The organism is Jiangella sp. DSM 45060, from assembly GCF_900105175.1.
Lineage (GTDB): Bacteria > Actinomycetota > Actinomycetes > Jiangellales > Jiangellaceae > Jiangella.
Genome location: NZ_LT629771.1, coordinates 7,088,332 through 7,144,003 on the forward strand (window position 1 = coordinate 7,088,332; position 55,672 = coordinate 7,144,003).

The following is a 55,672-nucleotide window of genomic DNA, read 5'->3' on the forward strand; positions in this document are numbered from 1 at the left end:
CCGACGGCACCCTGCGCTTCCTGCTGTGGGCCGCGGCCCTGCTGGCGCCCCGTCCGCCGGCGCTCATGGTGCTGGACGAGCCGGAGGCCAGCCTGCACCCGCAGCTGCTGCCGGCGCTGGCCGAGCTGATCGTCGAGGCGCGCGCGGCCACCCAGCTCGTCGTCATCACCCACTCGCCGCTGCTGGTCGACCACCTCGGCGACGCCGCGACCCGGGTCGAGCTGGTCAAGGACACCGGCGAGACGTTCATCGACGGGCAGGACCGGTTCGACCGGCCGGCGTGGAACTGGGGATCGCGCTGACATGGCGCTCGCGGTCTGCCTGCTGCTCGACGCGCGGGCCGACGCCGCGGTCCGCCGGCTCTGGCGTCGCCTCGACGAGCGCGGCATCGCTTCGTTGGGCTCGCACACGCACGGCCGGCACGTGCCGCACGTCTCGCTGGCGGTGCTGCGCCGCTGGGACCTCGACGACGTCCGGGCCACCGTCGAGGCGCTGCCCGCAGGTGGACCGGCGCGCCTGCGGTTCGACGGCCTGGGGACGTTCCCGCGCGGGCGCACCTGGCTCGTGGCCGCCGCCGGCGCCGAGCTCGTCGCACGGCAGGAACGCCTCGCCGCCGCGCTCCGCGACACCGGCGCCGACCTGCACCGTCACTACACGCCGGGGTCGTGGGTCCCGCACTGCACCGTCGCGCCGCGTGTCCCGCTCGACGCGCTCCAGGTGGTGGCCGCGACGGTGTACGAGGTGCTGCCGCTGCCCGCCCTGGCCGACCGGGCCGCGCTGATCGACAGCGGCACGGGGGAGCGGTGGCCGCTGCCGCACCTCCCCTGACGGAGCGGACGGGTAGCCTGCCGGGGTGGCGAAACGGATGGACCCGGCCGGGGCGTGGGCGGCGTACCGCAGCGGTCACGAGGCGCTGCGCGGCTGGCTGGGGGAGCTGGCGCCGGAGCACTGGACCGGGCCGAGCGTGCTGCCCGGCTGGACCGTCGCCGACCTCGCGGCGCACATCGCGCTGGTGGCCGACTCGGTGACGGCGACGGCTGCGGCGTCGCGCGGGGTGGCGGCGCACAGCCTCAGCGAGTATCTGACGACGTACGCGGCGGCGGCCGCCGGACTGTCGGACCTCACGCTGGCCATCGCCCGCGAGGCCGGGCACGACAAGGACCGCATCCTCGCCGCCGTCGACGAGCGGTTCGCCGCAGCGCACGCCACCGTCGACGAGCGCGGGCTCGACGACGTCGTGCTGACGACGCGGCGCATTCCGGCCCGGCAGGGCGACTACCTGCTGACCCGCGTCATCGAGATCGCCGTCCACGCCGACGACCTCGCCCGCTCCGTCCCGTCCGTCCCCCCGCCCACCATCCCCCGCGACACCGCGAGGCTCGCCGTCCGCACCCTCCTCGACGTGCTGGCCGACCGTGCGCCGGGCCGCAGCGTCGAGGTGCGGGTCGCGCCGTTCGCCGCAGTCCAGTGCATCGAGGGCCCGCGGCACACCCGGGGCACGCCGCCGAACACCGTCGACCTCACGCCGGCTCTCTGGCTCCGGCTGGCCGCCGGGCGCGTCACGTGGGCCGACGAGCTCGCCGCGGGCACCGTCCTCGCCAGCGGCCAGCGCGCCGACCTCTCGGCGCACCTGCCGCTGTTCTAGTCGCCGAGTTCGGCGGTGTACGTGACGCCGTCGGAGCCGGTGAGGTCGACCCGCTCGATCTCGTAGATGTTGGTGTCGACGGTGCCGCCGGACCCGCCGCCGGCCGCGCCGACCTCGTAGTCGGCGATCGTCTGCGTGCCGTCCTCGGTGACGACCGACACCTCGTACGTCCCCGGCGCCGCGGTGTCGCCGAGCACGGTGAACACCCACGACGGCTCGCCCTGGTAGAGGAACACGTGCCCGACCTGGGTGCCGGCGTCGTCCAGGAGCGGGGCCGCGTGGAAGTAGCGGCCGTTCGCGACGTCGAGGGTCTCGCGGTACCCGGCGGCGAGGTCCCGGTCCTCGGATGTCGCCTGCCAGACGACGCCGGCGCCGCCCAGCCCGGCGATGGCCGCCGCGGCGGCGTACGGCAGCACCCGCCGCCAGCGCCGCGGCCGCAGCGGGGTCACGACGTTGGCGGGCTCCGGCTTCGCCACCGGCCCGGGCTTCGTGGGAGTGGCCGACTCCGCGGCGATGCGGGCCAGGACGGCGCCCTCGAACCCGGCCGGCGGGTCGTGCTCCGGCGCGACCAGCAGCACTTCGTCGGCGACCCGGGTCAGTTCCTCCAGCTCGCGGCGGCAGTCGGGGCAGTCGGCCAGGTGCGCGAGCACGCGCGCGCGATCCGGGCCGCTGGCGGCGCCGGTGGCCACCTCGGCCAGGGCGTCGGCGACCTCGCCGCACCTCGTCGGATCAACCATGACTCACCTCGAGCATCGCACGCAGCCGGGCCAGTCCGGTCCGGATGCGTGTCTTGGCCGTGCCGAGCGGGATCTGCTGGCGCTCGCTGATCTCCCGCGCGGTCAAGCCGAAATGTACTGACAGCAGGACGGCCGTGGCCTGCTCGTGCGGCAGCGCCCGGAGCGCGGTGGTGATGCGGTCGCTGTCAGCGACCCGGTCGCTGTCGTTGGTGGTGGAGATCAGCATCTCCGCCACGACGGCCGGCTCGACCACCACGTCGCGCCGCACCCGCAGGACGTCGATGGCGACGTTGCGGGTGATGGTCAGCAGCCACGTCGACGCCTGCGCCCGGCGTGCGTCGTAGTTGCCGGCGTGCCGCCACGCCCGGACGAACGCCTCCTGTGCCACCTCCTCCGCGATCGCGGGCACGCCCACGACCGACAACGCCAGGCCGTAGACGCGGCCCTGGTGGCGCCGGACGAACGCGGCCATCGCGTCCGCGTCGCCGGCGGCCATCCCGGCGAGAAGCGCCTCGTCCGACACCCTCACATCCTCATATACGTGGCGGGCGGGGGAATCGATTGTGCCTGGACGTGGCGTCAGTCACGGTCGCCGCCGGCGACGGCTTCGGTGTCGACGACGATCGGGCGCAGCCAGGTCCACAGCAGGAAGACGGCGGCCGCGGCCAGCAGACCGATGCCGGTCCACAGGTTGACGTTCATCCCGTCGGTCTTCTCGAGATCGGCGTCGCTGGTGCCGAACAGCCCCATGCCGACCAGTATCGGCCCGAAGACGCAGAACAGCGCGGCGATGACGACGCGGATGTCGAAGGCGCCCGCCCGGCGGGTCCGGGCTCCACTGACGCTCATGGCTCGGCTCCCCTCAGAAGAAGACGATGTTGAGGATGATGATCAGGACGAGCGCGATGCCCGCCATCAGTCCCGGCCGCTGGTACCAGGCCTCGTCGCGGTCCCTCGGATCCTGCAGGTCCTCCTTCGGCGTCAGCCCGTACACCAGGCCGACCAGCTCCGCGGCCGGCTTCGGCGCCGTCCGCAGGCTCACCACCACACTGACGGCGATGTCGACGACGAACGCGGCCCCGGCGGCGAGGAACGCCGAGCCCTGACCGGGCAGGTCGAGGACCCCGGTCTCGGAGAGCACGAACACCGTCACGGCCGACAGCGTTCCCGCCACGAGCCCGATCCAACCGGCCGCCGCGGTCATGCGCTTCCAGAACATGCCCAGGATGAACGTGGCGAACAGCGGCGCGTTGAAGAACGAGAACAGCTGCTGCAGGTAGTCCATCAGGTTCGAGTACCCGGCCGCGATGAACGCCGTCCCGACCGCGGCGACGTCGCGACGACGGTGATGACGCGGCCGACCTTCAGGTAGTAGCCGTCCTCACGGTCCTTGACGACGTAGCGCTGCCAGATGTCGTAGCTGAAGACGGTGTTGAACGAGCTGATGTTCGCCGCCATGCCGGCCATGAACGACGCCAGCAGGCCGGCGATCGCGAGACCGAGCATGCCGTTGGGCAGCAGGTCGCGCATCAGCAGCAGGATCGCGTCGTTGTAGTCGACCCCGGTCTCGGCCGACTGGGTCTGCTTGAACTCGGCCAGTTCCGGCACGATGACGGCGGCGATCATGCCGGGGATCACCACGATGAACGGGATGAACATCTTCGGGTAGGCGCCGATGATCGGCGTGCGCCGGGCCGCCGACATGCTCTTCGACGCCATCGCCCGCTGCACCTCGACGAAGTTGGTCGTCCAGTAGCCGAACGACAGCACGAAGCCGAGCCCGAACACGATGCCGACGACGGACAGGATGCTGGAGTCGAACCCGGCCAGCTCGTTGCCCGGCCAGGCGCTCAGCTGCTCCGTCGATCCCGTCGCGTCGCGGATGCCGCTGGTGAGCCCGTCCCAGCCGCCGACGCGGTCCAGCGCCACCACCGTCAGCGGGAACAGCGCGGCGACGATGACGAAGAACTGCAGCACCTCGTTGTAGATGGCCGCCGACAAACCGCCCAGCGTGATGTAGCTCAGCACGATGATCGCCGCCGCGACGATGGCCACCGGCCGCGGCCAGCCCAGCAGCGCGTTGACCAGCGTCGCCAGCAGGAACAGGTTCACGCCGGCGATCAGCACCTGCGCCAGCGCGAAGCCGATCGCGTTGACCAGATGCGCGGGCCGCCCGAACCGGCGCAGCATGAACTCCGGCACACTGCGCACCTTGGAGCCGTAGTAGAACGGCATCATCACGACGCCGAGGAACAGCATCGCCGGCACGGCGCCGATCCAGAAGTAGTGCATCGTCGGCATGCCGTACTCGGCACCGTTCGCCGACATGCCGACGATCTCGATCGCGCCCAGGTTCGCCGAGATGAACGCCAGCCCCGTCACCCACGCCGGCAGCGACCGTCCGGACAGGAAGAAGTCGAGGCTGTCCGAGACCGCATAGCGCGCCATCAGCCCGATGCCCAGGACGAACACGAAGTAGACCGCGATGAGCGTGTAGTCCCAGAAGCCCGCGTCGAGGCGCAGGCTTGCGTCGGCGACCAGGGTCATCGATACCTCCCGCTGCCGGAGCCATCGGTGACCTTACCCGTGAGTACGAGTCACATTCGCTGTGACGAGATGCGGCGTTTCCGGGGCCGTCAGTGCCAGCCGGCGGCGTCGACACCGCCGGGGACGTCGGCGTGGGGGTCGTACGGGGTGCGGGTGAACACGAACGAGGCGAGATCGAGGTGCCGCACGGACCCGTCGGGATGCCGGACGACGCGCAGGGGCTCGCCGGCGTAGTAGCCGTCGAGGCCGACCCAGCCGCCGTCGCCGTCGGGACGGAAGCGCGACGCCCGGCCGGCGCCGTGGGCCGGGCCGAGCCGCAGCCAGCCGTCGTCGGTGGCCCGCAGCTCGAACGTCGTCGGGCCCCAGTACCAGTGGCCGACCAGCTCGAACAGCTCCGGCGGCACCGCGCCGACGCGCCAGACCGGTGGCGTGCGCGGCTCGGCCGCGGCGAACGCGTCGAGCAGCCTGGATGCGAAGTCGCGGGACAGACCGGCGGTGGTGTTGGTGAGCACGACAGCGCCGTCGCCGGTCTCGACGTCGACCCGCACCTCGGCGAGGAAGCCGGGCATCGAGCCGCCGTGGCCGGTGAACCGGCGCCCGCCGTCGTTCCACAGCTGGACGCCGAGGCCGTGCGCCGCCGTCCACGGCGCACCCGGCACGTCGACGACGACCAGCGGCCGGAACATCTCGGTCAGCGTGTCGGCGGCGAGCAGGCCGTCGGTGCGGCCGCCGAGGAACGCGGCCCACCGGGCGAGGTCGCGCACCGTCGACCACAGCTGCCCGGCCGGTGCCATCGCGCCGCCGTCATGTTCGGGCTCGGTCAGGACGAGGTCGGCGAACGGGTGGACGGCGAGGCCGTGCGCGTGCGGCGCCACCGGCCGCGACGTCGTGCGGTCCATGCCCAGCGGCTCGAGCAGCTCCTCGGCGATCACCTTCGACCACGACCGCCCGTGCAGCCGGCCGACCAGCTCACCGAGCACGCCGAACCCGACGTTGGTGTAGTGGAAGCGCTCCCCGGCCGGGTGCCGACGGCCCAGCTGGCTCGACAGCGACCGCCACGGCCCGCCCGCGGTCCGCTCCCACCACGGGCCGTCGGTCTCGGCCTGCACGCCGGCGCCGTGCGACAGCAGCTGGGCGATGGTGACGTCGCCGATCGTGGTGTCCGGGAGGTGCTTGTCGAGCGGGTCGGTGAGGTCCAGCCGGCCCTCGTCGCGCAGCCGCATGACGGCCACCGCGACGAACGTCTTGGTGATCGAGCCCATGCGGTACTGGGTGTGCTCGTCGGCGTCGCGGCCACCCTCGCGCCCGTCGATGGTGCCGCGCGCGGCGGACCAGACGAGCTCGCCGTCGCGCACGACGCCGGCGGCGACGGACGGCAGCCGGCTGCCGGCCTGCTCTTCGGCGACGAGACGGGCGAGGTCGGTGGCAGTGCTGGGGCGGATCACGGCCCGAAGCCTAACGGGCGGCCGTCGGCTCCAGGACCACCACCGCTGTCTCGGCCGGCCGCCTCGCCGCGTAGACGTCCAGTTCCTTGTCGATGGTCCGCCACACCGCCCACAGCCGGTCCCGCTCGGCGCCCGCGGCGGCCCGCGCCGTCACGGCCAGCGAGGCACCGGCCAGCTCGACGGTCGCGGCCGGGGTGGCCTGCAGGTTCAGCCACCAGGCCGGCTCGGGCGCGGCCCAGCCGTTCATCGCGAGCGTGACGAGGTTCGGGCCGTCCTCGACGTAGCCCAGGACGACCCGGCGCTCACGGCCGGTGCGCCGGCCGACCGTGGTGAGGCGCAGCGTGCCCCATGTGCCGGGCTTCGGCCGCCACAGGCCGAACCGGCCGCCGCTGACCCGGCAGAGCGCGCGATGCAGCGTCCAGAAGGTACGGACGAACCAGCGTGGCGGCACCCGGGCAGGCATCGGCAGACCTCTCGTCGACGGCGTCCGAGACGATCACACGCTAGCGGGTTCGTAACGGTGCACGGCCTGAGTGGAGCGCAGCAGTCGCCGCAGCGCCCACCGGTCGCCGTCGACGGCGCCGTGCGCGCGGGCCTGGACGAGCACGTTGCCCAGCGCGGTCGCCTCGACCGGCCCGGCCAGCACCGGCAGCCCGCAGGCGTCGGCCGTCAGGCGGCACAGCAGCTCGTTGCGGGCGCCGCCGCCGACCAGGTGGACGACGTCGACGGCGCGGCCGGACAGCTCGGCGGCCTGACGGACGGTGCGCGCGTAGGCGGCGGCGAGGCTGTCGAGGATGCAGCGGACCAGTTCCGGACGGGTCCGCGGCACCCGCGACCCGCCCGCGCGCAGCACGTCGGCGATGCGGGCGGGCTGGTCGCCCGGGGGCAGGAAGACGGGGTCGTCGGGGTCGAAGACCGGGCCGCCGGCCGGCACGTCGGCGGCCGCCGCGAGCAGCGCCGGCAGGTCGGCAGGCGGCCCGGCGCGGTTCCACGTCGCGATCGACTCGCTGAGCAGCCACAGCCCCATGACGTTGCGCAGGTAGCGGATGGTGCCGTCGACGCCGCCCTCGTTGGTGAAGTTGGCGGCGCGGCCGGCCTCGGTCAGCACCGGCGCGTCGAGCTCGACGCCGACCAGCGACCACGTGCCGCAGGAGATGTAGGCGAACCGCTCGTCCGCGGCCGGCACCCCGACGACGGCGGACGCGGTGTCGTGCGACCCGACGGCGGTGACGACGGCGGACGGGTCCAGCCCGGTGTCGTCGAGCACCTCGGGCAGCAGCGGCCCGACGACGTCGCCGGGACGTCGCAGCGGCGGGAACAGGTCGCGCCGGAGTCCGAGCGTGTCGAACAGGGTCGCCGCCCACGCACCGGACCGGACGTCGAGCAGCCCGGTCGTCGACGCGTTGGTCACCTCGGTGCCCCGCACGCCGGTCAGCCAGGACGTCAGCAGGTCGGGCATCAGCAGGGCCTGCGCGGCCGTCCCGGCGGCGGGGTCGACGGCCAGCTGGTAGATCGTGTTGAACGGCAGGAACTGCAGCCCGGTGACGGCGTACAGCTCGCGTTCGCCCAGCTCGGCGTGCAGTTCCGCGGCGCCGGACGTCCGCCCGTCGCGGTAGTGGTACGGGTTGCCCAGCAGCGCGCCGGACCCGTCCAGCAGGCCGTAGTCGACCGCCCACGAGTCGATGCCGACGCTGCTCAGCACCTCGCCGCCGGTGATCGCGCGGGCCGCCTGCCCGAGCCCGTCCAGCACGTCGCGGTACAGCCGCAGCACGTCCCAGTGCAGCCCGTCGGGCAGCCGCACCGGGACGTTGCCGAAGCGGTGCACCTCGGTGAGGTCCAGCCGCTCCGCGCCGACCCGCGCCAGCATGACCCGGCCGCTGGAGGCGCCGAGGTCTACCGCGGCGAGCGTGGTCATCGCAGGAACGCCGCCGCGACGCCGGCGTCGACGGGGATGTGCAGGCCGGTGGTGTGGGAGAGGTCGCCGGCGGTGAGGGCGTAGACGGCGTTGGCGACGTGTTCGGGGAGGACCTCCTTCTTGAGGAGGGTGCGTTGGGCGTAGAAGGCGCCGAGTTGGTCCTCGGCGACGCCGTAGACGGCGGCGCGTTGGGCGCCCCAGCCGGCGGCGAAGATGCCGGAGCCTTGGACGACGCCGTCGGGGTTGATGCCGTTGACGCGGATGCCGTGCTCACCCAACTCGGCGGCGAGCAGGCGGACCTGGTGGGCCTGGTCGGCTTTGGTGGCGCCGTAGGCGATGTTGTTGGGCCCGGCGAACACGCCGTTCTTACTGGCGATGTAGACGATGTCGCCGCCCAGGCCCTGCCCGGTCATGACGCGGGCGGCTTCGCGGGAGACGAGGAACGACCCGCGGGCCATCACGTCGTGCTGCAGGTCCCACTCCGCCGCGGTGGTGTCGAGCAGGGGTTTGGAGATGGACAGGCCGGCGTTGTTGACGACCAGGTCGACCCCGCCGAACGCCAGCACCGCCTGCCGGAACGCGGCCGCGATCTGCTCCTCGCTGGTGACGTCCACCGTCACCGCCACCGCGGTGTCGGTGGTCCCGATGCCGGCGGCGACCTCGGCGGCGGCGTCGGTGTTGAGGTCGGCGACGACGACGCAGGCGCCCTCGGCGGCCAGGCGCTGCGCGATGGCCTTCCCGATCCCGGACCCCGCACCGGTGACCAGCGCCACCCGCGTGGCCAGCGGCTTGGGCTGGGGCATGCGGGCCAGTTTGGCCTCTTCCAGCGACCAGTACTCGATCCGGAACTTCTCCGACTCCGGGATCGGCTGGTAGGTCGAGACCGCCTCGGCGCCGCGCATCACGTTGATCGCGTTGACGTAGAACTCGCCGGCCACCCGGGCGGTCTGCTTGTCCTTGCCGAAGGAGAACATCCCCACCCCGGGGATCAGCACGATCGCCGGGTCCGCACCCCGCATCGCCGGACTGTCCGCGGTGGCGTGGCGCTGATAGTAGGCGGCGTACTCGTCGCGATAGGCCGCATGCAGCACCCGCAACCGTTCCACCACCTCGTCCAGGGGTGTGGTGGGCGGGAGGTCGAGCACCAGCGGGCGCACCTTGGTGCGCAGGAAATGGTCCGGACACGACGTGCCCAACGCCGCCAGCGCGGGGTGCTTGTCCCGGGCCAGGAAGTCCAGCACCACGTCGGTGTCGGTGAAGTGCCCCACCTGCGCCTTGTCCGTCGACGCCAGCCCCCGGATCACCGGCGCCAGCGCCGCCGCCCGGGCCCGCCGCTCGCCCTCGGGCAACGCCGCGTACCCGTCGACCAGCGGCCCGAACGGGTCGGCCCGGCCGCGCTCGACCAGGAACGACTCCGCCGTCCGGATCATCCACAACGAATTCGCCTCACACTCCTCGCTGGTGGCGCCCCACGCGGTGATCCCGTGCCCGCCCAGCACACACCCCACCGCGTCCGGGTGCGCGGCCTTGATCGCCGCGATATCCAGCCCCAACTGGAACCCGGGCCGCCGCCACGGCACCCACACCACCCGATCGCCGAAACACTGCTTCGTCAACGCCTCCCCGTCGGCCGCGGTGGCCAACGCGATCCCGGAATCGGGGTGCAGATGATCCACGTGCGCCGCGTCCACCAGCCCATGCATCGCGGTGTCGATCGACGGGGCCGCGCCGCCCTTGCCGTGCAAGCAGAAATCGAACGCGCCGACCAGCTCGTCCTCCCGCTCCACCCCCGGATACACGTCCACCAGGGCGCGGACCCGGTCCAGCCGCAACACCGCCAACCCCGCCGGAGTCAGCGTGCCCAGATCACCACCGGAGCCCTTCACCCACAACAACTCCACCGCACCACCGGTCACCGGATCCACCCCGACACCCTTCGCCGACGTGTTCCCACCCGCATAATTCGTGTTCCGCGGATCCGAACCCAGCCGGTTGCTGCGCTCGATCAACTCCGTCACGACAGCGTTGCTCATCGGTCCTCTTCTCGGGGGACGACGGCCAGTTGGTCGTCGAGGTTGAAGGCTTCGTCGAGGTAGCGCCAGTTCTCGTCCGGGCGGGAGCCGTGGGCGAACAGCCGGGCCATCTCGTCCTGCCAGCGGCGGTTGACGTCGGTGGCCTGCATGGCGGCCTGCGACGCGGCGAGGTCGTCGGCCTCGGCGTAGCCGACCAGCAGGCCGTCGTCGCCGACGAAGATCGAGTAGTTGCGCCAGCCGGCGTCGCGCAGCGCCACCAGCAGCTCCGGCCAGACCGCCGCGTGCCGGCGGCGGTACTCGTCGACGAGGTCCGGCCGGACCTGCGACACGAAGCAGTACCGCGGCATCGTCAGGCTCCCCAGCCGGCCTGGGCGCCGCCGACCCGCTCGGCGCTGATCGACTCGAAGTAGCCGGAGCGCTGGTAGGCGGCGATGGGGTCGGGGTCGAGGCCCTGCTCTTCGCGGAGCGTGGCCAGCAGCGGGCGGACGTCGGTGTTGTAGGCGTCCATCAGCACCGCGTTGGCGCCGAGCACGTCGCCGTCGGCCTGCGCCTTGGCCAGCGCGTCGGCGTCGACCAGCAGCGCCTTGGCCAGCGCCTCCTGGACGTTGAGCACCGAGCGGATGACCGCGGGGATCTTCGGCTCGATGTTGTGGCACTGGTCGAGCATGAAGTTGACGTGCGACTCGGGCCGGTGCGCGTCCTGCGCGACGATCTCGTGCAGGATGCGGAACAGCTGGAACGGGTCGGCGGCGCCGACCATGAGGTCGTCGTCGGCGTAGAACCGGGAGTTGAAGTCGAACGCCCCGAGCCGGCCGGCCCGCAGCAGCATCATCACGATGAACTCGATGTTCGTGCCGGGCGCGTGGTGTCCGGTGTCGAGGACGACGGTCGCGCGGTCGCCGAGCGCGAGGCAGTGCGTCAGCGACGTGCCCCAGTCGGGGATGTCGGTGGCATAGAACGCGGGCTCGAAGAACTTGTACTCGAGCAGGATGCGGTGGTCGTCGTCGAGCGCGGCGTAGATGGTGGCCAGCGACTCGGCCAGCCGCTCCTGGCGGTCGCGCAGGGAGTCCTGGCCGGGGTAGTTGAGGCCGTCGGCGAGCCAGATCTTGAGGTCCTTGGAGCCGGTGGCGCGCAGGACGTCGATGCAGCGCAGGTGGTGGTCGACGGCCTTGGCGCGGACGCCGGGGTCGGGGTTGGCCAGCGAGCCGAGCTTGTAGTCGTCGTCCTGGAAGACGTTGCTGTTGATGGCGCCGATCTCGACGCCGAGGTCGCGGGCGTGCGCGGCCAGCTCGCCGAAGTCGTCGACGAGGTCCCAGGGGATGTGCAGCGACACCCGCGGCGCCGAGCCGGTGTAGCGGTGCACCTGGGCGGCGTCGGCGATCTTCTCGAACGGATCGCGCGGCACGCCCGGCTGGCCGAAGACCTTGAACCGGGTGCCGGAGTTGGCGAACGCCCAGGAGGCGGTCTCGACCCCCAGCCCGCGGACGGCCGCTCTGACCTCGTCGTGCGTTCTCATGTGCTGCCTCCAGCAAGCCGTCTTTGAACCGATTCAGCCCTCGTCAAACTACGCGCTCCGGCGGCGGGGCGTCAACCGGGGTGGGACGCCACTGGGGCCGCCGGCCCAGCCGGTAAGCTGCGGCGATGGGTGGAGCCCCGAACATCCGCGAGGTGGCGCTGCGAGCCGGCGTGTCGGTGGGCACGGTGTCGAACGTCCTCAACCGGCCGGAGCTGGTCGCCGAGCTGACCCGCGAGCGCGTCTACGCCGCCATCGCCGAGCTGGGCTTCGTCCGCAACGACTCCGCCCGGCAGCTGCGGGTCGGCCGCAGCCGCACCCTCGGCCTCGTCGTGCTGGACGTCGCGAACCCGTTCTTCACCGACGTCGCCCGCGGCGTCGAGGACGCCGCGAACCAGCACGGGCTCGCCGTCATCCTGTGCAACACCGACGAGGACCCGGTCAAGGAGGCGTCACACCTCGACCTGCTCGCCGAGATGCGGGTGCAGGGGGTGCTGATCAACCCCATCGACACCGACGGCCGCATCGCGGCGCTGCGCGACCGCGGTATCCCGGTGGTGCTGTTCGATCGGCGCGGCGACACCGCGCGCGAGTGCTCCGTCGCCGTCGACGACGTGCTCGGCGGGCGGCTCGCCGCGACCCACCTGATCGAGACCGGCCACCGCACCATTCAGTTCGTCGGCGGGCCGCTGACGCTGCAGCAGGTGCAGGAACGCCACGAGGGCGCGTCCGAGGTCGTGGCGGCGCGCGCCGACGTCGAGCTGACCGTCCTGACGACGACGGCGCTCAACGTGGCGGCCGGGCGCGCGGCCGGCGACCGGCTGGCCGCGGACCGCGACGCGCTGCCGTCGGCGGTGTTCTGCGCCAATGACCTCGTGGCGCTCGGCGTGCTCCAGGCGTTGACGCACGCGGGGCTGCGGGTGCCGCACGACGTCGCGATCGTCGGCTACGACGACATCGACTTCGCCGCCGCCGCTGCCGTCCCGCTCTCGTCGGTGCGCCAGCCCCGCCAGCAGCTCGGCCGGACGGCGGCGGAACTGTTGTTCGCCGAGACGACGGAGGCGGAGCACGAGCACCGGCAGGTCGTCTTCGATCCGGAACTCATCGTCCGCGATTCGTCCTGATGCGGTAGCTCTGGGTGCTCGCTCGACCTGCGCGCACTATGGCGTGTGTGCTTGGCACGTTGGAGCGCACCTATCGCGCCCGATATGCCAGATTTGTGGAACGCGCTGGCGTGCCAAGGGGTCCGGCGCGACTTCACCTGCCGCAGCGCCGGATGACGGCCACCAACGGCGGCCATGCGGTCCTGGCGCGGGTGAGGTGCTCCCGGCGCGCGTGAAGCTGGCCCAGTGACCGGTGATCCTGGAGCACCCCGGGCTCCGGCGCACTGGAACCCCGATTCCCGTGATCAACTCGGCACTGGAGTGCCACGGCGGACCGGGACCACGGCAGCGAACGCCGAGGGGTGCCCAGACTGCCCCCGTCCCCCTGATAGGTGCCCGTTCTTAGGCCGCGGTGCCGCGGGTCAAGCGGTGCCCTGCCGCGCGAAGCGCCGTTGGCTCCGCTTGAGGCGCGGTGCCGGGGCTGAGAGAATGGGCGCCAGGGGGACGGCCAACGTGGCGGACCCGGCAGACGGTCGGCCGGCGAGCGGTCGCTGAGACGACCGAACTCCAACCGACGCGGACCGAACCGATGCGGACCGAACCTTCGTGGACCAGACGTCCGTGGGCCGGGTCTTCGGGGGCTGCGCCTCCGGTGGACCAGAGCCCCTAGACCAGACCTCCGTGGACCGGACGGCTAGTCCTTCACGATCGCTTGGATCTCGGCCACCGGGATGGGCGTGGCCTGCCACGGCGTCTCGAACACGACCGGCGCGCCGGGGATGTCCATGACCGTGCCGTTGAACTCGAACCGCACGGTGTAGACCAGCCGCGCCTGTCCCTCGTACGCCGGCTGGCCGTCGACCGTGGCGGTGCCGTCGACCGACGCCTTGGGGTAGACGTAGGTGCAGGCGTCGCTCTGGGCGACCGTGAACGGGCAGGTCAATGTGGCCGAGCCGTCGCCGGGCTGAACCTCGAGGCGTTCCGGAGTGGCGATGGCGACCAGTCCGGCCGCCGACGAGCCGGTGATCTCGCCGTCGGTGGCGCCCTCGGCCCAGTACCAGGTGTCGAGGGTGACGTACGCGCGCTGCGGCGGGTTGAACGCGAGGTCGAAGTCGGGCGCCACCAGCGCGCCGAAGGCCTGGATGGCCTCCTGCTCCCAGTTGATGACGTCTTCGGGTGGATCGAGCCAGAGGTACTCGTTGCTGACGAGCGCCTCCTCGGGCGGCTGCGTGAAGCAGGCCTGGTTGGCGTAGACGGCGTCCTCGGGCGCGTCGGCCGGCTTCTCGGGCCAGTCCTCCTCGTCGGGCGCCGACGGCGGCGGGCTGAAGACGTAGCAGCTCAGTTCGCCGTCGCAGAAGGACCAGTCGTAGTTGAACTGCTCTTCGCGGCCGAGGTAGCACTCGGGCTCGGTGTTCCCGTCGCCGCCGCCGTTCCCGTCGTCCTCTTCCTCACCGCCGTCGTCGTCGGTGCAGGTGTTGATGTACTCCCAGACGCCGGGGCTGGTCTCGACCTCTTGAATGCAGTCGTCGGCGGCCGCGGGGGTGACCTGCACGGCGGTGATCACCATGGTCCCCACCACGGTGACGGCGGCCAGCAGCAGGCCGGTGAACCGGCGGGTCAGCATGAGACGTCGCCCTCCACTTCGATCGGGTCGCCGATCAGCCATGAGCCGTCGAGGAACAGCACCTGGAACTGCACGGGATACACCGTGGGCTTGTCGGGGTTGACCGGCAGCGGCTCGCCGTTCTGTGACCCCACCCATGCGGCGTCGTCGACGCACGAGGTGACGGTGCCCGTCTCGCCGTCGATCGAAACCGTGGTGTCGTACACACGCGGCTCGCCGGTGAAGGTGATGCCCTCTTGTTCGTACGTGCGCGCGGTCTGCAGGTGCAGTGCGATGGTCGACTCGGTGGCGACACCGGCGAACGCGTCGGGGCTGTCGTCGGGGCCGTTGACCGACTGGATGCGGGCGTCCCAGTACCGCTCGTACGCGTCGAGCACGGCCGCCTCGGCATCCTCACCCGCGGCGGGGTCGCCGGACGGCTCGTTCGTGGGCGCCGCCGTGGGGGTGTCGTCGAGACCGGCTGGCTCGTCGCCGCCGGACGAGCACGCGGCGAGCACCACGACGGCGGCCGCGGCGGCCAGCGTGCGGGCGAGGATCGGGGGCGTCGTCACGACCCCGACCATAACGGAGCGGACCGACAGCTTGTCACGAATACATCTCGACGCCCGGACCTGTTGACGGGCGGCCGGGGTCACGACCAGCCTGTGCCGTGGCGTATGCCCTCCGTTCACCCTGCGGAGGTAGCGTCACCGCCGTCTAACTGCCATGTAGGGGGTAGAAATATGCGCCTGAACAGGCGTTTCCACCGTGCCCTGGGCGCAGCTGCCGCCCTGGGGCTGACGGGGGTCGGGCTCAGCGCCGTCCCCGCGCAGGCTGCCGAGGTCCAGATCGACGTGCTCGGCATCAACGACTTCCACGGCCGCATCAGCGCCGACGGTCAGGCCGCGGGCGCCGCAGTGCTCGCGGGCGCCGTCGCCGACGTGAGCGGCCCGAACACCGTCTTCGCGGCGGCGGGCGACCTCATCGGCGCCTCGACGTTCACCTCGTTCATCCAGCAGGACAACCCGACGATCGACGCGCTGAGCGACGCCGGGCTGGACGTCAGCGCCGTCGGCAACCACGAGTTCGACCAGGGCTACTGCGACCTCATCGACCGCGTCATCCCCCGCGCGACGTGGGAGTACATCGGCGCCAACGTGACGGTCGCCGACGGCGCCACCACCGGCTGCGAGACGGCCAACGAGATCGCGCCGACCTGGACCGAGACGTTCGACGGCGTCACCGTCGGCTTCGTCGGCGCGGTCACCGAGCACCTGCCCGAGCTGGTCAGCCCGAGTGGCATCGAGGCGCTCGAGGTCGGCGACATCGTCGAGGCGACCAACGCCTCCGCCGCCGAGCTGAAGGCAGACGGCGCCGACATCGTCGTGCTGCTCGTCCACGAGGGCGCGGCGACGACCTCCGTCGAGTCCGCCACCGACCCGGCCAGCGACTTCGGCAAGATCGTCACCGGCGTGAGCGCCGACATCGACGCGATCGTCTCCGGCCACACGCACCTCGCGTACAACCACGCGATCGAGGTGCCGGAGTGGGCTGACCGCGAGGTCACCACGCGCCCGGTCGTCAGCGCCGGCCAGTACGGCTACAACCTCAACAAGATCAGCTTCACCTACGACACCGACGCCGGCGCGGTCGCGGCCGTCACCTCCGACATCATCCCGCTGACCGAGCAGGACGAGGAGGGCGAGTGGCACCCGCTGTTCCCGGCTGACGAGGCGATCGCCGAGGACGTCGCTGCCGCCGAGGCCGCGGCCGAGGAGCTGGGCGCCGAGCCGCTCGGCGACATCACCGCCGACTTCAACCGCGCCGCCCAGAACCCGACCGAGGAGAACCCGGCGCCGGAGAACCGCGGCGGCGAGTCGACGCTGGGCAACTTCGTCGCCGACGTCCAGCTGGTCGCCGCCCGCATGACCGACCTCGACGCGCAGATCGCTTTCATGAACCCGGGCGGCCTGCGCGCCGACCTCAAGTTCCTGGGCACCGGCGAGAAGGATCCGGACGGCAACGTCTCCTACCAGGAGGCGGCGCTGGTCCAGCCGTTCGCCAACACGCTCGTCACCACCACGCTGACCGGCGAGCAGATCGCCCAGGTGCTGGAGGAGCAGTGGCAGCCCGCGGGCGCCTCGCGGCCGTTCCTCAAGCTGGGCGTCTCGCGTGAGCTCACCTACACCTACGACCCGGCCGCGGCGCCGGGCGAGCGCATCACGTCGATGTCGCTGGTCGGCAACCCGGTCGAGCCCGACGGCGAGTACCGCGTGGTCGTCAACTCGTTCCTGGCGTCCGGCGGCGACAACTTCGCCACCCTGGCGCAGGGCAGCAACCCGACCGACACCGGCCAGGTCGACCTGCAGGCCATGGTGTCGTACCTGGGCGAGAACTCGCCGGCCTCGCCGGACCTCGCGCAGCGGGCCGTCGGCGTCAGCTGGGTGTCCGACCCCGAGGCCGTCTACGAGACCGGCGACGAGATCGCCGTCGACCTGTCGTCGCTGCTGTTCAGCAACGGCGAGCCGGTCGACGCGACGGCGACGGTGACGCTGGCCGGCCAGGAGGTCGGCAAGGTCGACGTCGACCCCACCATCGTCGACACCACCGACGAGGTCGGCCGCGCGCAGGTCCGCGTCACGGTCCCGGCGGGCACGGCCGACTCCGCCAAGGAGGCGGCCGAGACGACCCTCGTGGTCGAGCTGCCCGAGACCGGCACGACGGTCACCCTGCCGGTGACGGTCGACTTCGGCGACGACCCCGGCACCGACGACGGTGACGAGAACGGCGACGACAACGGCGCGGAGGACGGTGGCGACGAGAACGGCACCGACGACGGCACCGACAGCGGCACCGAGGACGGCGGCGACCAGAACGGCGCCGACGAGAACGGGTCCGACGACGGCACCGACAGTGGCGCCGACGACGGGACCGAGGACGGCGACGAGCTGCCCGACACCGGTTCGTCCGGCGTGCTGTGGTGGGTCATCGGCGGCGTCGTGGTGCTCGCACTCGGCGGCGGCCTGTTCGCCCTCTCGCGGCGCAAGGGCGCCGGCACCGGCTCCGGCACTCCGGAGGCCTGACGGCCGCACCGGCCGAGCAACACGGCCGTGGCGCCCCGCCCACCCGGCGGGGCGCCACGTCACCCCCGAGGTCCGATCCCTCGACCCGAAAGGTGCGTTCGATGCAGTCGACCCGACGTCCTCTCCGCTGGCTCGCGGCGGTCGCCGCGGCCGGCCTGGCCGGCGCGAGCCTGGCCGCGGCACCCGTCCTGTCGGCCGGCGCGGCCGAAGGCGACCCGTTCATCAGCGAGCTCCACTACGACAACGCCGGCGCCGACACCGGCGAGGCGATCGAGATCCAGGCCGACCCGGGCACCGACCTCACCGGCTGGCAGCTCGTCCTCTACAACGGCAACGGCGGCGCGCCGTACAACACCCGCACGCTCAGCGGCGTCGTCCCGGCGGCCGGCGTGGTGGTCGCGACGTATCCCACCGACGGCATCCAGAACGGCTCGCCCGACGGCATCGCGCTGGTCCGCCCCGACGGCACCGTCGCGGAGTTCCTCTCCTACGAGGGCGGCATGACGGCGGTCGGCGGCCCGGCGAACGGCATGGCCGCCGTCGACATCGGCGTCTCCGAGGCCAGCTCGACGCCCGTCGGCCAGTCGCTGCAGATGGTCCAGGGCGCCTGGACGGGCCCGCTGGCGAACACGCTCGGCGCGGTCAACGGCGGCGACCCCGACCCCGACCCCGACCCGGACCCCGAGCCGGCCACGATCGCGCAGATCCAGGGCACCGGCGCCGACTCCCCGCTGGCCGGCACGACCGTCGTCACCAGCGGCGTCGTCACGGCCACCTATCCGAGCGGCGGCTTCGGCGGCTACTACGTCCAGACGGCGGGCAGCGGCGGCGACGCGGCACGGACGGCATCCGACGCGGTGTTCGTCTTCTCGCCGTCGACAGTGGGGCAGGTCGAGATCGGCGACCACGTCCGCGTCACCGGCGAGGTCAAGGAGTACTTCGGGCTGACCGAGATCGAGCTGGCCGCAGACGGGCTGGAAACGCTCACCGAGCCGGCCGAGGCGGTCAAGCCGGTGCCGTTCACGCTGCCGGCCACGGAGGCCGGCCGCGAGGTCTACGAGGGCATGCTGGTCCGACCGGCCGAGGGCTACGTCGTCTCCGACACGTTCGCGCTGGGCGGCTGGGGCAGCAGCGCGTTCGGCTCGATCGGCCTGGGCTTCGGCGGCCCGCTGGTGCAGGAGACCGAGGTCGCGGCGCCCGGCTCGCCGGAGTTCGACGAGGCGGTCGCGGCGAACGCGGCCCGCGCCGTCACGCTCGACGACGGCCAGTCCAACCGGACGGCGACCAGCAGCCAGGTGCCGTACCTGACGAACGCCGACCCGGCCCGCACCGGCGCCGGCGTCACGTTCCAGGACGACGTGATCTTCGACTTCCGGTTCCAGTGGAACTTCCAGCCCACCTCGCCGGTCACCGGGCCCGCGCCCGACGTCGTCACGTTCGGCACCGGCAACACGCGCGAGGCCAACGCCGCGCCGGAGGCGGTGGGCGGCGACCTGAAGATCTCCGCGTTCAACGTGCTGAACTACTTCACCACGCTGGGCGTCGACGTCCCCGGCTGTGAGGCCTTCACCGACCGCGCCGGCACTCCGATCACCGTCTCCGGCGGCTGCGACGCCCGCGGCGCCTGGGACGAGACGAACTTCGAGCGGCAGGAGGCGAAGATCGTCGCGGCCATCAACGGCCTCGGCGCCGACGTCGTCTCGCTGCAGGAGATCGAGAACTCGGCTGTGTTCGGCCAGGACCGCGACGTCGCGCTGGCCACGCTGGTCGACGCGCTCAACGCCGATGCCGGCGCGGACACCTGGGCGTTCGTGCCGTCGCCGGAGCTGCTGCCGACGGACGAGGACGTCATCCGCACCGCGTTCATCTACCGGACGGCCGTGGTCGAGCCGGTCGGCGAGTCGGTGATCCTCATCGACGACCCGGCCTTCCACAACGCCCGCGAGCCGCTGGCGCAGGAGTTCCGGACGCTCGCCACCGGCTACGAGTTCAACACCATCGTCAACCACTTCAAGTCCAAGGGCGGCGACTGCGGTGACCTGCCGGAGGGCTGCTTCGACGCCGACCGGACGGCGCAGGCGCAGGCCCTGGTGGCGTTCGCCGGCGAGCGGGCCGCGGCGACCGGCACCGACGACGCGTTCCTGCTCGGCGACTTCAACTCCTACAGCGGCGAGAACCCGATGCGGGCGCTGTACGACGCCGGCTACACCGATCTCAACAACGAGTACGCCGGCGAGCACACCTACGTGTTCGACGGCAAGGTCGGCTCGCTGGACCACGTCCTGGCCAGCCCGTCGGTCAGCGACGCCGGACTGGTCACCGGCGCCGACGTGTGGAACATCAACTCGGTGGAGTCGGTGCTGTTCGAGTACTCGCGGTTCAATTACTTCGCCAGCGAGCTGTTCCAGCCGGGCACCGTCTACCGGGCCAGCGACCACGACCCGATCCTGGTCGGCGTCCAGACGCCGGTCACGTTCGACGGCCTCCGCTCGGTGGTGGAGGACTACGCCGCCGACGGCACCGTCAACCGGTCGCAGGCGGCCCAGCTGCTCGCGCACCTGTCGACCGCCGAGCGGCTGGCCGGCCGTGGCCTGACGGCTGCCGCCGGCACGTCGCTGGACCGGTTCGTCGCGGTGGCCGAGCGGGTGAGCGACGCGGACGCCCGCGAGGCCCTGGTGAACGCGGCCGAGGCGCTGCGCGCTCAGCTCTGACGCACGCGCGCCACGAGGAGCCGCCGCCCGATCGCGGGCGGCGGCTTCTTGCGTGCCGCGGTCGCCGGTGGGAGGGGATGCCGTCCCCGCCCGCCTCGCTCGTTCCTCGCTCGGACGCCCGCGCCTACCCATGACGGCATCCCCTCCCACCGGCTCCAGCTCGACGCACAACCGCGAGCAGCGCGCTGTCGGCGGGGGCACCTAGAGTGTCCGGCATGACCGATCTCCGTGCCGCCGTCGAGGCCGTCCTCCCGTCCGTGCGCGCCGACCTCGAGCGGCTGGTGCGCATCCCCAGCGTCAGCGCCGACCCGGCCCGGGCCGGCGACGTCCTCGCCAGCGCCGAGGCCGTGGCCGAACTGGCCCGCGGCGCCGGAGCCGCCCAGGCCGACGTCGTCAGCGCGGCCGGTGGGCGGCCCGCCGTCATCGCCAGCTGGCCGGCGCCGGAGGGCGCGCCCACCGTCCTGCTGTACGCCCACCACGACGTGCAGCCCACGGGGCCGCGCGACGGCTGGACCAGCGACCCGTTCGAGCCGGTCGAGCACGACGGCCGGCTCTTCGGCCGCGGCGTCTCCGACGACAAGGCCGGCGTCGCCACCCACATCGCGGCGCTGCGTGCGTTCGACGGCCGCCCGCCGGTCGGGGTCGTGCTGTTCGTCGAGGGCGAGGAAGAGATCGGCTCGCCCACGTTCACGCCGTTCCTCGAGGCCCACCGCGAGCGCCTGTCCGCCGACGTCATCGTCGTCGCCGACTCCGCGAACTGGACCGCCGAGGTCCCCGCGCTCACCACCAGCCTGCGCGGCGGCGTCGACTGCCTGGTCACGCTGCGGGTGCTGGAGAAGTCGGTGCACTCCGGCGTGTTCGGCGGCCCGGTCATCGACGCGCTCACCGCGCTGACCCGCCTGCTGGCCACGCTGCACGACGACAAGGGCGACGTCGCCATCGCCGGGCTGGTCACCACCGACGCGCCCGACATCGACTTCCCAGACGAGCGGTTCCGCGCCGACGCCGGCGTCCTCGACGGCGTGCAGCTGATGGGCAGTGGCTCGCTGCTCGACCGCCTCTGGACCCGCCCCACCGCGTCGGTGCTGGCCATCGACGCCCCGGCGGTCGCCGACGCCGCGAACATCCTGGTGCACGAGGCGCGCGCGAAGGTCAGCGTCCGCATCGCACCCGACCAGGACCCGCGGGCCGCGCTCGACGCGCTGGAGGCGCACCTGCGCGAGCACGTCGAGTTCGGCGTCCAGATCGAGATCACCGAGGGCATGGTCGGCGGCGGCTGCGCGCTGCCGACGGAGGGACCGGTCGTCGAAGCGGCCGAGGCGGCGCTCACCGAGGCGTTCGGCGCCGCGTCGGTGCGCACCGGCATGGGCGGCTCCATCCCGTTCATCGCCGAGTTCGAGCAGACCTTCCCCGACGCGACAGTCCTCGTCACCGGCATGGGCGACCCTCTCAGCGGGCCGCACGGCCTGAACGAGAGCCTCGACCTCGCGATGTTCGCCAAGGGCTGCCTGGCCGAGACGCTGCTGCTCGACCGCCTGTCCCGGCTGCCGCGGTAGGACCGAGCCGGTGTCGCGGCACGTCGCGCTGCTCCGAGGCATCAACGTCGGGGGCAAGAACAAGGTCGTGATGGCCGAGCTGCGCGAGCTCGTCGCGGGGCTCGGCCACACCGACGTCGCCACCTACATCAACAGCGGCAACGTCGTCTTCGCCAGCGGCACGCCCGGCGCCGGACGCGACGAGCTCGAGGCGGCGATCGAGGGCGCCATCCGCGACGACCTCGGCGTCGACGTCGCCGTGCTCGTCCGCACCCACGACGAGCTGGTGGCCGCCGTCGACGCCAACCCGTTCCCCGATGCCGAGCCCAACCGCCTGCTGCTGAGCTTCCTGCGCACACCGCCCGACGAGGAGCGGTTCGCGGCCGCCGGCCGGGTCGAGTCCGGCGCCGACGAGTTCCGCCTCGTCGGCACCACGCTGTACCTGCACGTTCCCGGCGGCGCCGGACGCAGCAAGCTGGCGGCGGCACTGAGCCGCCCGGCGCTCGGCGTGGCCACGTCACGGAATCTGGCCACTGTCCGCACGCTCGTACAATTGTCACAAGGTCCGGGAAACCGTCGTTCGGACTGAACGACGGCCGCCGTCGCTGTCAGACTGCGGCCATGGAGAACGAGGCCATCCTGCTGCAGGTGCGCGACGGCGATCTGGTCGGCGTCGGCTCCTGGGTCTACGTGTGGCTGCGGGCGGGCGCCGACCGCCCGGTCGTCTACGCCGGCAGCACGGGCGTGCCGCCGGTGGTGCGCACCTGGCTGCACCTGCACGACACCGACCCCGACGTCGGCCGGCTGCTGGCGCGCTATCCCGACGTCGCGCGCGACCCACTGGACGTGCTCGCGTTTCCCGTACCGCCCCGCCTGGACCGTGCCGCGGTGAAGGCGGCGCTGGTCGACCGGCTGGAGTCGCGCGGGCTGCTGTCCGACCGGTACGTCGGCGACCCGCCCGGCCTGCTCACCTCGAACGGGGCCGTCGCACCCGCCGTCGAGTGGATGGTCGGGCAGGTGGTCGAGCACATCGGCGTCAGCGGCTGACGGCGGCCATCCGGTCGGCGCGGGCGGCCCAGCGGCCGTCCTGACGGGTCACCCGGATCGGGTGCTCGAACGCCGCCCCGACGTGCTCGCTGGTCACGACGTCGTCGGCCGGCCCGGCCGCCACCACCCGGCCGCGCCCGATCAGCAGCGCGTGCGTGGTGGTCGCGGGCAGCTCCTCCAGATGGTGGGTGACCAGCACGGACGCCAGCCGCGGCCGGGTCTGCTGCAGCGTCTCGATGGTCTCCAGCAGCTGCTCGCGCGCGGCGACGTCCAGGCCGGTCGAAGGCTCGTCGAGCAGCAGCAGCCGCGGGCCGGGGAGCAGCGCGCGTGCGATCAGCGTGCGACCGCGCTCGCCCTGCGAGAGCGTCGGCCACCGGTCGCCGGCCAGCGCGCTCATGCCGATCGTCGCGAGCAGCGCGTCGGCGGCGGCGAGCTGGTCGCGGCTGGGCTCCCAGCGCGGCGGCACCTCGATGCTCCCGGTGATGCCGGTCAAAACGACCTCGCGGACGGTCAGCGGGCTGCGCAGCCGGTGCCGCGGGTCGACGTGCCCGATCTCGCGCCGCAGTGCCGCCAGCTCGACCCGTCCGAGCTGGTGCCCGAGGACGCGCACCACGCCCGTGGTCGGGTGCGTGACGGCGCCGCACAGCCCCAGGACGGTGCTCTTGCCGGCGCCGTTCGGCCCGAGCAGCGCCCAGTGCTCGCCGGCCCGGATCGTGACGGACACGTCGTGCAGGATCTGCTTGTCGCCGCGGCGCAGCGTGACGTCGCGGAGCTCCAGCACCTCTCGACTTGTCTGAGGAGTTGGCACCGGGTGAGTCTACGGCTCCGCGTCGCCGGGCGGTCAGCTGGGCCGGGCCAGCGCCTGGGCGACCAGCAGCTCCGACAGTTCGCGTAGCCGCCGCCGGGCGTCGGGGTCGAGCGCTTGCGCGTGCGGCGCCGCCGCCATGGTCTGGTCGAAGTAGACGCCGCTGATGTCGGCCAGCTCCGGGTCGGCGATCAGCCGCAGCGTCGCCTCGCCGCCGTCGTGCAGCGTGCTCAGTGGCGTCAGCTCGGCCTCGCGCACCATCGACGTCGCCATCAGCGTGGCCGGGTGCAGGGTGTTCGCCGTGACGCCGGTGCCGTTCAGCTCGTCGGCGAGGTCGAGGGTGAACATGATCTGCGCGAGCTTGCTCTGCCGGTACGCGCGGTAGCCGTCGTAGCCGTGGTCGAGCATGGGGTCGGCGAAGTCGATGGGCGCCTGGCCGATCGAGGCGACGTTGACGATGCGCGCGGGCGCCGCAGCCACCAGCGCCGGCAGCAGCCGGCGGGTCAGGTGGTAGCCGGCCAGGTAGTTGACCGCGAACCGCAGCTCGACGCCGTCGGGGCTCAGCTCGCGCCCGCCGCCAGGCTCGCCGAACCCGACCGCGGCGTTGTTGACCAGCACGTCCAGGCCCGGGAAGCGGTCGAGCACCTCGTCGGCCAGCCGGTCGACCTGGCGAAGGTCGGCGAGGTCGGCCCGTACGACGCCGACGGGCTCGCGTCCGCCCTCGGCCCGGATCTCGCGGGCAGTCTCGTCCAGACGCGCCGGATTCCGGCCGTGCAGGACGACGCCGACGCCCGACGCCGCCAGCCGCAGCGCGAGCCATCGGCCCAGGCCATCGGTGGCGCCGGTGATCAATACCGTCGTGGGGCTCATGTTCTTAGGCAACCACCTCGCGCCCCGGTGTTCTTCCCTCGGCTCGCAATCCGGGTCGCGCTCCGTACACTGGGTGCCGTGGCCCGGGGCGATGGACGACTCACACACGACATCAACCCACAGGAGAAGGGACCGCAGGACGCCTGCGGCATCTTCGGGGTGTGGGCACCCGACGAAGAGGTCGCCAAGCTCACCTACTTCGCGCTGTACGCGTTGCAGCACCGGGGTCAGGAGTCGGCCGGCATCGCGGTCGGCAACGGCGAGCAGATCCTCGTCTACAAGGACATGGGCCTGGTCAGCCAGGTCTTCGACGAGTCCACGCTGAACACCCTGGTCGGCCACGTCGCCGTCGGGCACACCCGTTACTCCACCACCGGCGGCAGCCACTGGCAGAACGCGCAGCCGACCCTCGGCGCCACGCCGGCCGGCACCGTCGCGCTCGCCCACAACGGCAACCTCACCAACACCGCCGAGCTGCTCGAGCTCGTGCACGAGCGGGTGGGCGCCGCCAGCGGCGAGCTGCGCTACGGCAACACCACCGACACCGCGCTGATCACCGCGCTCATGGGCTCGTACGCCGACCGCACGCTCGAGGAGTGCGCCGGCGAGGTGCTGGCGCAGGCGCGCGGAGCGTTCTCGCTGGTGTTCTCCGACGAGAACACGCTCTACGCCGCGCGCGACCCGCAGGGCGTCCGTCCGCTCGTCCTGGGCCGGCTGGAGCGCGGCTGGGTCGTGGCCAGCGAGACCGCCGCGCTCGACATCGTCGGCGCCTCGTTCATCCGCGAGGTCGAGCCCGGCGAGCTGGTGGCCATCGACGCCGACGGCCTGCGCTCGCACCGCTTCGCGGCGGCCGAGCCGAAGGGCTGCCTGTTCGAGTTCGTCTACCTCGCCCGGCCCGACACCCACATCTCCGGCCGCTCGGTGCACGAGACCCGCGTCGAGGTGGGCCGGCGGCTGGCCGGCGAGCACCCGGTCGACGCCGACCTCGTCATCCCGGTGCCCGAGTCCGGCACCCCGGCCGCCGTCGGCTATGCCGAGGCGTCCGGCATCCCGTACGGCATGGGGCTGGTCAAGAACGCCTACGTCGGCCGCACCTTCATCCAGCCGTCGCAGACGCTGCGCCAGCTGGGCATCCGGCTCAAGCTGAACCCGCTGCGCGAGATCGTGGCCGGCAAGCGGCTGGTCGTCGTCGACGACTCCATCGTGCGCGGCAACACCCAGCGGGCGCTGGTGCGCATGCTGCGCGAGGCCGGCGCCGCCGAGGTGCACGTGCGCATCTCCAGCCCGCCGGTCAGCTGGCCCTGCTTCTACGGCATCGACTTCGCGTCCCGGGCCGAGCTGATCGCCACCGGCCTGTCCACCGACGAGATCTGCCGGTCCATCGGCGCCGACTCGCTCGGCTATGTGTCGCTCGACGCGCTCATCGAGGCGTCCACCGTGCCGAAGAACGACCTCTGCCGCGCCTGCTTCGACGGCGTCTACCCGATCGAGCCGCCGGCCCGCGCCGGGAAGGACCTCCTGGAGCAGGACCCCATCCCCGGCTGCGAGACACCCGACCGCGACGGCCTGGCGCGAGCCGCGTCACTCGGCGATCCCGCCGACGGCCTGAACTCCCTGCTCAGCGCCGGTGGTGCCGCCGATGCGTTGCGGCGTCCGTGAGGCGGGGTTGTGACAAAACGCCCGAAATGTGGTTGCCTGCTCCTCGGTCACGAAATGGTATCGAGCTGAGTATGGGAGAGAAGTAGTGTCGCAGCCGCGTCATGGTCGGTCTCGTCATCGACGGGCCAAGCTGGCGGCGCTCACCCGTCTGCCCGCACTCACTCGGCGCCGGGTCGCCCTGCTGGCCGCGCCGGTGGTGCTGGCCGGTGCCGCCGTCGCCGGAGTCACGCTCTGGCCCGACGACGCCGCCGTCGGCGACAACGCCACCGCGTCGATGGACCTCCCGGAGCGCGAGGAGTCCGCGAGCCGCGGCCAGGACCGTCCGGAGCTGCCGTCGGTGACACCGAACGCGGCGCCGACGCCCACCGCGACGCCCACGCCCACGCCGACGCCGACCCCCACACCGACGCCGACTCCCACGCCCACCCCGACCCCGACTCCGACTCCCACACCGGAGCCGACGGTGGCCGGGCAGCTGTTCGTGACGGCCGGCCTGAACGTGCGCACCAGCCCCGACCTCGAGGCCGAGGTCGTCACGGTGCTCGGATCCGGCGCCGAGGTCGACATCACCGGCGCCACCGAGGGCACCTGGTCGCAGATCCTGCTCGACGGCGAGCCGTACTGGGTGGCCACCGAGTACCTGGCCCAGGAGCCGCCCGCCGAGGAGCCGTCCGGCGGCATCTCCGCCGCCGAGTGCGAGTCCGGCTCCGGCGTCGAGGACGGCCTCACCCAGGACGCCATCCGGGTGCACCGGGCTGTCTGCGCGGTCTTCCCGCAGGTGACGTCGTACGGCGGCCTCCGCTCCGGCGACGGCGGCGAGCACGGCAGCGGCCGCGCCCTGGACATCATGATCAGCGGCTCCGTCGGCGACGACATCGCGGCCTACGTCCGCGAGAACTACCGCGAGCTGGGCGTCAGCGAGGTCATCTGGGAGCAGCGCATCTGGACCGTCGAGCGCTCCTCGGAGGGCTGGCGCTGGATGGAGGACCGCGGCGACGCGACCGCGAACCACTACGACCACGTCCACGTCACCGTCTACGGCAACGAGGGCACCACCTGACGCGTGCTCGGCACGGCTGGTCGTCGTTCGGTGGCGTCACGCTGCCGCGTTGCGCAGCCGGATCCCGCTGAATCCGACCGAGCTGTTGACGACCGCGTCCCAGAACGGGCCGAGGGCGGTCAGGACCCGCAATTGGATTCCGGCCTCCTCGTGCAGCCGGAGCAGGTCTCCGACGGGCTCGGCCGGACCCAGCGGTTCGACCGGCTCGGTGGCCACGCAGGCGTGCGGCTCGGGCGAGCCGAACGGCCGGAACACCGTCGCCGGAAGCCGGTAGGCGAACAGCCGCACCGTGCGCATCGATTCCAGCCAGCGGTACTCGATGGCGTGCACGCGATCACCGCTACCGGCGCCGATGATCCGGTCGCGGTCGGCCTGCGTGGTGGCCGGCGTGACCCAGGCCAGGGCCCGCGGGCACTGCCGTGGGAACCAGTAGTCGGGGGACCGTTGCGCGTCGACCGCCCAGACGTAGGCCTCTGGCTGTCTGGCGGTCGCCGCGACATGGGGGACGAACCGGGTGATGCCGGGGTCCTCGGAGAAATGCAGCACCTGGCCGGGTTCGGGTCGCATCGGCCCGTTCTAGCACCTGCACGCGGGATGGCTGGCGGTTTGGTGGTGCCACGGCGCCACCGAACCGCCAGCCATCGCCGGTCATGTCAGCCGGACACCAGATCGATGCGCGCGCTGTCCTGGACGAACCCGACGGCCTCGAAAGCCCTCCCCATGGGGACGTTCGCGTCGTCGGTCTCGCCGAAGACCAGGTCGGCGCCGTGCTCGGCCTGCCAGCGCGTCATCCAGGCCAGCAGCTCGCGGGCGTACCCGCGGCCGCGCTGTTCCGGCACCACGCCGACGTAGCCGGTGACGACGCGGGCGCCGCTGTTGCCGGTGACCAGCCCGGCCAGCGCGCCGTCGCCGTCGTAGGCGAGCCGCCAGCCGTCGGACGGGCCGGCGTAGTTCACCATGTCGGCCAGTTCCTCGGCGGCCAGCTCGGCGGCGTCGCGGGTGCGCAACGACCGCTGCGTGTGCGCGTCGAGGCTGCCCTCGAACGTGCGCCGGTACGCGTCGGCCAGTGCGGGGTCGCCGGGCCCGCTGACCGGCTCGAACCGCAGCCCGTCACGGCCGTCACGGACGGCCGGGACGCCGGCGGCCGGCGTCCAGCGGAACCCCCGGCGCGTCACCAGCAGCTCGAACCCGGCCGCTTCCGCCGCCGTCATGAGGCCGGTCAGCGCGGGTGGCGGGTTCTCGCGCCAGTCGGCCGGCGGGTGCAGGTTCAGCTCGACCTGCTCGAGCCCGCCGGCGTGCAGGTCGTCGGCGGCCCGCCGCAGCAGCGCCGTCATGATCTCGACGCGGTCGGGCTCGGCGCCGAGCTCGAACAGGTCGACGATCCACGGCTGCTCGTTGTCGGCCCCGCCGTAGCCGGCCGCCCGCCCGACGACGCGGTCGTCGCGGACGGCGGCCCAGACCCACTCGGGACGGCGCTTGCGGGCGGCGAACGCCGTGACCAGATGCGCCTCGGTGACGACGCGGTCGGCAATGTACGTGCCCAGCTCGGACCGGGCGCCGCACAGCAGCGCGAGTGCCTCGTCGGATGTGCTGGGCCGGGTGATGCTGAGGTGCATGTCTCTCCTCGGAGAGTCAGCCGCCCTCACCCTGGAGAGCGGCGCGGAAACCATGGCGGTGCATCGCGACCTCCTCTCCTGCCGGGCCGGGCCGCCACACGGCCCGGACGCTGGACTCGACCCTACCGGATACGCTTCTGTCCGTGTCGAGCAGTGAGAACGCGCCCTCGGGTGCCACCTATGCCAGCGCCGGGGTCGACATCGAGGCCGGCGACCGCGCCGTCGAGTTGATGAAGGAGTGGGTCGCCAAGACCCGCCGCCCCGAGGTCGTCGGCGGGCTCGGCGGCTTCGCCGGCCTGTTCGACGCCAGCGCGCTCAAGGCGTACCGGCGGCCGCTGCTGGCCACCAGCACCGACGGCGTCGGCACGAAGGTCGCGGTGGCGCAGCGCATGGACGTCCACGACACCATCGGCTTCGACCTCGTGGGCATGGTCGTCGACGACATCGTCGTCTGCGGCGCCGAGCCGCTGTTCATGACCGACTACATCGCCTGCGGCCGCGTGGTCCCGGAGCGCACCGCCGCCATCGTCAAGGGCATCGCCCAGGCCTGCGTCATGGCCGGCTGCGCGCTCAGCGGCGGCGAGACGGCCGAACACCCGGGCCTGCTGGGTCCGGACGAGTACGACGTCGCCGGCGCCGTCACGGGCGTCGTGGAGGCCGACGCGCTGCTCGGCGCCGAGCGGGTGCGCGCCGGTGACGTCGTCGTCGCCATGGCGTCGTCGGGGCTGCACTCCAACGGCTACTCGCTGGTGCGGCACGTCCTGCTCGAGCGGGCGGGCTGGGCGCTGGAGCGCGACGTGCCGGAGCTGGGCCGCACGCTGGGCGAGGAACTGCTCGAGCCGACCCGCATCTACGCGCAGGACTGCCTGGCGCTGGCGGCCGCCGTCGAGGTGCACGCGATGTCGCACGTCACCGGCGGCGGGCTGGCCGCCAACCTGGCTCGCGTGCTGCCGGGCACCGTCACGGCCCGGCTGGACCGCGCCACCTGGACGCCGCAGCCGGTGTTCGGGCTGGTGGGAGCCGTCGGCGAGGTGTCGGAGCCGGAGCTGGAGAAGACCCTCAACATGGGCGTCGGCATGGTCGCCGTAGTGGCGGCCGATGCGGCCGACGCGGCGGTACGGCTGCTGACGGACCGAGGGGTGGCGGCGTGGATCGCCGGCGAGGTGGTCGGCGGCGACGGATCGGCGACGCTGCACGGCGCCTACGGCGGCTGATCGAGCGGCTCAGGCGGTCTGCTGGCCTCGGCGAGCCGAGGACGGCAGACCGCCCGACGATCTTTCGCTGACGGCCCGGGTCAACCCGCGTGACGACGGGGTTCGTCGTCATCGTCGTCGAGGTAGCGCGAGTACTCGTCGTACTCCTCGCCGTCGTTCACCTCGTCGAGGTCCGTGTGACTATCGCCATCGCCGTCGGTGCCCAACTCACGCTGCAAAGCGCCGAAGTCGGTGTCCAGAGTCTGGTACTTCAACCGACGGGCGACCTTTGTCTGCTTGGCCTTGGCCCGGCCGCGCCCCATAGGGTCGACCCCCTCGCACAAACCGGGGCGACCAGCTCACTGGACGCCCTCGTTTCCGTTCGAATGACATCTGCTCGTAGGGATAACGGTACAGGGTCCGAGGCTGTTCCGCCTCATCCGGTACCAACTAGCGAGCCGCCGTGCGTCATCGGCCCAGGTAGACGTCGCGCAATCGGCTGACGGCGGCGATTCGGCGCTCGGCCAGACGGTCGGCGGCGACGGCCGGAGGGACGCCGTCGTCGGCGGCCAGCTGGAAGATCTCGCGCGTGGTGTCGAAGATCTTCGTGGCCTTCGTCTTGGCCCGATCGAACGAGAATCCGTGCAGCTCATCGGCGACCTGGATGACTCCGCCGGAGTTCACGACGTAGTCGGGCGCGTAGAGGATGCCGGCGTCGTCGAGGCTCTTCTCGATGCCGGCATGGGCGAGCTGGTTGTTCGCCCCGCCGCAGACCGCGGCCACCTTGCCCTCGGTGAGCAACGTCATGGTGTGGTCGTCGAGGGCGCCGCCCAGCGCGCACGGCGCGTACACGTCGATGCCGGCGCCCAGCAGCGCGGTGGTGTCGTCGACGACGTCGACCTGCGGGTGCGCGGCGCGCAGCTGGTCGAGCGCGTGCTCGGACACGTCGGTGACGACGACGGAGGCGCCTTCGTCGAGCAGCAGGCCGGTCAGCTTGGAGCCGACCTTGCCGACGCCGGCGATGCCGACCCGCCGTCCGGCCAGGCTGGTGCCACCCCACAGCCGCTCGGCGGCCGCGCGCATGCCCTGGAACACGCCGAACGCGGTGAGCACGCTGGAATCGCCGGCGCCGCCCTCGGCCGGCGAGCGGCCGGTGACCCATCGGCTCTCGCGGGCGACGACGTCCATGTCGGCGACGTAGGTGCCGACGTCGCACGCGGTGATGTAGCGGCCGCCGAGGGACTCGACGAACCGGCCGTAGGCGCGCAGTTGCGTCTCGGACTTGTCCAGCTCGGGGTCGCCGATGATGACCGCCTTGCCGCCGCCGTGGTCGAGACCGGCGAGGGCGTTCTTGTAGGTCATGCCGCGGGAGAGGTGCAGGACGTCCTCGAGTGCGGCGTCCTCGGATTCATACGGGTAGAAGCGGGTACCGCCGAGGGCGGGTCCGAGGGCGGTGGAGTGGAGCGCGATGATGGCTCGTAGGCCGCTTCCGGCATCGTGGCAGAAAACGACCTGCTCGTGTCCGGTGTGTCGACCGAACACCAGCGGCGACGCCTTGGTCATGGTGGTGACCCTTTCACGTCAGAGCCCGCGGGGTGTGCGGGCTGGTGTCAAGCTCACTCTAGGACGACCGGCGGTTCCGAGGAGGTAGCACGGTGCGGCGATGGCACGGGAACCCGTGGGCGATCCTGCTCACCTTGTGTCTGGGCTTCTTCATGACGTTGCTCGACGTGACGATCGTCAACATCGCCATCCCCAGCATGATGACCGAGCTCGGCGCGTCGCTGGACGAGATCCTGTGGGTGATCAACGCCTACGTGATCATGCTGGCGGTGCTGGTCATCACGGCCGGCCGGCTCGGCGACCTGCGCGGCCAGCGCACCATGTTCATCATCGGCGTCGCGGTGTTCACTCTGGCGTCGCTGGCCTGCGGGCTGTCGCAGGGCCCCGTCATGCTGATCGCCTGCCGCGTCGTGCAGGGCATCGGCGCCGCGATCCTGATGCCACAGACGTCCGCGCTGCTCATCACGACCTTCCCGCCGGAGAAACGCGGGACGGCGTTCGGCATCTGGGGCGCTGTGGCCGGTGTCGCCACCGTCGCCGGGCCGACGCTGGGCGGGCTGCTGGTGACGGTGTTCGACTGGCGGTGGATCTTCTTCGTCAACGTGCCGGTGGGCGTCCTCGTGCTGGCCATGGCGTGGTCGATCATCCCGGAGTCGGCCCGGCGCGAACGGCACCGGCTGGACGTCCCCGGCGTGCTGCTGGCCAGCGCGGCGCTCGTGCTGCTGACCTTCGGGCTGGTCGAGGGCGAGCGGTTCGGGTGGGGGCAGGTGTGGGAGTTCGTCTCGATCCCGGCGCTGCTGGTGGCCGGCTCCGTCCTGCTGGCCGTGTTCCTCGTGCTGCAGGCGCTGCGTCAGGACCGCGAGCCGCTGATCCCGTTCGGCCTGTTCCACGACCGCAACTACTCGGTGATGAACGGCGTGGCGGGGCTGGTCGCCATCGGGATGGTGGGGACGTTCCTGCCGATCACCATCTATCTGCAGACGGTGCTCGGGCACACCGCGCTGGAGGCCGGCCTGACGCTCGCGCCGATGTCCGTCGTCTCGATGTTCGTGGCGCCGTTCGCGGGCCGGTTCTCCGACCGCGTCGGCGGCAAGTTCATCCTGATCGCGGGCCTCTTGCTCTATGGCGGCGGCGTGCTGTCCTTCGCCGTGGTCGCCACCGACACCGCGCAGTGGTGGCACTTCCTGCCGTCGCTGCTGGTGGCGGGGCTGGGGCTGGGGTGCATCTTCGCCCCCATGAACACCGTGGCGATGCGCGACGTGCCCGGACGGGTGGCCGGCGCGGCGTCCGGAGTGCTGAACACGAACCGTCAGCTGGGTCAGGTGGTGGGCAGTGCGGTCGTCGGAGCGGTGCTGCAAGGGCTGCTCGCGAGCCGCCTGCATTCCGAAGCCGTTGCGGCCGCAACGGCTTTGCCGCCGGACGCCCGGCAACCGTTCATCGACGGTTTCGCGGGGGCCGCTGAGGGAGGTCTGCAGGTCAGCGGCGCGGAAGGCGGAATTGACATGGCACTTCCACCGGGAGTTTCTCAAGAAGTCGCGGGAAAGATCGCCGAAATGGCACACGATGTGTTCATACAGGGCTATGTTGATGCAATGAAGCCGACGCTGATCGTTCCGGTCGCCGCCGTGGCATGTGGGGCACTGCTGTGTCTCGCAGTCAAGGGTGGACGAACGCGACGAGAAGCCGAGGTGGGTGGTGCCGGCACGCGGACGATCTCCGATGCCGGGTAGACCGGTCCCGCACGAGTTGGGCCGGTTCGCGGCTTACGTGAACCTTACGTAGGCTAGAGACACCCTGGGTGGACATCATCCGAATGGCTGGCTTGGGTCGAGCCGTACGGTCGGTGTCGTTCGAGGGGGTCGACAAGGTGGAATATCCGGTGTGGCGGGAAACCTCCCGCTATGGGATCTAAGGAGGTGACGATGGCGACCAGGACACAAGACGCCGAGCCCCTCCTCACTCCTGCCGAGGTGGCGGCCATGTTCCGGGTGGATCCGAAGACGGTGACCCGGTGGGCCAAGGCCGGCAAGCTCACGTCGATCCGGACGCTCGGTGGCCACCGGCGGTACCGCGAGTCCGAGGTGCGTGCGCTGCTCAACGGGCAAGGGTCCGCAGTGGAGCGCGTCGAGGTCGGCGAGCTCTAAGGGGTGAGAATCGTCCCACCATACGCTCGACCTTGCCGAGCGGGGGCGGTAACGGGGAAGTCAAGGCTGGGCCCGTAGGCGGCGGGCCAGGCCTGCGGCGGGGGCTGCGCGGGAACGCGTAACTAGAAGTCGTGTGACCTGTGGTGCAGGATCACACGAGATCGGGTCGGCGTCGCGAGCGCGACGGAGTCAGCCCCGGGTGGGGTATGGCTGCGCTGTCGCATCGCACCAGCCGCCAGGCGTCGACACGGGCGGTGGGCAACCGGCCGCCCGTGTCCGCTACTTTCAACGGTTGCTTTCTTTTCTCGCACATCTTCTTTCTCATCGGCCATTCGGCCAGAATGTACGACCATTCTTGTGACGCGAGCGGCGCGTCGATGCCGTCGCGATGACACAGCCTTATCCGACGGCGCTGCGCTCACCCAATGGGCGCCGCCGGAGCGCCGGATCGGACAACGACACCGGTGTCCACGCGCCGTCAGGGTGGTAGACGTTGCTGCCGGGCGGCACGATCGCGTCGATGCGGTCCAGTGTCGCGTCGTCCAGGGCGACCTCGGCGCCGTCGAGCAGCGACTCCAGCTGCTCCATCGTCCGCGGCCCGATGATCGTCGACGTGACCGCCGGGTGCGCCAGCGTGAACGCGACGGCCAGTTGCGGCAGCGTGCACCCCGCGTCGTCGGCCACCTCGATCAGCCGCTCGACCAGCTCGAGCTTGGCCGCGTTCACCGGCAGCGCCGGGTCGAACCGCCCTGGCGTCAGCCGCGCCCGTCCCGTCGTCAGGTCGATCGGGCGGCCCTCGCGGTGGTGGCCGGACAGGAAGCCGGAGGCGAGCGGGCTCCACGTCAGGATGCCCAGGCCGTAGCGCCGGCAGGTCGGCAGCACCGACGTCTCGATGCCGCGGGCCAGCAGCGAGTACGGCGGCTGTTCGGTGCGGAAGCGCAGCAGCCCGCGCCGCTCGGACACGTGCTGCGCCTCGACGATCTCCTCGGCCGGGAAGGTGGAGTGGCCGAACGCGCGGATCTTGCCCTGGTGGACGAGGTCGCTCAGCGCCGACACCGTCTCCTCGACGTCGGTCGTGGGGTCGGGCCTGTGCACCGCGAGGAGCCGCTCCGGTTCGGCCCCTCGGTCAGCGGCCTGTCACTCGAAGAGAAGGGCACCTTCGTCGCCAGCACGACGTCGTCGCGCCGGCCCTGCAGCGCCTTCCCGACGATCTCCTCGGACTCGCCCGCCGAGTACATGTCCGCCGTGTCGACGACGTTGATCCCGCGGTCCAGCGCGGCGTGGATGATGCGGGCACTGTCGTCGTGGTCGGGGTTGCCGGCCGCGCCGAACATCATGGTGCCGAGGCAGTACGGGCTGACGTGGATGCCGGTGCCGCCGAGGGGTCGATAGCGCATCTCAGGACGCTACGGTTTCGAGCGCACTCGAAGTCAAGCGCCGCTGGTGGTGTCCGACCCGACCAGCATGATGAGGTCATGAGATGACGCCCGAACAGCAGACGGTGTTCGCGCTCGACCTGCTGCGCACGGAGGTCGCGAGCGGCGGCTTCGATTGCTACTCCGCTGCTCCGGTGGCACCCACGCGCTCGAGGCTGGGCGGCGCTCGTCCACGAGGCGTGCGCGACGACGTGTGACCCCTACCCGGGCTGGCATCGAGTAGCGGACCGACGCGTACGTCGCGGCTCACTGGGCGGCGTTCCTCCGCTGAGCCGGTTTCGGTGCCGCTCGGGTGCGGTATGGTCACGCGCGACGTCGGCATTGTGTCGCTTCTGTGACTATGCGGGGTTGAGCATGCGGAAGAGCATCATCGGCGGTGTCGGGGCCACCCGCCCTGACGGTCGTTGGTGCGGCGACGCCGGCCGCAGGCCTGGAGGCGTCGGCTGCGGTCGTCTTCCCAGAACAGCGTGGCCCTGAGCTGGCCCCGCGCCCGTCGGTCCCTCCCGGCCGGCGGGCGCGGGGTCATCTTCGTTTCACGGCAGTGGTGGTCAGGTACGGAGTCGGGTGGCGAGCGGGCAGCGGAACGGGTCTGTCGTGGCGTGTTCGACGGTGTTGAGGTAGCGGACGATCACGCGGTAGGCGCCGACGAAGCTGGTTTCGGTGTAGCGGACATCGTGCTTGGCGCAGTGGTCCCGGACGAGGGCTCGGGCCCGGCGGAGGTTGGGGCGGGGCATGCTCGGGAACAGATGGTGTTCGATCTGGTAGTTGAGCCCGCCCATCGCGAAGGTGGTGAGCCTGCCCCCGCTGATGTTGCGTGACATCAGGACCTGCCGACGCAGGAAGTCGATCTTCAGGTCGGGCGGGACGATCGGCATGCCGAGGTGGTTCGGCGCGAAGGCGCCGCCGAGCAGGAGGCCGAACAGGGCCATCTGGACACCGAAGAACGCGGCGGCCTTGCCCGGCGGCAGTACCAGCAGCAGCACGGTGACGTACCCGCCGAAGCGTCCGGCGATGAACGCGACTTCCCACCAGCGGTGCTTGAGCTGTCGCTGATGCAGCAGCCGCTGAAAGCTGGCGATGTGCAGGGCGAGGCCCATGAACAGCGCAAGGGGGAAGAAGTAGCCCTGCCAGCGGGTGAGGCGAGCCGCCAGGCCGCGCCGATTCGCGGCGATGGCCGGGGTGAAGGCGAAAGCGCTGGGCCCGATGTCGGGGTCCGATCCCTCCTTGTTGGGGTTGGCGTGGTGGCGGCTGTGCTTGCCCATCCACCAGCCGTGGCTGAGCCCGACGAACACCCCTGCCAGCACCCGGGAGGTCCAGTCGTTCCAGTGATGGGACCGGAAGATCTGCCGGTGTGCGCTGTCGTGTCCCAGGAAGGTGAGCTGGGTGAACACGACGCCCAATCCGGCGGCGAGGAGCAGCTGGAACCACGTGTCGCCGAGGAACGCGAAGCCCACCCAGATACCGGCGAGGACCGCGACCGTGATGATGATCCTGGACCAGTAGTAGCCGTAGCGGCGGCGAAGCAGCCCAGCGGCCCGTACCTGCTGGGCCAGCTCGGTGTACGTGCTCACGTACCGCACCCGCCGCGGCACGGCCTCAGTACCCGTCGCGGCCGTCGAGCCCGGCGATGTCTCACTCATGCGGATCTCCCGGTGTTCAGGAGCGTACGGCGGGGCGACCCGCCCTCGGACTCCCAGGCGGCCTCGGCCAGGTCGAGGCGCGCAGTGACCGGAGCCGAGCCCTGCGCGGTGGCCTGCAGGCTCGCCTCGGCGGCGGTCAGGATCGTGCTGGCGCTGCGATGGTGGTGGTGGCCGTCCTGGATCCAGTCGAAGACCCGTGCCGCATGCTGAAGGTCGGTCGTCGGCGGCACGACGAGGAGGTCCTGCCGGTCCTGGATGTCGAGACCGGTGAGGCTCACCAGGTGGGGGTCGATGGTGCGGAACCAGCCCAGCCGGACGATCCTGCCGGCCACGGGCAGCCTACTGACGTCGCTGTCCCATGAGTCCCGGTGATACGCGACCCGGGCCACCCTGAGGTCGCGCCGCCACAGCACGGCCAGCAACGCCGGCAACTCGGCGGCCAGATCGCGCGATCGGGGCCACCACGCGCCGTCGACGGCTCTGACGTCACCGCGAACGATTGGGCTGAACACCGCTCTGACAGCGGAATCATCTAGTTCTGTGTTGGGCAGTCGCATGACCACGCCCGTCTCCGGCCTCTACGACCGACGTACCTCGTACCGGCGCGGCAGAAGCTACCAGCGTCTCCATGTCCAACGCCGTCACGTCAGTCTACCCCGGCACTGCCATCGACCGGGATTTGCCGCCTCGACCAGCGGCGTAGTCTTGGTGGATGTTGACACTCGTGGTCGTGCTGCTCGCCGTCTGGCTGGTTCTCTCGATCGTCGGGTTCGCGGTCGAAGGCATCTTCTGGCTCGGCGTGATCGGGGTCGTCCTGTTCGTCGCCACAGCGATCATCGCTGTGATCAGGCGCAGGGCCAACCGGGCCTAGCCGTCGGCATCGAGACCCGGTGAACGTGCTGGTGAAGGGGTGGACAGGGGCGGGTTCGATCCGCCGACCTTCCGCTTTTCAGGCGGACGCTCTTCCAACTGAGCTACCTGTCCTTGCGTTGGCGGGACGAGTTTAGCCGACGCCGACGCGCGGGCGAAATCGTGCCCGCCGGGTGTCAGGTCTGTTCGCGTTTGGACCGCTCGTCGAGCTGGGCGAGGTAGGCGTTGTAGGCCTCGCGCTCGGCCTCGTCCTCGCCTTCGCGGCGGTCGAAGCGGCGCGCCTCGCGTTCGTCGGAGCGGTACCACTGGACGAACAGGGCGCCGATGACGATCAGGCCGGGCAGCTCGCCGAAGCCCCACGTGATCTGCCCGGCGAGGATCTGGTCGTCCAGCGGCGCGGGCAGCCAGGGGATCTCCGTCGCGATCTCGCGGTAGTAGTCGCCGGCGATGAGGCGCGACGACTCCATGAGGGCGAGGCCGAACACGGCGTGGAAGGACATGGCCAGCAGCTGCAGGACGACGCGGGCGGGGAAGGGCGGGCGCTTGGGCAGCGGGTCGATGCCGATGAGCATCTCGTAGAACAGGTACCCGACGACGAGGAAGTGGGCGCTCATCAGCATGTGGCCGGTGTGCGAGCGCATGGCCGTCTCGAACAGGCCGGTGAAGTACACGGTGAACGAGCCGGACACGAACAGCGCGAGCGCGACCAGCGGGTGGGTCAGCACCTGGGCGACCGGGCTGTTGACGGCGGCGGTGATGGCCTCGCGCGGGCCGAACTGACCGCGCCGGGCCGGCTTGAGCGCGCGCAGCGCCAGCGTGATGGGGCCGCCGAGGACCAACAGGATGGGGCTCACCATCATGAGGATCATGTGCTGCACCATGTGCACCGACAGCATGACCATGCCGTAGGTCTGCAGCCCGCTCAGCCCGACGACGGCGACGGTGGCGAGGCCGGTCAGCCAGGCGAGGGTCCGCCCGACGGGCCAGGTGTCGCCGCGGCGGCGGAGGCGCCACACGCCCCCGAGGTAGAGCAGGAGGGCGGCGAGGACGCCGAGCGCGAACATCGCGTCCGGGTAGTACTCGGTCAGCAGCCGGCCCGGGCTGATCTCGGGCGGGATCGGGAACCCGATGAGCGTGCGGACGACGGTGCGCACTTCGGGGATCTCGGGGCCGGGCGGCTCGGTGCGGCTGAGCGCGACGGCGAGACCGAGCGCCACGGCCATGATGATGACCTCGCCGACGGCGAGCCGGCGGAACGCGCACGGACGGCCCGACGCCAGCTGCGGCAGGGTGCGGCTGCGGTGCCGCCAGCCGAGCCAGCCCAGCGCGAGCAGCGCGAGCACCTTCCCGAGCAGGATCAGCCCGTACGCGGACGTGAACACCTCGGCCAGCGACTCCAGCCGCACCCACGCGTTCAGCACGCCACTGGCCGCGACCATGACGAAGCAGCCCAGCGCGACGGCGGAGAAGGCGCGCGCCACGCGTGGCAGCTCCTTCCCCCGCCGTCCCGCGTACCACGACAGCGCGACCAGCCCGCCGACCCACAGCGCCATCCCGATGAGGTGGACGAGCAGCGACACCCGCGCGGAGTGGTGGTAGTCGCCGGACGACGAGTGACCGATGAGGCTGAGCGGGACCAGCGTCGCGATGCCGAGGCAGAGCAGCGCGATGGCGCCGCCGTGGCCCAGCGTCAGCCGGGCGGCCGGGATGATCGCCAGCGCCAGTACGACCATCGCCGCGTACGCCCGGCCCTGCTCGACCGTCGACGTGTACGAGACGAACGAGTCGCCGGCCAGCGCGTCCGGGAGCGGCCGCCCGACCAGGTCGGACAGCGTCAGCAGATGGACGACGGCGGCGGCGACGGCCAGCACGAGCGCCGACAGCGACGCCGCCCGCAGCGCGTGCAGCGCCTCGCCGCCGAGCTGGCCCTTGCGGATCGGCAGCACGACCGCCAGGCCGAGCAGCCCGACGGTGACCGCGCCGGCGCCGTCGAGGATGGCCCGGGCGATCGGCAGCCCCCACTTGGTGACCTCGCCGGGATCGCCCAGGCCGGGGATGCCGGCGGTGGCGTCGCCGCCGCCGAGCAGCAGCGCGATGATCAGCGTGACCAGGGCGATCCCGGCCGCCGCCACCCCCCATTGGCGGGTGGGCGGGACGACGTCGGCGGCCGGAGTCGTGGTGTTCATCAGCTGTCAGTGTCCTCCGGTGCCGAGCGCCGCCGGCCACCGGCCGCCACGAACGCGAGGACGGCGACGACCAGCGCGCCACCGGCGATGAGCAGAACGGTCGCCGTCGAGCCCAGCCCCTCGTCGTCGGAGGACGACGACCCGGCCGCCGGTGTGGTCTCGTCGGACGGCGGCGCCGACGGCTCCTCCTGCGACGACGGCGGCGAGGACGGCGACGACGCGGCCCCGGACGGAGTCTCGGCCGGTACCGCCGGGCCGGCGCCGGCAACGGTGAAGGCGATCGTGCCGCTGATCGGGTGCCCGTCGGACGAGACCACGCGCCACGCGATCGTGTACGCGCCGTCCGGCAGCTCGCGGACGGCCTGCGTCAGGGTGTCGCCGACGACTTCGGGGTCGCCGTCCTGGTACTCGGCGCCGTCGGCGTCGGTGACCGCGACCTGGGCGAACTCGGTGGAGATGGCGTTGCTGAACATCAGCTCGACCGCGGTGAGCGGCGCGTCGACCGTGGCGCCGTCGGCCGGCGTGCTGGAGACCAGCTGGTCGTGCGCGACGGCGGCGGGCGCGGCGTAGAGGGCGAGCCCGGCGACCGGGGCGGCGGCCAGCGCCGCCACCCCGATCAGGCGGCGGAGGCTACGCACGGCGCCGCCTCAGAGCCGCCGCGCCGATGCCCAGCCCGGCCGCCCCGACGACGAGGCCGCCGATACCGACCCCGCGCGCGAGGTCGTCGGTGCTGTCGGCGGACCCTGCCGTCGCGGGCGCGGAGTCGTCGCCCTCGTCGGACACGTTCTCGGCCGCCGGCGCGCCGCCGTGGCCGTCGTCGCCGGTCGCCTCGACGACCTCCAGCGACGGCGCCGGGCGCTCCGGCTCCTCCTTGCCCTCGACGGTCTCCTCGGCCCACGCGACGACCTCGCCGTCGTCGTAGGCCTGGGTGGCGGGGAGGAAGTAGGTGCCGGCCTCGGGGAGCGGGCCGACGGAGATCGCGAACTCGTCGAACTCGCCCGGGCCGATGCGGACGCCGGGGTCGGCGGTCCAGGTGACGGCCGTGACCGCCTCCTCGAGCGTGCGGTCGCCGACCTGCACCGGCTCAGGGAACTGCGTGGTGGTGAGCTCGGCGGTCCAGCCGGCGTGCGGCTGCACGCGCACCGACGGGATCGGGGTGTCGGCGGGGAGGTCGAGCCGGACCTGCACCGTGCCGGCGGTGTCCGACTCGTTCGGCACCCGGACGGTGATCTTGGCGTAGGAGCCGGCGGTGTCGACGTCCGGCCGGATGGTGACGTGTGCCGCGGCGCCGGCCGCGACCACCACCCCCAGTGCGACGGCGCCACCGGCGGCGAGGGCCGCCCGGGCGAGGGTACGTGTGATCATGAAATGCGTCCTTTGTCTCGGTCGTGGAGATGCGCGGGAGCACACGACGCCCATCGCGGCGCCGCGTCCCCGTCGACAGCGGTCGTTCAGCCCAGAGCCGGCAGTGCCGGCGGGCCTCTCCACGGTGTCGACCGGACCAGCAGGACGGTGAGCGGCTCGGCCGCGTCGACGACGGCGCCGTCGGCACGCACCCGCGCGACCGGCGGAACCGGCGCCGCCAGCAGCCGCCGCACCCGCGTGAGCAGCACCGTCGCGGACAGCGAGGCCAGCGACCACGCGACGTTCTCGGCGCCGGCCAGCAGCATCGTCAGCACGACGGCAGACAGCACGTGCGCCAGCGCCATGCCGGCCGACGGGACGACGGACGACGCGCCGTCGTGGTGGCCGTCGAGCGTCAGCAGGACGTGCAGCACCGGCTGGGTGAGCACCAGCATGGCCGCGATCTCGGTCACCGAGCGGCGGCGGTCGGCCAGCGCCACGCACGCGACGCACAGCAATACCGCGACGGCGACGAAGCCGGGCTGCGTGGTGACGTCGCCGCCGGCGGCCGCGTGGGCCAGCGTCGGCAGCAGCAGACAGGCCGCGGACATGACCAGGCCGCGCGCGAAGCGCGCTCGACCGCGTCCGAGACCTGGCACGCCGTCACTGTACCCAGCGGGTCAAGACCGGGGGCTAGCCCTACCTCAGCTGGGGAGTTCGCTCCATCGCGCCAGGCGACGCGGATTTCTAGGTTTCTGGGTAGACGTTGACGAGAACGGAGAAGAGCATGGACATCACGAGGGCCGCCGAGGCTCTGCGACTGGTCCAGGTCAGCAAGACCTACGGCACCGGCGACAACCCGGTCCGGGCGCTGGACGACGTGTCCGTCAGCCTGGCCGCCGGCACGTTCACCGCGATCATGGGCCCGTCCGGGTCGGGCAAGAGCACATTCCTGCAGTGCGCCGCCGGGCTCGACCAGCCCACCGACGGCCGGGTGTTCATCGACGGCGCCGAGCTGACCGGTGGCAGCGAGACCCAGCTGACGAAGTTCCGCCGGCAGCGCATCGGCTTCATCTTCCAGCAGTTCAACCTGCTCCCGACGCTCACCGTCCTGCAGAACGTGACGCTGCCGCTGCGGCTGGCCGGCAAGCGGGCCGACCGCAAGCGCGCGGTCGCGATCCTGGAGCGGGTCGGGCTGGGCGAGCGCGTCAACCACCGTCCGGCCGAGCTGTCCGGCGGCCAGCAGCAGCGCGTCGCCATCGCCCGCGCGCTGGTCACGAACCCCAGCGCGATCTTCGCCGACGAGCCCACCGGCGCCCTCGACAGCCGCAGCGCCCGCACGGTGCTGACGCTGCTGGCCGAGGCCGTCCGCGAGTTCGGGCAGACGGTCGTCATGGTGACGCACGACCCGGTCGCCGCGTCGTACGCCGACTCGGTGATCTTCCTGGCCGACGGCCGCATCGCCGGCTCGCTGGACCGTCCGACGGCGGAGGCCGTCGCCGAGCGGATGACGCACCTCGGCGACGCCGCCGACCTGCGCGCGGCAGTGGGTGAGTGACCGTGTTCGGCCTGGCCGTCCGCTCGCTGCGGCACCGCACCGGCGGATTCGTCGCGAGCTTCCTGTCGATGTTCCTCGGCGCGGTCGTCGTGATGTCGTTCGCCGCCCTGCTCGACACCGCCGCCGGCTCCGGCGTCGACTCCGTCAGCGAGGAGACGCTGACGACCATGGCGCTGGTCGTGGGCGGCTGGGGCCTGGTGATCGTGCTGTTCGCGGTGGTCTCGACGATGACGCTGTCGGTGCGGCAGCGGGCCTCGGAGATGGCGCTGCTCAAGAGCATCGGTGCGACACCGTTCCAGGTCGGCCGGATGATCGTCGGCGAGGCCGCGGCCGTGGCCGTGGCGGCGTCGGCGCTGGCGATCCTGCCGGCGATGGTCGCCGGCCGGCTGCTGCTGGACACCCTGCAGAACACCGGCCAGGTCGCCGAGGGCATCTCGTACGGCTTCGGCGCGGCGGCGCTGTCCATCGGCGTCGGCGTGACGTTCCTGGCCGCGGTCGGCGGCGCCGTCATCACCGCCCGCCGGTCGACCCGCATGCGGGCGAAGGAGGCCATGACGGCGGTGACGATCGAGCAGGCGCGCATGACCCGCAAGCGCACGATCGCCGCCATCGCGTTCCTCGCCATCGGCCTGAACTGCGCGATCATCACCGTCACGGTCTTCGACGACAAGGGCATCGACGCCATGCAGACCGCCGGTCAGGCGTCCATCTGGTTCTCCATCGGGCTGGCGCTGTTCGCGCCGGTGCTGGTGCGGGCCGTGACGGCGGTGCTGGCCGGCCCGATGCGGCTGCTCGGCGGCACCAGCGGCTACCTCGCCGTCGAGAACGTCCGCCGCCGGACGCAGCACATGGCCGGCGCGCTGATGCCGATCATCCTGTTCACCGGCATCGCCACCGGCACGCTGTACATGCAGAGCATCGAGAACTCGGCGCCGCCGGCGGCCGGCACCTCGATCCCGCCGGACGAGGCGCAGGCGATCGAGACGCTGAACTTCGTCGTGGTCGGCATGCTGTCGGTGTTCGCGGCGATCCTGGTGATCAACACGCTGGTCGCGGCCACCACCTACCGGCGCCGCGAGTTCGGACAGCAGCGGCTGGTCGGCTCCACCCCGCCCCAGGTGCTCGGCATGGTCGGCATGGAGGGCGCGGTGCTCGCGGCGGCCGGCGTGCTGTTCGGCTCGGTCGGCTCCATCGTGACGGTGTTCCCGTACAGCCTGGCGCGCACCGGCGACCTGCTGCCCGACGCGACCATCGGCATCTACGTCGGCATCGTCTCGACCGCCGCCGTGCTCACCCTGGCGTCCAGCCTCGGCGCGGCCCGGAAGGCGATCGGGATGCCCGCGGTCCAGGCCGTCGCCGTGTGACACCGGCGGCCCCACAGCGGGGCGTCGACGCGGGCTGACCGGCCCAGCGTCGGCGTCCCGCGTATCAACGAAGCTGGTCGAGGACGGCCTGGGCCTCGCCGACGAGTTTGGCGGCGCTGCGCAGGACGCTGGTCACTCGTGTCGCCGCGACTCCCTCGCCGGATAATGCGCCTGGTCCTTGACGGCAAGGACCTTCGCGAGGTGGCGAGCCAGGTCAGTCCCGTTGGGCTCGACACGCTCCAGCAGAGCGGCGGCGGGCCGGTGATCTTCGCCCGCGTGATATCGACCGAGTCGTAGACCAGATGGCATCTGCGGCTGCGATCGCCGCCAGTACGGCGTTCCCCGCGGCAGCGTTGTTCGCGGGCCGCCGCTGCTCGGATGCGGCGAGTTCGGCCAGTCGGAGGTACTCCGGTGCAACGGCTGTGCGCGCCGAAGCGAGTGCCCTGCCGCCGGTACGTTCCCTTCGAGTCACGATGGTTTCCGTAGGAGTGAGTTCAGGAGCGGCCGCGCAGCAGGATGGCGTCGCGGCGCCATTCGTCGACGATCGGCTCCTCCTCATTCGCCATGCGCTGCAACTCGTCGAGCTCGACCTCGAACCAACTGACCCAGTTCCCGGTCCACCGTCGGATCGTGGCGGCAGAGTCCGCCAGCTGGTGATCCCATGCCTCTTGGTCGCCTGGTGATCGAACCACCAGGAGATCGATGTCGGAGTATGTGTTGCCGTCACCGCGGGCCGCCGATCCGAACAGCGATACATGCTCCGCAGGTGACGGCCAACCGTTGACCTCGTCGCCGAGGCGGTGCAGGATCTCCGTCCGCAGGTGGGCCAGGGCGATCGTCGGCTGGACGGCGACGTGGTCGAAGTTCAGCCGTACGAGATGTGATCCCGGGTGAGCGTCGACCTGGACGACCTGGCGCGCACGGGTGGGCGACACCCCGGCGACACGTGCCAGCTCGCGGACTCCGAAGGAACGGGCTCCGGACAGCGCACGGATGACGGCCGCGGTGCCGTGGGACATCACGGCAGTGGCAGGCTCACTCCAGTCCATGGTCATCTCCAAGCGTGGTCGCAGATCGAGTGCGATTGCGCTCTCTGCGAGTGCAACTGCGCCTATTACAGGTGCATCTGGCGCTGCACGTTCGAACCGCACGCGAATGGGCACTGGACCGACATGGTCGTCCACGTGGGGACGTCGGGCTGGCAGTACGACTCCTGGCGCGGCGTCCTCTATCCGCCCGGGCTGGCGCAACGGCGCTGGCTCGAGCGGTACGCCGAGGAGTTCGCGACGGTCGAGAACAACGGCGCGTTCTACCGGCTGCCGCGGCGCGAGACGTTCGAGTCGTGGCGCGAGCGGCTGCCGGTCGGTTTCGTCATGGCGGTGAAGGCGAGCCGGTACCTGACGCACATCCGGCGGCTGCGCGACCCGGAGGAGCCGGTACGCCGGCTGCTCGACGTCGCCGCGGGGCTGGGTGACCGCCTCGGGCCGGTCCTGCTGCAACTGCCGCCGAACCTGCGGGCCGAGCCGGACCGGCTGGACGACTGCCTGACGCGGTTTCCGCGCGGTGTGCGGGTGGCGGTGGAGCCGCGGCACGAGTCGTGGTGGTCCGACGAGGTGCGGGCGATGCTGGAGCGACACGGCGCGGCGCTGTGCTGGGCCGACCGCCTGGGCCGGCCGGTCACCCCGCTCTGGCGCACGGCTGACTGGGGCTACCTGCGGCTGCACGAGGGCGCGGCGCGGCCGTGGCCGGCGTACGGCGGGCAGGCGTTGCGCAGCTGGGCGGATCGGCTGGGCGGGACGTGGTCCGGCGACGAGGACGTCTACGTCTACTTCAACAACGACCCCGGCGGCGCGGCCGTGCGCAACGCCGTCCGGTTCGGCGGGCTGCTGCGACGCACCGGTGCCGCCGTCAGCTGACCGATACGCTGCCGCCGTGGAGCCCGGTCTGCAGCTGCGAGTCGCGACATTCAACATCCGCAACGGCCGCGCCCTCGACGGGTGGAACGCGTGGTGGTTCCGGCGCGGCGCCACGGCCGCGGTCATCGGCGCGCTGGGTGCGGACGTGCTGGGGCTGCAGGAGGTCTACGAGTTCCAGCGCGCGTACCTCGCCCGGCGACTGCCCGGCCTGCAGTGGTTCACGCAGGGCCGCGGCGGCGGCCGGTCCGGCGAGCAGAGCCCCATCGCCGTCAGCGGCGGGTTCATCCGGGTCCTCGAGCACCGCACCCGCTGGTACGGCGACACCCCCGACGTCCCCGCGACGGCGCTGCCGGACGCGTCGTTCCCGCGCATCGCGACCCTGCTGCGCTGCCGCGACCAGCGCACCGCCCGCGAGTTCAGCGTCGTCAACACCCATCTCGACGAGCGCCACACCGCCAACCGAGTCGCGTCGACGCGGCAGCTGGCCGGCTGGCTGGACCCCGACCTCCCCGCCGTCGTCATGGGCGACTTCAACGCCGGGCCCCGCGACGAAGCCCTGCGGCCGCTGCTGGACGCCGGGCTCCGGCCCGCGCCGCTGACCGGTGGGACGATGCACCACTTCACCGGCGCATCGGACCGGCGGCGCATCGACCACATCCTGGCCAGCCCGCACTGGACGTACGAGGACGCCGAGGTCGTACGCGAGCGGCCGGGCGGCCGGCTGCCCTCGGACCACTGGCCGGCCCGGGCGACGCTGCGGCTGGACGCCTGACTACTGGCAGCGCCGGCAGGTGCCGGACAGCGCGATGTGCGGCGGATCGAGCTGGAAGTCGCTCTCGACGGCCAGCCGCCGCTTGATGGGGTCGAGCAGGTCGCTCGGGAGGTCGATGATGCGGCCGCAGACCCGGCAGCTCGCGTGCAGGTGGTCGTCGTGCCCCGTGGCGTCGGCGGCCAGGTGGTACGTGGTGGCGCCCCCGCCGACGTGCACCTGCGTGACGACGCCGAGCGTGGCCAGCGTCTCGAGCGTGCGGTAGACCGTGGCACGGTGCACCGTCGGGTGCAGCTCGCGGACGTGCTCGGACAGCTGCTCGGCGCTCGGATGGCCGTCGACGGTCGCCAACGCCTCGATGACCGCGTGCCGGGCGCCGGTGATGCGGTGGCCGCGGGCACGCAGCCGGTCCAGCGCACGTTCGACGGTGATGTCGTCGTGCGCGTGGCCGTGAGGGGCGCTGACATCGGCGTTCACGCGTCTAGTGTCGGGGCTGAGCTCGGGAATCGCCACTCTCGTCAGCTGCGCGGGGTCCGTTGGGGCGGCGGGGTCGCTGGAGGCTGCGCCGGCTCCGCTTCGCGGCGGGGCGGAGGTGCCGGAGGATGCTGCGCCGGCTCCGCTTCGCGGCGGTGAAGCATGCCGCGTGCGCTCTTGACGCCGGCTCCGCATCCACCGGCACCTCCGCAGGCATGCCGCGCTCGCGACGCCGGCTCCGCCTCCACCGCCCCCTCCGCGGGTCGTGGTGCGCGGTCAGGTCTTGCGGTCGGTGATGAGGCGCTCGACGCCGTCGAGGATGAGGCGCAGGCCGAAGTCGCGGCCGTTGTCCGGGGGCGCCGGGTCGTCGTCGAGCATGGCGCGCAGGGTCGGGTAGCGGTCGGCGTGCTCGCGCAGCAGCGCCGCCTGGTGCCGGTTGACCCACGGCTGGGTGCCGGCGGTCGACACGGACATGGTGGTGCGGACGTGGCCGCCGAGCATGCGGGCGAGGCTCATGCGCTCCGGCACGGTCAGCCCGGTCTCGGCGAGCACGGCCGCCGACAGCTCCGTCCAGCCGGTCTCGTTGGGGCCCATGACGCGGTCGCCCATGGTGACCCAGGGCAGCCAGGGGTGCGCCTCCCACGTCTGACCGAGCAGCCGCACCCACGCCTCGATGCGCGGCCGCCAGCTGGACCCGGGCAGGTCGGCGAGCGTGGGCGGCGCGCCGACGGCGAGGTCGATCATGGCCGCGACCAGCTCGTCCTTGCCGGTGACGTAGCGGTAGAGCGACATCTTGGTGAAGTCGAGGTCGGCGGCGACGCGCTGCATGGAGACCGCCGCGAGCCCTTCGGCGTCGGCGAGGTCGACCGCCGCCTGGGCGATGCGCTCGAGGCTGAGCACCGGTTTCGGTCCTCGAGTGGGTCCCTCGCGCAGCCCCCAGAGCAGCTGGATCGTGCCGTCGGCGGTCGTGTCCTCGTCCGTCACCATGTGTGCCCTCGCTTCCGTTGGCGAGAACTCTATCAAAATAGAGTCTTGCGGAAACAGTATCGGTAGGACACAGTTGTCCTCGGCCGGAAACAGTTGACCGGCGGACACAGATCAGGAAGGTGGGCGACCATGTCCCGCAAGCTCTTCGTCAACGTGCGGACGCAGGACCTCTCCCGGGCGACAGGGTTCTACGCGGCGCTCGGCTTCGAGCTCCAGGAGGACTTCTCCACCGAGCAGGCCGCCTGCTTCGCCGTCTCCGACACGATCTACGTGATGGCCCTGGTCGAGGACTACTTCGCCGAGGCGGTCAGCAACGGCGTCTCGACCGGCGGCACCCAGGCGATCCTCGCCGTGAACGTCGCCAGCCGCGAGGAGGTCGACGAGCTGGCCGACCGGGCGCTGGCCGCCGGCGGCGAGAAGGCCAAGGACCCGTTCGACGAGGGCTTCATGTACGGCCGCAGCTTCCTCGACCCGGACGGCCACCACTGGGAGCTGGTCTGGATGGACCCCGACGCCACCTGAGCCACCGGCCGGCGGCGATGAATTCGAGCGACTTTGTCAGTCGGTATCGGCACAATCATCCGCGGAGGACCCACCATGACTGACGCACACACCGTCGCCGCCGGCCGGCAGCTGCCGCGGGCGCTGACGCCGTTCCGCACCCCGGCCTACCGCCGCCTGGCGGTGGCCCTGGTGCTGTCGACGTTCGCCACGGGCGTCTGGATCGTCGCGCAGGTGTGGGAGGTCATCCGCCTCGGCGGCGGGCCGGCCCAGCTCTCGGTCGTCTCCACGGCGTCGGCCGTCGGCGTGCTGCTGCCGGCGCTGCTGGCCGGCGTCGTCGCCGACCGCGTGCCGCAGAAGACCATCCTGTTGTGCGTCGCCGGCATCGAGCTCGGCGGCATGTCGCTGGTGGCGGTGCTCTCGCTCACCGACGTCACGCGGCTGTGGCACCTGGCCGCGGTCGCGTTCGTCACCGGCGTCGGCATGGCGTTCTACTACCCGGCCTACTCCGCGTGGCTGCCGGCGCTGGTGCCCGAGTCCGACCTCATGGCGGTCAACGGCTTCGAGGGCATGGTCCGCCCGACCATCGGTCAGGCGGCCGGACCAGCGGTCGCCGGCGCCGTCGTCGGCATGGCCAACCCCGGGTCGGCCGTGCTGGTGGCGGCCGGCGCGGCGGCGCTGGGCCTGCTGGCGCTGACGACGGTGCCGAAGACGGCGGTCCGCCGCGAGCTGCCGGCCGAGGCCGTCGCGCACCCGGTCCGCACCGCGCTCGCCGACATGCGCGAGGGGCTCGCGTACATGTGGCGCACCCCGTGGCTGCTGGCGACGCTGGTGTTCGCCAGCCTGATGATCCTCGTGCTCATGGGCCCGCTCGAGGTGCTGACGCCGTTCATCATCAAAGACCGCCTCGGTGGCGGCCCCGGCGACCACGCGTGGGTGTTGGGCGCGTTCGGCATCGGCGGCGCGGTCGGCTCGCTGATCATGGCGTCCATGCGCATGCCGCGCCGCTACCTCACCTGCATGAACCTGCTCTGGGGCATCGGCTGCCTGCCGATGATCGTCATCGGGTTCGCCGGGTCGGTCTGGGTGGTCATCGCGTCGGCGTTCCTGCTCGGGGCCATGTTCTCCGCGCCCATGGTCATCTGGGGCACGCTGCTGCAGCGACGGGTGCCGCCGGCGCTGCTCGGCCGGGTCGCCAGCCTCGACTTCTTCGTGTCCATCTCGCTCATGCCGGTGTCCATGGCGCTGGCGGGCCCCGTCTCGCAGCTCATCGGGCTGCGGGCGACGTTCGTCATCGCGGGCGTGGTGCCGGCGCTGGTGGCCGTCGTGGCCATCATCTGGGCGAAGCTCCCGGCCGACGAGCTGGCCCACCCGCTGCGCGACGAGCCCGAGTCCGAGCGTGGTCCGGCCCGCGGGCCGGGCGATGGGCGCGACGACGAGCTGGGCGGCGAGCTCGACGGTGATCCCGGCGACCACGACGGTGGTCCCGGCGGCGAACTCAGCGCCGTCCTGCCCGGGCCCGACGTCGAGCGCGAGCGGGTGCCCGACCCGGCCTGACGGTCCGGGTGGCCGGCCGCAGCCGTCAGCCGACGGTGGCCGGCCGTGACCGTCAGTCGACGGTGGCCGGCCGTGGCGGTCAGCCGACGGTGGCGGCGCGGGCGAGGCTCTGCGCCAGCGCGGCCGCCGGGTCGATGAGGTTCACCGGGTTCCGGTGCGCCCCGACGAGGTGGCCGTTGCGGACGTGCGGGTTGCCCTCGTCGACGTCGCCGACGATGCAGGTGACGTTGTCGCGGCCGCCGGCCGCCAGCGCGGCGTCGACCAGCCGTTGCGCCGCGGTTGTCGGCGTACCGACGTCGAGGAGGTCGCCGATGACCTCTTCGGGAACGAAGTCGGAAAGGCCGTCGCTGCACAGCAGCACGCGGTCGCCGGGCTGGAGGGCGACCCGCGCGATGGTGACCTCCGGCGTCGTCCCGGCCGTGACCGACCGGACGACGACCGAGCGGTACGGGTGCGTCGCGATGTCCTGGCGCGTGATGCGCCCCTCGTCGACCAGTTCCTGGACGAGGGTGTCGTCGCGGGTGAGCTGGCGCAGGTCCGGTCCGCGCAGCAGGTAGCCGCGGGAATCGCCGACGTGCGCGAGCGTGAACCCGTCGCCGTCCGCGAGCAGCGCCGTCAGCGTCGTCGCCATACCGGCCCGGGCGGGGTCGCGCCGCACGCCGTCGCCGAGGTGCGCGAACGCGAACGCGACCGCGTCGCTGAGCAGCGCCACCGGGTCCTGCCGCTCCCGCGACCCGAGCACGAACGACGCGATGACGTGCGCGACGCTGGCCGACGCGACCTCGCCCGCCGCGCTGCCGCCCACGCCGTCGGCCACCAGCAGCAGGCCGGCGCTGGCGTAGCCGGAGTCCTCGTTGTTGTCGCGCACCAGGCCGCGGTCGGACGTGGCGGCCGGCCGGAATCGGAGCATCGGAACGTCCTCCCATCGCCGGATCAGTCCCTGCACCCTACGCCCTCCGGTCATTGACACGATTCAATGCGCGCCCTACGCTCGCCGCAATGTCGAACGTGCTTCGACATTGCCGAACAAATCGAGCGGCCGGACCGCGCGGCCGGAAACGGAACGACATGACCGACGACGACGTCACGCGACCGCAGGCCGCCCCCCGCCAGGAGCCGCGGACCGCCATCCAGGCGATCGACCGCACGGTGGCGCTGCTCGACGTCGTCGCCGGCGTCGGCTCGCACGGCATCGGCCTGGGCGAGCTCGCCCAGCAGGTGGGGCTGCCGTCGTCGACCGCGCGGACGCTGCTGGCGTCGCTGGTGGCGCACGGGCTGGTCGCCCAGCACGCGAGCAGCCGGCACTACCTGCTGGGCTCGCGGTTCTTCGAGCTCAACCGCCGGTTCGTCCTGCAGACCGACCTCTCCGCCGCGGCCGCGCCGGTGTTGCGCACGCTGTGGGAGCGCACCCAGGAGACGGTGCACCTGGCGGTGTTCCACGGGTACCGCCGGGTCGACATCGCCGTGCTGGTCGGCCCGCAGCTGCTCACCATCGACCCGACGACGGCCCGGTTCGTCGACGCCTCGGCGACCCCGCCGTATCGCACCGCGGCCGGCAAGGTGCTGTTCGCCGGGCTGCCGCGGCCGGAGCGTCTGACCATGCTGCGCTCGGCGCCCTGGCGCGACGACACCCCGCCGGACGAGTCCGCGCTGATGGACGCCATGGACGACGTCGCCACGCACGGGTTCGCGACCAACCTCGAGGAGGAGGCGCCGGGCGTCTACGGTGTCGCGGCGCCGGTGCGCGATCACACCGGGCGCACCATCGCGGCCGTCTGCGTCGGGTACCCGTCGGTCCGGCACACCGACGCCCACGCCGCCTCGCTGCGCGACCACGTCGTCGACGCCGCCGCCGAGCTGTCGCTGATGCTCGGCGCCGACCCGGGCCGGGTGAGCGCATGACGGAGTACTACGACGTCGTGGTCGCGGGCGGCGGCACGGCGGGCGGGCCGGCGGCGACGCAGGCGGCCCGTCTCGGCGCCCGCACGCTGCTGGTCGAGAAGAACGGCGCGCTCGGCGGTACGACGACGGTGGCGGGGGTGTCGCTGCCCGGCCTGTTCCACGCGTGGGGCCGGCAGGTGATCGCCGGCATCGGCTGGGAGGCGGTGACGCGCTCGGTCCGCGAGGCCGGCCTGCGGCTGCCCGACTTCACCCAGTGGGAGCAGCCGCACCACCGCCTGCAGGTCCGGGTGTCGCCGGCGGTGCTGGCGGCCGTGCTCGACGACACGGTGGTCGGCTCGGGTGCGGAGCTGCTGCTGCACGCCATCGTGGCCGAGGCCGCGTGGGACGGCGCCGCGTGGCGGCTGACGCTCGCGACCAAGGACGGGCTGCACCGCATCAGGGCCGGCGCGGTCGTCGACTGCACCGGTGATGCCGACGTCGTCGCGCTCGCCGGGCTGCCCCGCTCGACCCGTCCGCGCCGTCAACCGGGCACCATCATGGTCCGGCTCGGCGGCTACGACCTCGCCGCCATCGACGTCGACGCCGTGCAGGCCGCGCACGACGACGCGGTGCGGCGCGGCGACCTGCTGCCCGCCGACCTCGCGCACAACCCCGTCGCGAAGTTCCTGCGGGTCCGCGGCGAGAACGCCATCCACGTCACCGGCGTGCAGGGCGGCACCAGCCGCGACAAGACGGCGGCCGAGGTCGCCGGCCGCCGCACCCTGCTGCGGATCCTGCGGTTCCTGCGGCGGCAGCCGGGCCTGGAACGCGTCGTCATCGAGTCGTGGGCGATCGAGACCGGCATCCGCGAGAGCTGGACCATCGACGGCCACGCCACGATCACGCTGGACGACTACACCAGCGGCCGCGCCTGGCCCGACGCACTGAGTTACAGCTTCTACCCGATCGACGTGCACCGGCCGGACGGCGACGGCATCGACATCAGGCCGCTCGCCTACGGCACCCTGCCCACCATTCCACGCGCGGCGATGATCCCGCGCGGATCGTCCCGGCTGGTCGTGGCCGGGCGCGCCATCAGCGGCGACCAGGAGGCGTCGTCCGCGTACCGGGTGCAGGCGTCGTCCATGGCCATGGGCCAGTCCGCCGGGGTCATGGCGGCGCGCGCCGTCGGCCGCGGCGACGACGTCCTGGACCTGCCGCTCGACCTGATCCACGACGACCTGCGCGCCCACGGGGCGATCCTGCCCGGCGACGTCGTCGTGCCACCCCTGCCCATCAAGGAGACCTCATGACCATCGACGCCGCTCGGTCGCGTTCCGCCCGTGTCCTGATCCAGCGGGCCACGCTCGGCACCGCCCTCGTGGTCGCGCTCGGCGCCTGCGGGTTCGTCAACTCCGGCGACGACGACTCGACCGAGGACGGCGGGTCGGGCGGCAGCCTCACGGCGTACGTCAACACCGAGCAGAACACCGGCCTCGCGCCGCTGATCGAGGCCTACGAGGAGGAGACCGGCGGCACCGTCGACATCTCCTCGGCCACCACCGACGAGCTGAACCAGCAGCTGCGGGTGCAGCTGACGTCCGGGACGGCGGCGGACCTCATCAGGGTGTCGCCGGGGAACTCCAGCCCGGTCGCGGTCGGGGTGCTGGGCCGCGAGGGCGAGCTGACGGACCTGTCCGACGCGGCGTGGACGGACGAGCTGGGCGACGACACCCGCGCCCTCGCCGAGGTCGACGGGCAGGTGCTGGCCTTCCCGGTGAGCCGCAACGCCATCGTCATGGCTTACAACCGCCAGGTGTTCGAGGACGCCGGCGTCGAGGTGCCGACGACCTGGCAGGAGTTCGTCGACGCCTGCGCGGCGCTCGACGCGGCCGGCGTCACGCCGATCGCGGCGCCGTTCCAGGGTGGCATCTTCTTCCAGTTCTGGGTCTACGCGCTGGCCGGGACGCTGGTCTACGCCGAGAACCCGGACATCGACGCGCAGCTGGCCGCCGGTGAGACGACGTTCGCCGAGAACGCGGAGTGGAACGAGGTGTTCGCCCGCATCGCCGAGCTGCGCGACGCCGGCTACCTCTCCGACGGCATGCTGGGCATCCCGGCCGACCAGGGGATGCAGTCGGTCGCGACCGGCGAGGCGGCGATGGTGCTGATGGTCTCGGCCGGCCTGCCGCAGCTGCACGGCTACTCCGAGGGCGGCGCCGACGCGTTCGGCGTCTTCGCGCTGCCGGCGAACGACGACGCGGAGGCGACGATGATCCCCGTGGCGCCGGACTTCCTGGCCGTCAACGCGGCGGCCGACCCCGAGGCGGCACGGGCCTTCCTCGACTTCCTGGCCGAGCCGGAGAACGTCGCGACCTACGCCAACGAGATGGGCGTGCTGCCCGGCCTGGCCACCGACGTCGAGCTGGACAGCGACGTGCTCGCGCCGATCCAGCCGCTGCTCGCGGACGGACGCTCCGTCGCCTACGCCAACTACCTGTGGCCCAACGGCGACGTCCAGCAGACCATGCTGCAGTCCGGCCAGGAGTGGCTCGACGGCGCGCTCGACACGACCGGGCTGCTCGGGCAGATGGACGCCGAGTACGCCAAGGGCCAGTCGTGACCCTGACCGCCAGCCCGCCGTCGGTCGACGGCGAGCAGCGGGCCGCCCGCCGCCGGTCCCGCCGGGCGAGTGTCCCGTACCTGCTGCTGGTCCCGGCGCTGGTCTTCTACGCGTTCGTGGTGCTGTGGCCGACGCTGCAGGGCGCCGGGTACGCGTTCACCGACTGGGCCGGACGGCGCGAGGCGCCGGGCTTCGTCGGGCTGGACAACTTCACCGAGCTGTTCTCGGCGCCGGCGGCTCGCTCGGCGCTGCGGAACACGCTGGTCATCGCGGTCTCGACGACCATCGTGCAGACGCTGGTGGGCCTGGCGCTCGCGCTGGCGCTGCACTCGGCGCTGGCCAGCCGGAACCTGCTGCGGACCATGTTCTTCGCACCGGCGCTGCTGCCGCCGGTGATCATCGGGTTCCTCTGGCAGTACATCCTGACCCCGGCCGGCCCGCTCAACGACGCCCTCAGCGCGGTGGGGCTGGGTGCACTGACGCAGAACTGGCTCGGCGACCCCTCGGTCGCGCTGGCCAGCGTCATCGCCGTCATCATCTGGCAGAACGCCGGCCTCACGATGGTGATCTACCTGGCCGGGCTCGAGGGCGTGCCGCCCGAGCTGCACGAGGCCGCCACGATGGACGGCGCCGGTCGCTGGCAGCGGCTGCGGCACGTGACGCTGCCGCTGCTGGTGCCGGCCACCACGATCGCGCTGTCGCTGACGCTGATCGGCAGCCTCAAGCTGTTCGACCAGGT

At 72.2% G+C, this 55,672-nt stretch carries 53 protein-coding genes, 1 tRNA gene and 2 pseudogenes (2 of these 56 running past the window's edge); 26 read left to right on the top strand and 30 right to left on the bottom strand.

The annotated features are described in order from the left end of the window. The 3 genes in view from BLU82_RS32050 to BLU82_RS32060 are tightly spaced (at most 25 nt apart) and all read left to right on the top strand, a layout consistent with a single transcriptional unit that may run on beyond the window. Positions 1-302: the final stretch of an AAA family ATPase gene (locus BLU82_RS32050; RefSeq protein WP_092624853.1), read on the top strand. It extends 862 nt beyond the left edge of the window; the window shows 302 of its 1,164 coding nt (coding positions 863-1,164); the start codon falls outside the window, past its left edge; the stop codon is at positions 300-302. A gap of 1 nt (position 303) precedes the next feature. Beyond that, on the top strand, positions 304-828 hold the full coding sequence (locus BLU82_RS32055; protein ID WP_092624854.1) for a 2'-5' RNA ligase family protein: 525 nt from the start codon (positions 304-306) through the stop codon (positions 826-828). A gap of 25 nt (positions 829-853) precedes the next feature. Then, entirely contained in the window at positions 854-1,645 is a 792-nt protein-coding gene (locus BLU82_RS32060; RefSeq protein ID WP_157741396.1) for a sterol carrier family protein, read from the top strand. On the opposite strand, the gene BLU82_RS32065 is transcribed toward BLU82_RS32060, so the two are convergent. From BLU82_RS32065 to rhaI, 10 genes and pseudogenes are all read right to left on the bottom strand, one after another. Beyond that, entirely contained in the window at positions 1,642-2,382 is a 741-nt protein-coding gene (locus tag BLU82_RS32065) for a zf-HC2 domain-containing protein (protein WP_092624856.1), read from the bottom strand. The genes BLU82_RS32060 and BLU82_RS32065 overlap by 4 nt on opposite strands. Continuing rightward, positions 2,375-2,905 (bottom strand): RNA polymerase sigma factor, encoded by a 531-nt coding sequence (locus BLU82_RS32070; RefSeq protein ID WP_197682607.1) that lies wholly within the window; start codon positions 2,903-2,905, stop codon positions 2,375-2,377. Before BLU82_RS32070 ends, BLU82_RS32065 begins: the two co-directional genes overlap by 8 nt. Positions 2,906-2,961: 56 nt before the next feature. Continuing rightward, positions 2,962-3,231 (bottom strand): hypothetical protein, encoded by a 270-nt coding sequence (locus BLU82_RS32075; RefSeq protein WP_092624857.1) that lies wholly within the window; start codon positions 3,229-3,231, stop codon positions 2,962-2,964. 13 nt (positions 3,232-3,244) lie between these two features. Further along, positions 3,245-4,929: pseudogene (locus tag BLU82_RS32080) on the bottom strand (sodium:solute symporter family protein). 89 nt (positions 4,930-5,018) lie between these two features. Further along, positions 5,019-6,371 carry a serine hydrolase gene (locus tag BLU82_RS32085; protein ID WP_172885805.1) on the bottom strand — a complete coding sequence of 451 codons (1,353 nt, stop codon included), beginning with the start codon at positions 6,369-6,371 and terminating at the stop codon, positions 5,019-5,021. 13 nt (positions 6,372-6,384) lie between these two features. Beyond that, entirely contained in the window at positions 6,385-6,837 is a 453-nt protein-coding gene (locus tag BLU82_RS32090) for a nitroreductase/quinone reductase family protein (protein WP_092624859.1), read from the bottom strand. Between the two features lie 33 nt (positions 6,838-6,870). Next, the gene (locus BLU82_RS32095; RefSeq protein WP_092624860.1) at positions 6,871-8,289 is read right to left on the bottom strand and encodes a rhamnulokinase family protein; all 1,419 of its coding nucleotides are present in this window, start codon (positions 8,287-8,289) and stop codon (positions 6,871-6,873) included. Continuing rightward, positions 8,286-10,322, bottom strand: a complete 2,037-nt coding sequence (locus BLU82_RS32100; protein WP_092624861.1) for a bifunctional aldolase/short-chain dehydrogenase — start codon at positions 10,320-10,322, stop codon at positions 8,286-8,288. Before BLU82_RS32100 ends, BLU82_RS32095 begins: the two co-directional genes overlap by 4 nt. Then, on the bottom strand, positions 10,319-10,669 hold the full coding sequence (locus tag BLU82_RS32105) for an L-rhamnose mutarotase (RefSeq protein WP_092624862.1): 351 nt from the start codon (positions 10,667-10,669) through the stop codon (positions 10,319-10,321). The genes BLU82_RS32100 and BLU82_RS32105 overlap by 4 nt, the downstream gene beginning before the upstream one ends. 2 nt (positions 10,670-10,671) lie before the next feature. Further along, positions 10,672-11,838: an L-rhamnose isomerase gene (gene rhaI / locus BLU82_RS32110; protein WP_092624863.1), complete on the bottom strand. Its 1,167-nt coding sequence runs from the start codon at positions 11,836-11,838 to the stop codon at positions 10,672-10,674. Between the two features lie 125 nt (positions 11,839-11,963). On the opposite strand from rhaI, the gene BLU82_RS32115 reads away from it, so the two are divergent. Then, positions 11,964-12,959 (top strand): LacI family DNA-binding transcriptional regulator, encoded by a 996-nt coding sequence (locus BLU82_RS32115; protein ID WP_092624864.1) that lies wholly within the window; start codon positions 11,964-11,966, stop codon positions 12,957-12,959. 673 nt (positions 12,960-13,632) lie between these two features. Here BLU82_RS32115 and BLU82_RS32120 read toward each other — a convergent pair. Beyond that, positions 13,633-14,562, bottom strand: a complete 930-nt coding sequence (locus BLU82_RS32120; protein WP_092624865.1) for a hypothetical protein — start codon at positions 14,560-14,562, stop codon at positions 13,633-13,635. Further along, the gene (locus BLU82_RS32125) at positions 14,556-15,113 is read right to left on the bottom strand and encodes a hypothetical protein (RefSeq protein WP_157741397.1); all 558 of its coding nucleotides are present in this window, start codon (positions 15,111-15,113) and stop codon (positions 14,556-14,558) included. Before BLU82_RS32125 ends, BLU82_RS32120 begins: the two co-directional genes overlap by 7 nt. A gap of 171 nt (positions 15,114-15,284) precedes the next feature. Between BLU82_RS32125 and BLU82_RS32130 the strand changes: the two genes are divergently transcribed. The 5 genes from BLU82_RS32130 (at position 15,285) to BLU82_RS32150 (ending at position 22,917) form a co-directional block, all read left to right on the top strand. Further along, the gene (locus tag BLU82_RS32130) at positions 15,285-17,624 is read left to right on the top strand and encodes a 5'-nucleotidase C-terminal domain-containing protein (RefSeq protein ID WP_197682608.1); all 2,340 of its coding nucleotides are present in this window, start codon (positions 15,285-15,287) and stop codon (positions 17,622-17,624) included. 101 nt (positions 17,625-17,725) lie between these two features. Then, the gene (locus BLU82_RS32135; RefSeq protein ID WP_092624867.1) at positions 17,726-20,335 is read left to right on the top strand and encodes an ExeM/NucH family extracellular endonuclease; all 2,610 of its coding nucleotides are present in this window, start codon (positions 17,726-17,728) and stop codon (positions 20,333-20,335) included. Between the two features lie 215 nt (positions 20,336-20,550). After that, entirely contained in the window at positions 20,551-21,891 is a 1,341-nt protein-coding gene (locus BLU82_RS32140) for a dipeptidase (protein ID WP_092624868.1), read from the top strand. 10 nt (positions 21,892-21,901) lie between these two features. Next, positions 21,902-22,459, top strand: a complete 558-nt coding sequence (locus BLU82_RS32145) for a DUF1697 domain-containing protein (protein WP_092624869.1) — start codon at positions 21,902-21,904, stop codon at positions 22,457-22,459. A 32-nt stretch (positions 22,460-22,491) separates the two neighbouring features. Next, positions 22,492-22,917 (top strand): hypothetical protein, encoded by a 426-nt coding sequence (locus BLU82_RS32150; protein WP_092624870.1) that lies wholly within the window; start codon positions 22,492-22,494, stop codon positions 22,915-22,917. Here the strand turns inward: BLU82_RS32150 and BLU82_RS32155 are convergent. Together BLU82_RS32155 and BLU82_RS32160 are read right to left on the bottom strand one after the other, a co-directional pair. Further along, positions 22,907-23,725, bottom strand: a complete 819-nt coding sequence (locus tag BLU82_RS32155; RefSeq protein ID WP_092624871.1) for an ABC transporter ATP-binding protein — start codon at positions 23,723-23,725, stop codon at positions 22,907-22,909. The two genes, BLU82_RS32150 and BLU82_RS32155, sit on opposite strands and share 11 nt — an antisense overlap. Positions 23,726-23,758: 33 nt before the next feature. Then, on the bottom strand, positions 23,759-24,592 hold the full coding sequence (locus tag BLU82_RS32160) for an SDR family NAD(P)-dependent oxidoreductase (RefSeq protein WP_092624872.1): 834 nt from the start codon (positions 24,590-24,592) through the stop codon (positions 23,759-23,761). A gap of 78 nt (positions 24,593-24,670) precedes the next feature. On the opposite strand from BLU82_RS32160, the gene purF reads away from it, so the two are divergent. Both purF and BLU82_RS32170 read left to right on the top strand, forming a co-directional pair. Then, positions 24,671-26,251 carry an amidophosphoribosyltransferase gene (purF, locus tag BLU82_RS32165; protein WP_092624873.1) on the top strand — a complete coding sequence of 527 codons (1,581 nt, stop codon included), beginning with the start codon at positions 24,671-24,673 and terminating at the stop codon, positions 26,249-26,251. 85 nt (positions 26,252-26,336) lie between these two features. Then, positions 26,337-27,311 (top strand): SH3 domain-containing protein, encoded by a 975-nt coding sequence (locus BLU82_RS32170; protein ID WP_197682609.1) that lies wholly within the window; start codon positions 26,337-26,339, stop codon positions 27,309-27,311. Between the two features lie 36 nt (positions 27,312-27,347). On the opposite strand, the gene BLU82_RS32175 is transcribed toward BLU82_RS32170, so the two are convergent. Together BLU82_RS32175 and BLU82_RS32180 are read right to left on the bottom strand one after the other, a co-directional pair. After that, positions 27,348-27,878 carry a DUF6886 family protein gene (locus BLU82_RS32175; RefSeq protein WP_092624874.1) on the bottom strand — a complete coding sequence of 177 codons (531 nt, stop codon included), beginning with the start codon at positions 27,876-27,878 and terminating at the stop codon, positions 27,348-27,350. 86 nt (positions 27,879-27,964) lie between these two features. Then, complete coding sequence (locus BLU82_RS32180; protein ID WP_092624875.1) at positions 27,965-28,927, bottom strand: GNAT family N-acetyltransferase; 963 nt, start codon at positions 28,925-28,927, stop codon at positions 27,965-27,967. Positions 28,928-29,070: 143 nt separating this feature from the next. Between BLU82_RS32180 and purM the strand changes: the two genes are divergently transcribed. Continuing rightward, positions 29,071-30,141 (top strand): phosphoribosylformylglycinamidine cyclo-ligase, encoded by a 1,071-nt coding sequence (gene purM / locus BLU82_RS32185; protein ID WP_197682610.1) that lies wholly within the window; start codon positions 29,071-29,073, stop codon positions 30,139-30,141. Positions 30,142-30,221: 80 nt separating this feature from the next. On the opposite strand, the gene BLU82_RS32190 is transcribed toward purM, so the two are convergent. Together BLU82_RS32190 and BLU82_RS32195 are read right to left on the bottom strand one after the other, a co-directional pair. Next, positions 30,222-30,443, bottom strand: a complete 222-nt coding sequence (locus tag BLU82_RS32190) for a DUF3073 domain-containing protein (protein ID WP_092624877.1) — start codon at positions 30,441-30,443, stop codon at positions 30,222-30,224. A 145-nt stretch (positions 30,444-30,588) separates the two neighbouring features. Beyond that, entirely contained in the window at positions 30,589-31,683 is a 1,095-nt protein-coding gene (locus tag BLU82_RS32195) for a Glu/Leu/Phe/Val dehydrogenase dimerization domain-containing protein (protein WP_092624878.1), read from the bottom strand. Positions 31,684-31,775: 92 nt separating this feature from the next. Here BLU82_RS32195 and BLU82_RS32200 point away from each other — a divergent pair, with 92 nt between their 5' ends. Beyond that, positions 31,776-33,413: a DHA2 family efflux MFS transporter permease subunit gene (locus BLU82_RS32200; protein ID WP_092624879.1), complete on the top strand. Its 1,638-nt coding sequence runs from the start codon at positions 31,776-31,778 to the stop codon at positions 33,411-33,413. A gap of 192 nt (positions 33,414-33,605) precedes the next feature. Beyond that, entirely contained in the window at positions 33,606-33,827 is a 222-nt protein-coding gene (locus BLU82_RS32205; protein WP_026874431.1) for a BldC family transcriptional regulator, read from the top strand. A gap of 399 nt (positions 33,828-34,226) precedes the next feature. On the opposite strand, the pseudogene BLU82_RS32210 reads toward BLU82_RS32205, so the two are convergent. Continuing rightward, positions 34,227-35,224 (bottom strand): annotated as a pseudogene (locus tag BLU82_RS32210) (aldo/keto reductase). An 83-nt stretch (positions 35,225-35,307) separates the two neighbouring features. On the opposite strand from BLU82_RS32210, the gene BLU82_RS34595 reads away from it, so the two are divergent. Then, positions 35,308-35,460, top strand: a complete 153-nt coding sequence (locus BLU82_RS34595; protein ID WP_157741399.1) for a hypothetical protein — start codon at positions 35,308-35,310, stop codon at positions 35,458-35,460. Between the two features lie 351 nt (positions 35,461-35,811). Here BLU82_RS34595 and BLU82_RS32215 read toward each other — a convergent pair whose 3' ends face one another. After that, the gene (locus BLU82_RS32215) at positions 35,812-36,903 is read right to left on the bottom strand and encodes an acyl-CoA desaturase (RefSeq protein ID WP_092624880.1); all 1,092 of its coding nucleotides are present in this window, start codon (positions 36,901-36,903) and stop codon (positions 35,812-35,814) included. Continuing rightward, the gene (locus BLU82_RS32220) at positions 36,900-37,460 is read right to left on the bottom strand and encodes a DUF5994 family protein (RefSeq protein WP_231947862.1); all 561 of its coding nucleotides are present in this window, start codon (positions 37,458-37,460) and stop codon (positions 36,900-36,902) included. Before BLU82_RS32220 ends, BLU82_RS32215 begins: the two co-directional genes overlap by 4 nt. A gap of 155 nt (positions 37,461-37,615) precedes the next feature. Here BLU82_RS32220 and BLU82_RS34895 point away from each other — a divergent pair, with 155 nt between their 5' ends. Further along, the gene (locus BLU82_RS34895; RefSeq protein ID WP_172885749.1) at positions 37,616-37,774 is read left to right on the top strand and encodes a hypothetical protein; all 159 of its coding nucleotides are present in this window, start codon (positions 37,616-37,618) and stop codon (positions 37,772-37,774) included. 40 nt (positions 37,775-37,814) lie between these two features. Here the strand turns inward: BLU82_RS34895 and BLU82_RS32225 are convergent. The 5 genes from BLU82_RS32225 to BLU82_RS32245 form a co-directional block, all read right to left on the bottom strand. Beyond that, positions 37,815-37,887 (bottom strand) — tRNA-Phe (locus BLU82_RS32225). A 62-nt stretch (positions 37,888-37,949) separates the two neighbouring features. Beyond that, the gene (locus BLU82_RS32230) at positions 37,950-39,959 is read right to left on the bottom strand and encodes a cytochrome c oxidase assembly protein (RefSeq protein WP_092624882.1); all 2,010 of its coding nucleotides are present in this window, start codon (positions 39,957-39,959) and stop codon (positions 37,950-37,952) included. Next, a complete protein-coding gene (locus tag BLU82_RS32235) occupies positions 39,959-40,597 on the bottom strand; it encodes a copper resistance CopC family protein (protein ID WP_092624883.1) in 639 nt (212 codons plus the stop codon). Before BLU82_RS32235 ends, BLU82_RS32230 begins: the two co-directional genes overlap by 1 nt. Further along, on the bottom strand, positions 40,590-41,324 hold the full coding sequence (locus tag BLU82_RS32240) for a YcnI family protein (protein WP_092624884.1): 735 nt from the start codon (positions 41,322-41,324) through the stop codon (positions 40,590-40,592). The genes BLU82_RS32235 and BLU82_RS32240 overlap by 8 nt, the downstream gene beginning before the upstream one ends. An 86-nt stretch (positions 41,325-41,410) precedes the next feature. Further along, the gene (locus BLU82_RS32245) at positions 41,411-41,962 is read right to left on the bottom strand and encodes a hypothetical protein (protein WP_157741401.1); all 552 of its coding nucleotides are present in this window, start codon (positions 41,960-41,962) and stop codon (positions 41,411-41,413) included. 128 nt (positions 41,963-42,090) lie between these two features. Here BLU82_RS32245 and BLU82_RS32250 point away from each other — a divergent pair, with 128 nt between their 5' ends. Together BLU82_RS32250 and BLU82_RS32255 are read left to right on the top strand one after the other, a co-directional pair. Beyond that, positions 42,091-42,861: an ABC transporter ATP-binding protein gene (locus BLU82_RS32250; protein WP_092624886.1), complete on the top strand. Its 771-nt coding sequence runs from the start codon at positions 42,091-42,093 to the stop codon at positions 42,859-42,861. Further along, a complete protein-coding gene (locus tag BLU82_RS32255) occupies positions 42,858-44,225 on the top strand; it encodes an FtsX-like permease family protein (RefSeq protein WP_197682612.1) in 1,368 nt (455 codons plus the stop codon). Before BLU82_RS32250 ends, BLU82_RS32255 begins: the two co-directional genes overlap by 4 nt. 494 nt (positions 44,226-44,719) lie before the next feature. Here BLU82_RS32255 and BLU82_RS32260 read toward each other — a convergent pair whose 3' ends face one another. Beyond that, a complete protein-coding gene (locus tag BLU82_RS32260) occupies positions 44,720-45,409 on the bottom strand; it encodes a nucleotidyltransferase domain-containing protein (RefSeq protein WP_157741402.1) in 690 nt (229 codons plus the stop codon). Between BLU82_RS32260 and BLU82_RS32265 the strand changes: the two genes are divergently transcribed. Together BLU82_RS32265 and BLU82_RS32270 are read left to right on the top strand one after the other, a co-directional pair. After that, positions 45,398-46,141: a DUF72 domain-containing protein gene (locus tag BLU82_RS32265; protein WP_092624888.1), complete on the top strand. Its 744-nt coding sequence runs from the start codon at positions 45,398-45,400 to the stop codon at positions 46,139-46,141. The genes BLU82_RS32260 and BLU82_RS32265 overlap by 12 nt on opposite strands. Before the next feature lie 16 nt (positions 46,142-46,157). After that, entirely contained in the window at positions 46,158-46,913 is a 756-nt protein-coding gene (locus tag BLU82_RS32270) for an endonuclease/exonuclease/phosphatase family protein (protein ID WP_157741403.1), read from the top strand. On the opposite strand, the gene BLU82_RS32275 is transcribed toward BLU82_RS32270, so the two are convergent. Both BLU82_RS32275 and BLU82_RS32280 read right to left on the bottom strand, forming a co-directional pair. Then, the gene (locus tag BLU82_RS32275) at positions 46,914-47,387 is read right to left on the bottom strand and encodes a Fur family transcriptional regulator (protein WP_197682613.1); all 474 of its coding nucleotides are present in this window, start codon (positions 47,385-47,387) and stop codon (positions 46,914-46,916) included. It lies immediately after the preceding gene. A 273-nt stretch (positions 47,388-47,660) separates the two neighbouring features. Next, entirely contained in the window at positions 47,661-48,371 is a 711-nt protein-coding gene (locus tag BLU82_RS32280; protein WP_092624891.1) for a TetR/AcrR family transcriptional regulator, read from the bottom strand. A gap of 129 nt (positions 48,372-48,500) precedes the next feature. Between BLU82_RS32280 and BLU82_RS32285 the strand changes: the two genes are divergently transcribed. Both BLU82_RS32285 and BLU82_RS32290 read left to right on the top strand, forming a co-directional pair. Continuing rightward, positions 48,501-48,893 (top strand): VOC family protein, encoded by a 393-nt coding sequence (locus BLU82_RS32285; protein ID WP_092624892.1) that lies wholly within the window; start codon positions 48,501-48,503, stop codon positions 48,891-48,893. A 75-nt stretch (positions 48,894-48,968) separates the two neighbouring features. Then, positions 48,969-50,429: an MFS transporter gene (locus BLU82_RS32290; protein ID WP_092624893.1), complete on the top strand. Its 1,461-nt coding sequence runs from the start codon at positions 48,969-48,971 to the stop codon at positions 50,427-50,429. Positions 50,430-50,508: 79 nt separating this feature from the next. Here BLU82_RS32290 and BLU82_RS32295 read toward each other — a convergent pair whose 3' ends face one another. Continuing rightward, entirely contained in the window at positions 50,509-51,339 is an 831-nt protein-coding gene (locus BLU82_RS32295) for a PP2C family serine/threonine-protein phosphatase (RefSeq protein WP_157741404.1), read from the bottom strand. 158 nt (positions 51,340-51,497) lie between these two features. Between BLU82_RS32295 and BLU82_RS32300 the strand changes: the two genes are divergently transcribed. The 4 genes in view from BLU82_RS32300 to BLU82_RS32315 are tightly spaced (each overlapping or abutting the next) and all read left to right on the top strand, a layout consistent with a single transcriptional unit that may run on beyond the window. Further along, positions 51,498-52,331 carry an IclR family transcriptional regulator gene (locus BLU82_RS32300; protein WP_172885750.1) on the top strand — a complete coding sequence of 278 codons (834 nt, stop codon included), beginning with the start codon at positions 51,498-51,500 and terminating at the stop codon, positions 52,329-52,331. Beyond that, complete coding sequence (locus tag BLU82_RS32305) at positions 52,328-53,623, top strand: FAD-dependent oxidoreductase (protein WP_092624896.1); 1,296 nt, start codon at positions 52,328-52,330, stop codon at positions 53,621-53,623. The genes BLU82_RS32300 and BLU82_RS32305 overlap by 4 nt, the downstream gene beginning before the upstream one ends. After that, a complete protein-coding gene (locus BLU82_RS32310; protein WP_092624897.1) occupies positions 53,620-54,933 on the top strand; it encodes an ABC transporter substrate-binding protein in 1,314 nt (437 codons plus the stop codon). The genes BLU82_RS32305 and BLU82_RS32310 overlap by 4 nt, the downstream gene beginning before the upstream one ends. Continuing rightward, positions 54,930-55,672, top strand: the 5' portion of a protein-coding gene (locus BLU82_RS32315) for a carbohydrate ABC transporter permease (protein ID WP_092624898.1). Its footprint extends 187 nt past the window's final position; only the first 743 of its 930 coding nucleotides appear in the window; its start codon is at positions 54,930-54,932; its stop codon lies off the right edge, out of view. The genes BLU82_RS32310 and BLU82_RS32315 overlap by 4 nt, the downstream gene beginning before the upstream one ends.

Bases quoted from the DNA above. Each gene is read 5' to 3' on its own strand.
- BLU82_RS32055 (WP_092624854.1), top strand. From the start codon at position 304: ATGGCGCTCGCGGTCTGCCTGCTGCTCGACGCGCGGGCCGACGCCGCG.
- BLU82_RS32065 (WP_092624856.1), bottom strand. From the start codon at position 2,382: ATGGTTGATCCGACGAGGTGCGGCGAGGTCGCCGACGCCCTGGCCGAG.
- BLU82_RS32075 (WP_092624857.1), bottom strand. From the start codon at position 3,231: ATGAGCGTCAGTGGAGCCCGGACCCGCCGGGCGGGCGCCTTCGACATC.
- BLU82_RS32090 (WP_092624859.1), bottom strand. From the start codon at position 6,837: ATGCCTGCCCGGGTGCCGCCACGCTGGTTCGTCCGTACCTTCTGGACG.
- BLU82_RS32095 (WP_092624860.1), bottom strand. From the start codon at position 8,289: ATGACCACGCTCGCCGCGGTAGACCTCGGCGCCTCCAGCGGCCGGGTC.
- BLU82_RS32100 (WP_092624861.1), bottom strand. From the start codon at position 10,322: ATGAGCAACGCTGTCGTGACGGAGTTGATCGAGCGCAGCAACCGGCTG.
- BLU82_RS32105 (WP_092624862.1), bottom strand. From the start codon at position 10,669: ATGCCGCGGTACTGCTTCGTGTCGCAGGTCCGGCCGGACCTCGTCGAC.
- rhaI (WP_092624863.1), bottom strand. From the start codon at position 11,838: ATGAGAACGCACGACGAGGTCAGAGCGGCCGTCCGCGGGCTGGGGGTC.
- BLU82_RS32115 (WP_092624864.1), top strand. From the start codon at position 11,964: ATGGGTGGAGCCCCGAACATCCGCGAGGTGGCGCTGCGAGCCGGCGTG.
- BLU82_RS32120 (WP_092624865.1), bottom strand. From the start codon at position 14,562: ATGCTGACCCGCCGGTTCACCGGCCTGCTGCTGGCCGCCGTCACCGTG.
- BLU82_RS32130 (WP_197682608.1), top strand. From the start codon at position 15,285: ATGCGCCTGAACAGGCGTTTCCACCGTGCCCTGGGCGCAGCTGCCGCC.
- BLU82_RS32135 (WP_092624867.1), top strand. From the start codon at position 17,726: ATGCAGTCGACCCGACGTCCTCTCCGCTGGCTCGCGGCGGTCGCCGCG.
- BLU82_RS32140 (WP_092624868.1), top strand. From the start codon at position 20,551: ATGACCGATCTCCGTGCCGCCGTCGAGGCCGTCCTCCCGTCCGTGCGC.
- BLU82_RS32150 (WP_092624870.1), top strand. From the start codon at position 22,492: ATGGAGAACGAGGCCATCCTGCTGCAGGTGCGCGACGGCGATCTGGTC.
- BLU82_RS32160 (WP_092624872.1), bottom strand. From the start codon at position 24,592: ATGAGCCCCACGACGGTATTGATCACCGGCGCCACCGATGGCCTGGGC.
- BLU82_RS32175 (WP_092624874.1), bottom strand. From the start codon at position 27,878: ATGCGACCCGAACCCGGCCAGGTGCTGCATTTCTCCGAGGACCCCGGC.
- BLU82_RS32180 (WP_092624875.1), bottom strand. From the start codon at position 28,927: ATGCACCTCAGCATCACCCGGCCCAGCACATCCGACGAGGCACTCGCG.
- BLU82_RS32190 (WP_092624877.1), bottom strand. From the start codon at position 30,443: ATGGGGCGCGGCCGGGCCAAGGCCAAGCAGACAAAGGTCGCCCGTCGG.
- BLU82_RS32195 (WP_092624878.1), bottom strand. From the start codon at position 31,683: ATGACCAAGGCGTCGCCGCTGGTGTTCGGTCGACACACCGGACACGAG.
- BLU82_RS32205 (WP_026874431.1), top strand. From the start codon at position 33,606: ATGGCGACCAGGACACAAGACGCCGAGCCCCTCCTCACTCCTGCCGAG.
- BLU82_RS34595 (WP_157741399.1), top strand. From the start codon at position 35,308: ATGACGCCCGAACAGCAGACGGTGTTCGCGCTCGACCTGCTGCGCACG.
- BLU82_RS32215 (WP_092624880.1), bottom strand. From the start codon at position 36,903: ATGAGTGAGACATCGCCGGGCTCGACGGCCGCGACGGGTACTGAGGCC.
- BLU82_RS32220 (WP_231947862.1), bottom strand. From the start codon at position 37,460: ATGCGACTGCCCAACACAGAACTAGATGATTCCGCTGTCAGAGCGGTG.
- BLU82_RS34895 (WP_172885749.1), top strand. From the start codon at position 37,616: ATGTTGACACTCGTGGTCGTGCTGCTCGCCGTCTGGCTGGTTCTCTCG.
- BLU82_RS32230 (WP_092624882.1), bottom strand. From the start codon at position 39,959: ATGAACACCACGACTCCGGCCGCCGACGTCGTCCCGCCCACCCGCCAA.
- BLU82_RS32240 (WP_092624884.1), bottom strand. From the start codon at position 41,324: ATGATCACACGTACCCTCGCCCGGGCGGCCCTCGCCGCCGGTGGCGCC.
- BLU82_RS32250 (WP_092624886.1), top strand. From the start codon at position 42,091: ATGGACATCACGAGGGCCGCCGAGGCTCTGCGACTGGTCCAGGTCAGC.
- BLU82_RS32265 (WP_092624888.1), top strand. From the start codon at position 45,398: ATGGTCGTCCACGTGGGGACGTCGGGCTGGCAGTACGACTCCTGGCGC.
- BLU82_RS32280 (WP_092624891.1), bottom strand. From the start codon at position 48,371: ATGGTGACGGACGAGGACACGACCGCCGACGGCACGATCCAGCTGCTC.
- BLU82_RS32285 (WP_092624892.1), top strand. From the start codon at position 48,501: ATGTCCCGCAAGCTCTTCGTCAACGTGCGGACGCAGGACCTCTCCCGG.
- BLU82_RS32290 (WP_092624893.1), top strand. From the start codon at position 48,969: ATGACTGACGCACACACCGTCGCCGCCGGCCGGCAGCTGCCGCGGGCG.
- BLU82_RS32295 (WP_157741404.1), bottom strand. From the start codon at position 51,339: ATGCTCCGATTCCGGCCGGCCGCCACGTCCGACCGCGGCCTGGTGCGC.
- BLU82_RS32300 (WP_172885750.1), top strand. From the start codon at position 51,498: ATGACCGACGACGACGTCACGCGACCGCAGGCCGCCCCCCGCCAGGAG.
- BLU82_RS32305 (WP_092624896.1), top strand. From the start codon at position 52,328: ATGACGGAGTACTACGACGTCGTGGTCGCGGGCGGCGGCACGGCGGGC.
- BLU82_RS32310 (WP_092624897.1), top strand. From the start codon at position 53,620: ATGACCATCGACGCCGCTCGGTCGCGTTCCGCCCGTGTCCTGATCCAG.